Origin of the sequence: Nocardia neocaledoniensis (assembly GCF_003182135.1) — a bacterium.
GTDB classification, from domain to species: Bacteria; Actinomycetota; Actinomycetes; order Mycobacteriales; family Mycobacteriaceae; genus Nocardia; species Nocardia neocaledoniensis.
The window spans coordinates 401,290-458,401 of sequence record NZ_QGTL01000003.1 but is presented as its reverse complement, the minus strand read 5'-3'; the positions used below and the strand labels follow the sequence as shown (position 1 = coordinate 458,401).

Annotated in this window: 51 protein-coding genes (2 of these 51 running past the window's edge); 26 read left to right on the top strand and 25 right to left on the bottom strand. The window is 69.2% G+C overall.

Features of this window, described 5'->3' with window-relative positions:
• The 3 genes in view from DFR69_RS10280 to DFR69_RS10270 are tightly spaced (at most 40 nt apart) and all read right to left on the bottom strand, a layout consistent with a single transcriptional unit that may run on beyond the window.
• A protein-coding gene (locus DFR69_RS10280; RefSeq protein ID WP_167456217.1) for an ABC transporter permease crosses the window boundary here: on the bottom strand, positions 1-206 show its 5' end (the start). Its footprint begins 970 nt before the window's first position; the window shows 206 of its 1,176 coding nt (coding positions 1-206); the start codon lies at positions 204-206; the stop codon falls past the left edge of the window.
• Positions 203-1,081 (bottom strand): ABC transporter ATP-binding protein, encoded by an 879-nt coding sequence (locus tag DFR69_RS10275; RefSeq protein ID WP_110037231.1) that lies wholly within the window; start codon positions 1,079-1,081, stop codon positions 203-205. Before DFR69_RS10275 ends, DFR69_RS10280 begins: the two co-directional genes overlap by 4 nt.
• Before the next feature lie 40 nt (positions 1,082-1,121).
• The gene (locus DFR69_RS10270) at positions 1,122-1,598 is read right to left on the bottom strand and encodes a hotdog fold domain-containing protein (RefSeq protein WP_110037230.1); all 477 of its coding nucleotides are present in this window, start codon (positions 1,596-1,598) and stop codon (positions 1,122-1,124) included.
• Positions 1,599-2,124: 526 nt separating this feature from the next.
• On the opposite strand from DFR69_RS10270, the gene rpsJ reads away from it, so the two are divergent.
• The 13 genes from rpsJ (at position 2,125) to DFR69_RS10205 (ending at position 8,056) form a co-directional block, all read left to right on the top strand.
• Positions 2,125-2,430, top strand: coding sequence for a 30S ribosomal protein S10 (gene rpsJ / locus DFR69_RS10265; RefSeq protein ID WP_003938093.1), 306 nt, complete (start codon positions 2,125-2,127; stop codon positions 2,428-2,430).
• A gap of 14 nt (positions 2,431-2,444) precedes the next feature.
• Positions 2,445-3,110, top strand: a complete 666-nt coding sequence (gene rplC, locus DFR69_RS10260) for a 50S ribosomal protein L3 (RefSeq protein WP_110037229.1) — start codon at positions 2,445-2,447, stop codon at positions 3,108-3,110.
• Positions 3,107-3,781 carry a 50S ribosomal protein L4 gene (gene rplD, locus DFR69_RS10255; protein WP_110037228.1) on the top strand — a complete coding sequence of 225 codons (675 nt, stop codon included), beginning with the start codon at positions 3,107-3,109 and terminating at the stop codon, positions 3,779-3,781. Before rplC ends, rplD begins: the two co-directional genes overlap by 4 nt.
• The gene (gene rplW, locus DFR69_RS10250) at positions 3,778-4,083 is read left to right on the top strand and encodes a 50S ribosomal protein L23 (RefSeq protein WP_019045018.1); all 306 of its coding nucleotides are present in this window, start codon (positions 3,778-3,780) and stop codon (positions 4,081-4,083) included. Before rplD ends, rplW begins: the two co-directional genes overlap by 4 nt.
• A 33-nt stretch (positions 4,084-4,116) precedes the next feature.
• Positions 4,117-4,953, top strand: a complete 837-nt coding sequence (rplB, locus tag DFR69_RS10245; protein ID WP_110037227.1) for a 50S ribosomal protein L2 — start codon at positions 4,117-4,119, stop codon at positions 4,951-4,953.
• Positions 4,954-4,967: 14 nt separating this feature from the next.
• Positions 4,968-5,249: a 30S ribosomal protein S19 gene (rpsS, locus tag DFR69_RS10240; protein ID WP_056818481.1), complete on the top strand. Its 282-nt coding sequence runs from the start codon at positions 4,968-4,970 to the stop codon at positions 5,247-5,249.
• Entirely contained in the window at positions 5,246-5,659 is a 414-nt protein-coding gene (rplV, locus tag DFR69_RS10235; RefSeq protein ID WP_019045021.1) for a 50S ribosomal protein L22, read from the top strand. Before rpsS ends, rplV begins: the two co-directional genes overlap by 4 nt.
• Entirely contained in the window at positions 5,660-6,454 is a 795-nt protein-coding gene (rpsC, locus tag DFR69_RS10230; RefSeq protein ID WP_019045022.1) for a 30S ribosomal protein S3, read from the top strand.
• 3 nt (positions 6,455-6,457) lie between these two features.
• Positions 6,458-6,874, top strand: coding sequence for a 50S ribosomal protein L16 (rplP, locus tag DFR69_RS10225; protein ID WP_019045023.1), 417 nt, complete (start codon positions 6,458-6,460; stop codon positions 6,872-6,874).
• Positions 6,874-7,113 carry a 50S ribosomal protein L29 gene (gene rpmC, locus DFR69_RS10220; protein ID WP_019045024.1) on the top strand — a complete coding sequence of 80 codons (240 nt, stop codon included), beginning with the start codon at positions 6,874-6,876 and terminating at the stop codon, positions 7,111-7,113. Before rplP ends, rpmC begins: the two co-directional genes overlap by 1 nt.
• Positions 7,110-7,379 (top strand): 30S ribosomal protein S17, encoded by a 270-nt coding sequence (gene rpsQ, locus DFR69_RS10215; RefSeq protein ID WP_110037226.1) that lies wholly within the window; start codon positions 7,110-7,112, stop codon positions 7,377-7,379. Before rpmC ends, rpsQ begins: the two co-directional genes overlap by 4 nt.
• 117 nt (positions 7,380-7,496) lie before the next feature.
• Entirely contained in the window at positions 7,497-7,685 is a 189-nt protein-coding gene (locus DFR69_RS10210) for a ribbon-helix-helix protein, CopG family (protein WP_244198187.1), read from the top strand.
• Complete coding sequence (locus DFR69_RS10205; RefSeq protein WP_110037224.1) at positions 7,682-8,056, top strand: type II toxin-antitoxin system death-on-curing family toxin; 375 nt, start codon at positions 7,682-7,684, stop codon at positions 8,054-8,056. Before DFR69_RS10210 ends, DFR69_RS10205 begins: the two co-directional genes overlap by 4 nt.
• Before the next feature lie 5 nt (positions 8,057-8,061).
• Here the strand turns inward: DFR69_RS10205 and DFR69_RS34810 are convergent, their stop codons facing one another.
• The gene (locus tag DFR69_RS34810) at positions 8,062-10,401 is read right to left on the bottom strand and encodes a hypothetical protein (RefSeq protein ID WP_208643947.1); all 2,340 of its coding nucleotides are present in this window, start codon (positions 10,399-10,401) and stop codon (positions 8,062-8,064) included.
• Here DFR69_RS34810 and DFR69_RS34805 point away from each other — a divergent pair.
• Positions 10,387-10,893, top strand: a complete 507-nt coding sequence (locus DFR69_RS34805; protein ID WP_208643946.1) for a hypothetical protein — start codon at positions 10,387-10,389, stop codon at positions 10,891-10,893. The genes DFR69_RS34810 and DFR69_RS34805 overlap by 15 nt on opposite strands.
• A gap of 93 nt (positions 10,894-10,986) precedes the next feature.
• On the opposite strand, the gene DFR69_RS10195 is transcribed toward DFR69_RS34805, so the two are convergent.
• Entirely contained in the window at positions 10,987-11,823 is an 837-nt protein-coding gene (locus tag DFR69_RS10195) for an SDR family oxidoreductase (RefSeq protein ID WP_110037223.1), read from the bottom strand.
• 103 nt (positions 11,824-11,926) lie between these two features.
• On the opposite strand from DFR69_RS10195, the gene DFR69_RS10190 reads away from it, so the two are divergent.
• Positions 11,927-12,583: a TetR/AcrR family transcriptional regulator gene (locus DFR69_RS10190; RefSeq protein ID WP_110037222.1), complete on the top strand. Its 657-nt coding sequence runs from the start codon at positions 11,927-11,929 to the stop codon at positions 12,581-12,583.
• A 1-nt stretch (position 12,584) separates the two neighbouring features.
• Here the strand turns inward: DFR69_RS10190 and DFR69_RS10185 are convergent, their stop codons facing one another.
• The 3 genes from DFR69_RS10185 to DFR69_RS10175 are packed head-to-tail and all read right to left on the bottom strand — an operon-like array spanning position 12,585 to position 14,912.
• The gene (locus tag DFR69_RS10185) at positions 12,585-13,316 is read right to left on the bottom strand and encodes a CPBP family intramembrane glutamic endopeptidase (RefSeq protein WP_110037221.1); all 732 of its coding nucleotides are present in this window, start codon (positions 13,314-13,316) and stop codon (positions 12,585-12,587) included.
• 52 nt (positions 13,317-13,368) lie between these two features.
• Positions 13,369-14,313 carry an RluA family pseudouridine synthase gene (locus DFR69_RS10180; protein WP_110037220.1) on the bottom strand — a complete coding sequence of 315 codons (945 nt, stop codon included), beginning with the start codon at positions 14,311-14,313 and terminating at the stop codon, positions 13,369-13,371.
• Between the two features lie 20 nt (positions 14,314-14,333).
• A complete protein-coding gene (locus tag DFR69_RS10175) occupies positions 14,334-14,912 on the bottom strand; it encodes a putative glycolipid-binding domain-containing protein (RefSeq protein WP_110037219.1) in 579 nt (192 codons plus the stop codon).
• On the opposite strand from DFR69_RS10175, the gene DFR69_RS34400 reads away from it, so the two are divergent.
• The 3 genes from DFR69_RS34400 (at position 14,902) to DFR69_RS10160 (ending at position 18,882) form a co-directional block, all read left to right on the top strand.
• Positions 14,902-15,117 carry a hypothetical protein gene (locus DFR69_RS34400; protein ID WP_167456216.1) on the top strand — a complete coding sequence of 72 codons (216 nt, stop codon included), beginning with the start codon at positions 14,902-14,904 and terminating at the stop codon, positions 15,115-15,117. The two genes, DFR69_RS10175 and DFR69_RS34400, sit on opposite strands and share 11 nt — an antisense overlap.
• Before the next feature lie 193 nt (positions 15,118-15,310).
• Positions 15,311-17,149 carry an ABC transporter ATP-binding protein gene (locus tag DFR69_RS10165; protein WP_110037217.1) on the top strand — a complete coding sequence of 613 codons (1,839 nt, stop codon included), beginning with the start codon at positions 15,311-15,313 and terminating at the stop codon, positions 17,147-17,149.
• On the top strand, positions 17,146-18,882 hold the full coding sequence (locus tag DFR69_RS10160) for an ABC transporter ATP-binding protein (RefSeq protein WP_110037216.1): 1,737 nt from the start codon (positions 17,146-17,148) through the stop codon (positions 18,880-18,882). Before DFR69_RS10165 ends, DFR69_RS10160 begins: the two co-directional genes overlap by 4 nt.
• Before the next feature lie 51 nt (positions 18,883-18,933).
• On the opposite strand, the gene DFR69_RS10155 is transcribed toward DFR69_RS10160, so the two are convergent.
• From DFR69_RS10155 to DFR69_RS10145, 3 genes are all read right to left on the bottom strand, one after another.
• Positions 18,934-19,353: a TIGR03667 family PPOX class F420-dependent oxidoreductase gene (locus DFR69_RS10155; protein ID WP_244198186.1), complete on the bottom strand. Its 420-nt coding sequence runs from the start codon at positions 19,351-19,353 to the stop codon at positions 18,934-18,936.
• 74 nt (positions 19,354-19,427) lie between these two features.
• Positions 19,428-20,780 (bottom strand): alpha/beta hydrolase family protein, encoded by a 1,353-nt coding sequence (locus DFR69_RS10150; RefSeq protein ID WP_110037215.1) that lies wholly within the window; start codon positions 20,778-20,780, stop codon positions 19,428-19,430.
• A 126-nt stretch (positions 20,781-20,906) separates the two neighbouring features.
• Complete coding sequence (locus DFR69_RS10145; protein WP_110037214.1) at positions 20,907-21,614, bottom strand: siderophore-interacting protein; 708 nt, start codon at positions 21,612-21,614, stop codon at positions 20,907-20,909.
• Between the two features lie 68 nt (positions 21,615-21,682).
• On the opposite strand from DFR69_RS10145, the gene DFR69_RS10140 reads away from it, so the two are divergent.
• Positions 21,683-22,951 (top strand): SidA/IucD/PvdA family monooxygenase, encoded by a 1,269-nt coding sequence (locus DFR69_RS10140; protein WP_110037213.1) that lies wholly within the window; start codon positions 21,683-21,685, stop codon positions 22,949-22,951.
• 55 nt (positions 22,952-23,006) lie between these two features.
• Here DFR69_RS10140 and DFR69_RS10135 read toward each other — a convergent pair whose 3' ends face one another.
• A complete protein-coding gene (locus DFR69_RS10135; protein WP_308633193.1) occupies positions 23,007-23,696 on the bottom strand; it encodes a GNAT family N-acetyltransferase in 690 nt (229 codons plus the stop codon).
• A gap of 240 nt (positions 23,697-23,936) precedes the next feature.
• On the opposite strand from DFR69_RS10135, the gene DFR69_RS10130 reads away from it, so the two are divergent.
• The 6 genes from DFR69_RS10130 (at position 23,937) to DFR69_RS10105 (ending at position 39,409) form a co-directional block, all read left to right on the top strand.
• Positions 23,937-24,689: a thioesterase II family protein gene (locus DFR69_RS10130; protein ID WP_110037211.1), complete on the top strand. Its 753-nt coding sequence runs from the start codon at positions 23,937-23,939 to the stop codon at positions 24,687-24,689.
• On the top strand, positions 24,686-26,005 hold the full coding sequence (locus tag DFR69_RS10125) for a beta-ketoacyl [acyl carrier protein] synthase domain-containing protein (protein WP_110037210.1): 1,320 nt from the start codon (positions 24,686-24,688) through the stop codon (positions 26,003-26,005). The genes DFR69_RS10130 and DFR69_RS10125 overlap by 4 nt, the downstream gene beginning before the upstream one ends.
• Positions 25,998-29,249 (top strand): SDR family NAD(P)-dependent oxidoreductase, encoded by a 3,252-nt coding sequence (locus DFR69_RS10120; protein WP_110037209.1) that lies wholly within the window; start codon positions 25,998-26,000, stop codon positions 29,247-29,249. The genes DFR69_RS10125 and DFR69_RS10120 overlap by 8 nt, the downstream gene beginning before the upstream one ends.
• A gap of 14 nt (positions 29,250-29,263) precedes the next feature.
• Positions 29,264-34,405 carry a non-ribosomal peptide synthetase gene (locus DFR69_RS10115; protein ID WP_110037208.1) on the top strand — a complete coding sequence of 1,714 codons (5,142 nt, stop codon included), beginning with the start codon at positions 29,264-29,266 and terminating at the stop codon, positions 34,403-34,405.
• Between the two features lie 28 nt (positions 34,406-34,433).
• Positions 34,434-38,960: a non-ribosomal peptide synthetase gene (locus DFR69_RS10110; protein ID WP_110037207.1), complete on the top strand. Its 4,527-nt coding sequence runs from the start codon at positions 34,434-34,436 to the stop codon at positions 38,958-38,960.
• A 122-nt stretch (positions 38,961-39,082) separates the two neighbouring features.
• A complete protein-coding gene (locus DFR69_RS10105; protein ID WP_110037206.1) occupies positions 39,083-39,409 on the top strand; it encodes a VOC family protein in 327 nt (108 codons plus the stop codon).
• 18 nt (positions 39,410-39,427) lie between these two features.
• On the opposite strand, the gene DFR69_RS10100 is transcribed toward DFR69_RS10105, so the two are convergent.
• Together DFR69_RS10100 and DFR69_RS10095 are read right to left on the bottom strand one after the other, a co-directional pair.
• A complete protein-coding gene (locus DFR69_RS10100; RefSeq protein ID WP_244198185.1) occupies positions 39,428-39,874 on the bottom strand; it encodes a PIN domain-containing protein in 447 nt (148 codons plus the stop codon).
• Positions 39,871-40,104: a CopG family transcriptional regulator gene (locus tag DFR69_RS10095; RefSeq protein ID WP_110037205.1), complete on the bottom strand. Its 234-nt coding sequence runs from the start codon at positions 40,102-40,104 to the stop codon at positions 39,871-39,873. The genes DFR69_RS10100 and DFR69_RS10095 overlap by 4 nt, the downstream gene beginning before the upstream one ends.
• Positions 40,105-40,524: 420 nt before the next feature.
• Here DFR69_RS10095 and DFR69_RS10090 point away from each other — a divergent pair, with 420 nt between their 5' ends.
• Positions 40,525-41,733 carry an esterase/lipase family protein gene (locus DFR69_RS10090; RefSeq protein WP_110037204.1) on the top strand — a complete coding sequence of 403 codons (1,209 nt, stop codon included), beginning with the start codon at positions 40,525-40,527 and terminating at the stop codon, positions 41,731-41,733.
• A gap of 143 nt (positions 41,734-41,876) precedes the next feature.
• Here DFR69_RS10090 and DFR69_RS10085 read toward each other — a convergent pair whose 3' ends face one another.
• The 11 genes from DFR69_RS10085 to DFR69_RS10025 all read right to left on the bottom strand — a co-directional run.
• Complete coding sequence (locus tag DFR69_RS10085) at positions 41,877-42,623, bottom strand: ESX secretion-associated protein EspG (protein ID WP_110037543.1); 747 nt, start codon at positions 42,621-42,623, stop codon at positions 41,877-41,879.
• Between the two features lie 65 nt (positions 42,624-42,688).
• On the bottom strand, positions 42,689-44,047 hold the full coding sequence (locus DFR69_RS10080) for a hypothetical protein (protein ID WP_110037203.1): 1,359 nt from the start codon (positions 44,045-44,047) through the stop codon (positions 42,689-42,691).
• Positions 44,047-44,421: a hypothetical protein gene (locus DFR69_RS10075; RefSeq protein ID WP_110037202.1), complete on the bottom strand. Its 375-nt coding sequence runs from the start codon at positions 44,419-44,421 to the stop codon at positions 44,047-44,049. The genes DFR69_RS10080 and DFR69_RS10075 overlap by 1 nt, the downstream gene beginning before the upstream one ends.
• Before the next feature lie 19 nt (positions 44,422-44,440).
• Entirely contained in the window at positions 44,441-44,998 is a 558-nt protein-coding gene (locus DFR69_RS10070) for a DUF3558 domain-containing protein (RefSeq protein WP_186817374.1), read from the bottom strand.
• 1,033 nt (positions 44,999-46,031) lie between these two features.
• Entirely contained in the window at positions 46,032-47,138 is a 1,107-nt protein-coding gene (locus tag DFR69_RS33920) for a hypothetical protein (RefSeq protein ID WP_146229248.1), read from the bottom strand.
• A complete protein-coding gene (locus DFR69_RS10050; protein ID WP_110037200.1) occupies positions 47,135-53,692 on the bottom strand; it encodes a toxin glutamine deamidase domain-containing protein in 6,558 nt (2,185 codons plus the stop codon). The genes DFR69_RS33920 and DFR69_RS10050 overlap by 4 nt, the downstream gene beginning before the upstream one ends.
• The gene (locus DFR69_RS10045) at positions 53,693-54,013 is read right to left on the bottom strand and encodes a WXG100 family type VII secretion target (protein WP_110037199.1); all 321 of its coding nucleotides are present in this window, start codon (positions 54,011-54,013) and stop codon (positions 53,693-53,695) included.
• The gene (locus DFR69_RS10040) at positions 54,010-54,516 is read right to left on the bottom strand and encodes a YbaB/EbfC family nucleoid-associated protein (RefSeq protein ID WP_110037198.1); all 507 of its coding nucleotides are present in this window, start codon (positions 54,514-54,516) and stop codon (positions 54,010-54,012) included. Before DFR69_RS10040 ends, DFR69_RS10045 begins: the two co-directional genes overlap by 4 nt.
• An 89-nt stretch (positions 54,517-54,605) precedes the next feature.
• Positions 54,606-55,955, bottom strand: coding sequence for a SagB family peptide dehydrogenase (locus DFR69_RS10035; protein ID WP_110037197.1), 1,350 nt, complete (start codon positions 55,953-55,955; stop codon positions 54,606-54,608).
• Between the two features lie 39 nt (positions 55,956-55,994).
• Positions 55,995-56,972 (bottom strand): ABC transporter substrate-binding protein, encoded by a 978-nt coding sequence (locus DFR69_RS10030; RefSeq protein WP_167456215.1) that lies wholly within the window; start codon positions 56,970-56,972, stop codon positions 55,995-55,997.
• 76 nt (positions 56,973-57,048) lie between these two features.
• Positions 57,049-57,112: the 3' portion of a M13 family metallopeptidase gene (locus DFR69_RS10025; RefSeq protein ID WP_167456214.1), read on the bottom strand. Its footprint extends 1,919 nt past the window's final position; the window shows 64 of its 1,983 coding nt (coding positions 1,920-1,983); its start codon lies beyond the right edge, outside the window; its stop codon occupies positions 57,049-57,051.

Below are 57,112 nucleotides of genomic sequence, written 5' to 3'. Positions count from 1 at the left end.
GCGGTCTGCACGACCGCCGCCGTGTCCGGCCCGGTGACCGCGACCGTGATCCGATCCGGCCTGCTGCTCAGGAATCCGCTCACGGCCAGCGACGCGACGATGGCCACGATGGTCACCACCGTCGAGATGACGAAATTTCGATCGCGCAGCTTCACCACGATCTCCCTGGCGGCGACGATCCGCCACACCCCGCGCGACATGCTCATGCCGTCACCTCCCGGTAGATCTCGGCCACCGTGGGCCGCAGCTCGGCGAATTCGCGCACCGACCCGCGCGTGAGCGCCTCGGTGAGCACCGAATCGGTACTCGCGCCCGTCAATTCGAGGACCGCCGCCGACCCGTTCGTCTCGACCACCCGCACCCCGGTGAATTCGCGCAACCACCCCGGATCGCTGTCGACGACCAGCCGATACCGCGCCGCGCTGCCCGCCCGCAACGACTCCACCGAGCCCTGTCCGACCACCCGCCCGGCGGCGAGGATCACCAGCTGATCGCACAGCCGCTCGACCAGATCGAGCTGATGCGAGGAGAACAGCACCGGCACGCCCTGGTCGGCGTACTCGCGCAGCAGCTCGGCCATCGAGTCGACCGCGACGGGATCGAGCCCCGAGAAGGGCTCGTCCAGGATCAGGGCCGTCGGCTGCGCGATCACCGCCGCCGCGATCTGCACGCGCTGCTGATTGCCCAGCGACAGCGACTCGAGCTTGTCCTTGCCGCGGTCGCCGAGTCCGAACCGCTCCAGCAGCTCCCCGGCGCGCGTCTTGGCCGCCGCCGCGCTCACCCCGCGCAACCGCGCCAGGTAGACCAGCTGATCGACGACGGGCTGTTTGGGATAGAGCCCGCGTTCCTCCGGCATATAGCCGAAGGCCCGGCGATCGGCGGCGGTCACCGGGCGCCCGTTCCACCCGACCTCGCCCGCGTGCACGGCGAGTACCCCCATGATCATCCGCATGGTGGTGGTCTTGCCCGCCCCGTTACCGCCGACGAATCCGGTCAGCGCGCCGGGCGCCACCGTGAACGACACGTGGTCGACCGCCACGTTGTCGCCGAAACGCCGGACCAGTCGCGCGACTTCCAACATCCCACAACCGTACCGATCCAAGGGCTTTCGCCGAGGGAGGTCAGCGCGGAGTGACCCAGGTGGTGATGTCGGCGTGCACGACCTCGACGCCGTCCTTGTCATAGATCGACACGGGCACGGTGAGCTCGGTGCCCTCGGTGATCGCCGCGAAGTCCGGGACCTCGGCCAGCTTCGCCACCGCCCGCAGCCCGGTCTCCGCCTTGGCCAGGTACTGCACGTTCATCGCCTTGGGGATCCACCGATGCGTGGTCGGCACGGTGGCCTCGCTGAGCATGCCCATCGCGACCTCGGCCAGGTTGCAGGCCGCGATCGCGTGGAAGGTGCCCAGGTGGTTGTGGATGCCGAACCATTTGGGCGAGGTCACCTCGCAGATCCCGGGCTCGAGCCGGACCACCTGCGGCAGCACCGTGCCGAAGTAGGGGACCCGGGCGACCATGCCGAGCGAGAACAGCGCGTGCCCGATGCGATTGTCGGGCAGTTTCTTCCAGCCGCGGTAGGTCGCGGTTTCCTGTGCCATTCCCCTATCTTACTCAAAAGTAAGATCGTGCGGAACCCGCCCCGAACGGGTGTCCTCGGCGCGCCAGCTACCATGGATCGGCACAGCTCGATCGGCGGTGCGGTCCAGGTAGAAGGCCCCTCGTGGCGTGATCGATGCCTCATGACCCCCGATTTGAAGACCGCCGACGGCATGGTGCATACTGTTCGGGTTGCCTTTCACAGGATCATGTCTTCTCCTCGGAGAAGACGGGCCGCGTGAGGCGAGCAGTAGTTTGTATCCCGCCGGTTCGCCGGGGTGGATACGTCCGGAACCACCGTTCCAGGCCAAGGTGAGCAAACGACCGGGGCTGAGGAATGAGCGAAAAGGCGACACGCCCGACCGCGTGGACCGGAGAACCATGACAGATGAACAGCGGCGAGGATCGGGCGGTGCCCGGTCGCGGTCTCCAGACTGAGATCTTCGTGTGTTCGGGCTGTGCAAATGAGGGTGGTGCAGGAGCCAGCTCCTGTGACCACGAAGGAAAGCGGAGAAAAGGACACTTAGCGTGGCGGGACAAAAGATCCGCATCAGGCTCAAGGCCTATGACCACGAGGCGATCGACGCGTCTGCGCGCAAGATCGTGGAGACGGTGACCCGCACTGGCGCCCGTGTGGTCGGGCCTGTGCCGTTGCCCACCGAGAAGAACGTGTACTGCGTCATCCGTTCGCCGCACAAGTACAAGGACTCGCGCGAACACTTCGAGATGCGTACGCACAAGCGCCTCATCGACATCCTCGACCCGACGCCGAAGACGGTCGACGCGCTCATGCGCATCGATCTGCCGGCCAGCGTCGACGTCAACATCCAGTGACGGGGACTCGAGAAATGACTGACAACAAGAACCGGCCCGCAGCCGGCATCCTGGGCACCAAGCTCGGCATGACCCAGGTCTTCGACGAGAAGAACCGCGTCGTCCCGGTCACCGTCATCAAGGCGGGCCCGAACGTGGTCACCCAGATCCGCACCGTGGAGCGCGACGGCTACTCGGCCGTCCAGATCGCTTTCGGCGCCATCGACCCGCGCAAGGTGAACAAGCCGGACGCCGGCCAGTTCGCCAAGGCCGGTGTCACCCCGCGCCGCCACGTCACCGAGATCCGCGTCGCGGACGCCTCCACCTTCGAGGTCGGCCAGGAGCTCTCCGCCGACGTGTTCGAAGAGGGCACCTACGTCGACGTGACCGGTATCAGCAAGGGCAAGGGCTTCGCCGGCACCATGAAGCGTCACGGCTTCGCCGGTCAGGGCGCCTCGCACGGTGCGCAGGCTGTGCACCGTCGCCCCGGCTCCATCGGTGGCTGCGCCACCCCCGGCCGCGTGTTCAAGGGCATGCGCATGTCGGGTCGCATGGGTAAGGAACGCGTCACCACGCAGAACCTCTCGGTTCACAAGGTCGACGCCGAGAACGGCCTGCTCCTGGTCAAGGGTGCCATCCCGGGCCGCAAGGGCAACGTCGTGATCGTCAAGAGCGCCGTGAAGGGTGGTGCGCACGCATGACCAGCCTCGACAAGAAGGCCAACCTGACGCTGACCGTGAAGGCCGCAGGCGGCAAGACCGAAGGCACCGTCGAACTCCCCGCGGAGATCTTCGACGTGACCGCCAACGTCGCGCTGATGCACCAGGTCGTCATCGCGCAGCTGGCCGCCGCTCGCCAGGGCACCCACGCCACGAAGACTCGTGGTCAGGTCTCCGGTGGCGGCAAGAAGCCGTACCGCCAGAAGGGCACCGGCCGCGCCCGCCAGGGTTCGACCCGTGCGCCGCAGTTCGCCGGCGGTGGCGCCGTCCACGGCCCGCAGCCGCGTGACTACAGCCAGCGGACCCCCAAGAAGATGAAGGCCGCCGCCCTGCGTGGCGCCCTCTCCGACCGGGCCCGCAACGAGCGCATCCACGTGATCTCCGAGCTGGTCGCGGGTCAGACCCCGTCGACCAAGTCGGCCCAGAGCTTCCTGTCCGAGCTGTCGGACCGCAAGAAGTTCCTGGTCGTCGTCGGTCGCGAGGACGTCGCCGCGTGGAAGAGCGTGGCGAACCTGCAGAACGTGCTGCCGATCGCCCCGGATCAGCTCAACACCTACGACGTGCTCAACAGCGACGACGTGGTGTTCAGCGTCGAGGCCCTGAACGCCTTCGTTCACGGTCCCGCCGAGGCGGCCCAGGAGGAGAGCAAGTGAGCACCATCGCCGACCCCCGCGACATCCTGCTCGCACCGGTCATCTCGGAGAAGTCCTACGGACTGATCGAGGAAGGCACCTACACCTTCCTGGTGCACCCGGATTCGAACAAGACGCAGATCAAGATCGCCGTCGAGAAGGTCTTCGGCGTCAAGGTCACCAGCGTCAACACCGCCAACCGTCAGGGCAAGCGCAAGCGGACCCGCTTCGGTTACGGCAAGCGCAAGGACACCAAGCGCGCGCTCGTGACCATCTCGGCCGACAGCAAGCCCATCGAGATCTTCGGAGGCCCGGTCGCGTAAGCGGCTGGTCATCCAGAAAGCAGAGAAGAACTCATGGCAATCCGTAAGTACAAGCCGACTACGCCGGGCCGTCGTGGCTCGAGCGTCTCGGACTTCGCCGAGATCACCCGGTCGACGCCGGAGAAGTCGCTGCTGCGCCCGCTCACCAAGTCCGGTGGTCGTAACGCGCACGGTCGCATCACCACGCGTCACCGCGGTGGCGGTCACAAGCGTGCCTACCGTCTGATCGACTTCCGTCGCCTGGACAAGGACGGCATCCCGGCCAAGGTCGCGCACATCGAGTACGACCCCAACCGCACCGCCAACATCGCACTGCTGCACTACGCCGACGGCGAGAAGCGCTACATCATCGCGCCGAAGGGCATCCAGCAGGGCAGCCCGATCGAGTCCGGCCCGACGGCCGACATCAAGCCGGGCAACAACCTGCCGCTGCGCAACATCCCGACCGGTACCACGATCCACAACGTGGAGCTGCGTCCGGGCGGCGGCGCCAAGATGGCCCGTGCCGCAGGCATGAGCATCCAGCTGCTGGGCAAGGAAGGGCCGTACGCGACCCTGCGTATGCCCTCCGGTGAAATCCGTCGTGTCGACGTGCGCTGCCGCGCCACCGTCGGCGAGGTCGGCAACGCCGAGCAGTCGAACATCAACTGGGGCAAGGCCGGCCGTATGCGCTGGAAGGGCCGCCGTCCCACCGTCCGTGGTGTCGTCATGAACCCGGTCGACCACCCGCACGGTGGTGGTGAGGGCAAGACCTCCGGTGGTCGCCACCCGGTCTCCCCGTGGGGTCAGCCTGAGGGCCGCACCCGCAAGCCCAACCGCCCGAGCGACAAGCTCATCGTCCGCCGCCGCAAGACCGGCAAGAAGCGCTAAGGAGGAGGTAAGAAATGCCACGCAGCCTCAAGAAGGGCCCGTTCGTCGACGACCACCTCCTCGCGAAGGTGGACGTGCAGAACGAGAAGGGCACGAAGCAGGTCATCAAGACCTGGTCGCGTCGCTCGACCATCATCCCCGATTTCATCGGCCACACCTTCGCCGTCCACGACGGTCGCAAGCATGTCCCGGTGTTCATCTCGGACAACATGGTCGGCCACAAGCTCGGTGAGTTCGCGCCGACCAGGACGTTCAAGAGCCACGTCAAGGACGACCGGAAGAGCAAGCGGCGATGACTGAAACCAACACCGAAACGGTTCAGAACCCGACTGCCCGCGCTACCGCTAAGCACGTGCGGGTCACCCCGATGAAGGCGCGTCGCGTCGTGGACCTGGTCCGCGGCAAGCGTGTCGAGGACGCCCTGGCGATCCTGAAGTTCGCGCCGCAGGCCGCGAGCGAGCCGGTTGCCAAGGTCGTGGCCAGCGCCGCGGCGAACGCCGAGAACAACCTCGGTCTGAACCCGGCCACCCTGGTCATCTCGACCGCGTTCGTCGACGAGGGTGCCACCATGAAGCGTTTCCAGCCGCGGGCCCAGGGCCGCGCGTTCCGGATCCGCAAGCGCACCAGCCACATCACCATCGAGGTCGAGAGCGTGCCCACTGCCGGCGCTGCCACTCGTAGCCGCCGGAAGGGAGGGGCAAAGTAAATGGGACAGAAAATCAACCCCCATGGCTTCCGCCTCGGTATCACCACCGACTGGAAGTCGCGTTGGTACGCGGACAAGCAGTACGCGGAATACGTGAAGGAAGACGTTCAGATCCGCAAGCTCCTCGCCACCGGCATGGAGCGGGCTGGTATCTCGAAGGTCGAGATCGAGCGCACCCGTGACCGCGTGCGTGTGGACATCCACACCGCGCGTCCCGGCATCGTGATCGGTCGCCGTGGCGCGGAGGCCGACCGCATCCGCGCCGAGCTGGAGAAGCTCACCAAGAAGCAGGTTCAGCTGAACATCCTCGAGGTCAAGAACCCCGAGTCGGATGCGCAGCTGGTCGCTCAGGGTGTCGCCGAGCAGCTCAGCAACCGTGTGGCGTTCCGTCGCGCGATGCGCAAGGCCATCCAGTCGGCCATGCGTTCGCCGAACGTCAAGGGCATCCGTGTGCAGTGCTCGGGCCGCCTCGGCGGCGCGGAAATGTCGCGCTCGGAGTTCTACCGCGAGGGTCGCGTCCCGCTGCACACGCTGCGCGCGGACATCGACTACGGCCTCTACGAGGCCAAGACCACCTTCGGTCGCATCGGCGTGAAGGTCTGGATCTACAAGGGTGACATCGTCGGTGGTCGTCGTGAGCTGACCGCTGCCGCCGCTGCTCCGGAGCGCCCGCGTCGCGAGCGTCCGAGCCGCCCGCGTCGTTCCGGTTCCGCCGGCACCACCGCGACCTCGACCGAGGTCGGTCGCGCCGCCACCGCTGTGGCGGACGCACCGGCAGAGAACCAGGAGGGCTGACGCATGCTGATGCCCCGTCGCGTCAAGCACCGCAAGCAGCACCACCCGTCCCGCTCCGGCATGTCCAAGGGCGGCACCGCGGTGGCGTTCGGTGAGTACGGCATCCAGGCCCTCGAGCCCGCCTACGTCACCAACCGTCAGATCGAGTCGGCGCGTATCGCGATGACCCGCCACATCAAGCGTGGCGGCAAGATCTGGATCAACATCTACCCCGACCGCCCGCTCACCAAGAAGCCTGCCGAGACCCGCATGGGTTCCGGTAAGGGTTCGCCGGAGTGGTGGGTCGCGAACGTGAAGCCCGGTCGGGTCATGTTCGAGATGTCTTACCCGAATGAGGAGATCGCTCGCGAGGCCCTGCGCCGCGCGATGCACAAGCTCCCGATGAAGTGCAGGATCGTGACCAGGGAGGAGCAGTTCTGATGGCTACCGGAACACCGGCCGCAGAGCTCCGCGAGCTCAACGAAGAAGAGCTCGTGGCCAAACTGCGCGAGAGCAAGGAAGAGCTTTTCAACCTGCGCTTCCAGATGGCGACGGGTCAGCTCGACAACAACCGTCGTCTGCGCGTCGTCCGCCACGAGATCGCGCGCATCTACACGGTCATGCGTGAGCGCGAGCTCGGCCTGGCCACGGCACCCGCTGGCAAGGGAGACGCGGCATGAGCGAGAACAAGGAAGAGCGCAACAGCCGCAAGGTACGCAGCGGCTACGTCGTCTCGGACAAGATGAACAAGACGATCGTCGTCGAGCTGGAAGACCGTCACCGGCACAAGCTCTACGGCAAGATCATTCGCACCACCTCCAAGGTGAAGGCGCATGACGAGAACGAGATCGCCGGCGTCGGCGACCGCGTTCAGCTGATGGAGACCCGTCCGCTGTCGGCCACCAAGCGCTGGCGTCTGGTCGAGGTCCTGGAGAAGGCCAAGTAAGGTCGCTCCTCGATCCATCGAGATCGTTCGCACGAAGGCCCGTCTCCCTCCGGGGAGGCGGGCCTTCGTCGTTCGTGCGGCAGGCTGATACCTGACTGATACCATTGAGGCATAGCGATGACACTGCGGCTCAACGGGGACGATGACCGGCGGTTGACCGAGCTGGCCGAGCGCCTCGGGCGTAGCAAGCAAGACTTGGCCCAAGAAGCGATTCGTCTGTATGTCACCCGGCAGGCTGAGGTGTTCGGGTCGATGGTCGACTCGATCATGGACGAGCACGCTGAGCTGATGCGCCGACTCGCATGATCTATCTCGATCTCGCTGAGGTCGTCGCCATTGCTCGCAAGGTGAACAAGACGCCGCACGCCGTTGCCGACATCGGTCTGCTGGCGGGCGCCGTCGAACGGCCGAAGACGACGGTCTTCGGGCAGGAGGCCTACCCCGGGCTGTTCCTCAAGGCGGCTGCTCTCTTGCATTCGCTCGCGCGAAACCATGCGCTGATCGATGGCAACATGCAAACCGCGTTCGTCGCCGGTGTCGCCATGCTCCGATTGAACGGATATCGGGTCCGCCCCCTCCCGGACGAGCAGGAGGAGCTGATGAACAGAATCGCGACAGGCGATGTGGATGTCGCCGAGATCGCGAAATGTTTGGAGCTGTGGTCTGAGCTGGCGTGAGTTCGTCAGCCGGTGAAGGCGTAGGGTTGGCGGATCTTTCGGGCGAATTCGACGATGTTGGTGACGGTGGTGCCGGAAACGCCTACCTCGGCGCCGATGCTGCGGGCTGACCAGGACTGGTCGGTGAGCTCGAGGATTTCCTCGATCTGGTCGAGGGTCAGGCGCAGGGGGCTGCGGGTGGCGATCTGGCGGGCCAGGGCGCGGACCTCGTTGTCCTCGTCGAAGTCGTAGTCGTCGGTGTCTTCGGGCTCGCCGGGTTCTGCGGGCTCGTCCTCGACGAGATCGCTTGATTCGATCTTCCGCAGCGGCTTCTTCGGCGCGGGCTTGGCCAGGTGCCGCTCGGCTGTCGTCGGCGGAGCCTGCGTGATCGGCTCGCTGGGCGCGGATTCGGTCTCCGGGCGCTGGTGCGCGTCGGAATGCGGTTCGTCGTCCGCGACCGATGCCGGTGTGGAATCACTGAGTTCGCGCTCGGCGTCGAGATCCGCGGTGAGGGTGAGCTGTTCGGGCTCGTCGGCCGCGGGCTGTGGATCTTTGTGCACCACTGTGGATGCCGCGGTGTCGCCGTTGCGGTCACGGGCGACGGAGCCGGCGTGCGCCGTCGCCTCGGGAACCGGGTCGGTACCGGTGGCCGCACCCGCAGTGGCCTGCGCGGCGGCGGTGACCGGTATTCGCCGCACGGTGGGAGTGGTGCCGTTCGTGCGGGCATGGTCACCGTTGCGACGGTGGTCGGCAGCGGCCTTGTGGATCAGTTCGAGTGTGCCGGGCGCGGCCGCCTTGTCGACCGAGGGCCGACGCCCGGCCGTCGTCTTGCGCTCGACCTTCGCGGGCGCGATGACCTCGTCGGCAGGCTGATCGGTCGACGCGGCGTCCTCCGAAACACCGTACGCTGCGACGTCGTCCAGATCGGCTTCGGCAACCGTCCGGGCCGTGCGGTTGGCCGGGAAGTCGGCGTCCACCTCGGCCGGGCCGATCGCGGATTCGGCCACCGTGCCGGTCTGCGGACGAGCGACGGTCGAGTTCGCGTCGGACGCGGTGGCAGCGCTGGGCGCCTCGGCGGGGGCCGAGATGCCAGTCGAGATAGCGAGGCCGCTCGTGGCGGCGGTTTCTACCTCGGCGGGATCGCGGAGCGCAGCGGCCGGGACCGAGATGCCGGTGGAGGCAGCGGCGCTCACGTCGGCCGTACCGGCCCCGCCGCTCGCGTCGGCATTGCCGGCCCCGCCGCTCGCATCGGCATTGCCGGCCGCGGCGCTCGCGTCGGTGGTGCCGGCCGTGGCGGTTGCGTCGGTGGTGCCGGCCGCAACGCTCGCCTCGGTCGTGCCGGCCCAAGCGGTTGCGTCGGCATTGCCGGCCGCGGTGCTCGCGTCGGTCGTGCCGGCCCAAGCGGTTGCGTCGGCATTGCCGGCCGCGGTGCTCGCGTCGGTCGTGCCAGCCCCGATGACTTCGGATGTGGTGCTGACCGATTCACGCATGCCGGCCGTGTCGGCCATGGCCGAGGCGACTCGGCCGGTGGCAGTTGAGGGGGAGTTGGTGGCGCTGCCCGTCGTCGCGGGCGCCGGCTCGACCGCATCGGACGGGCGGTGAATCGCGGCGGCAGGGTCGGCCTGCGTTGTGCGTGAGTGGGCCTCGGTGACAGGCGAGTTCACCTCGGACGCGAACGATGGCGCGACGTGGGCGAATTCATCGCGTGCCATGTCGGCGTGCGACGGCGACGCGACCGCGACCGCGACCCGCTCGGCGTTGGTGGAACGCATTCCCTCGGGCGGGAACGGGGAACTGCCTGCCCTGGATGCCGGGGCTTCGGGGTGGTGAGCAAAGGCGCCGGGAACACGCTGCGAAGCTGACGCGGCTGCCTGCTCGGTGGGCGCGTAGCGCGGGTCGGCGGGCGAGGATGTGACAGCCGAGAGCTCTTGACCGCCAACGGAATCCACGGCGTGGTCGAAATGACCATCCGAAACACGCTCCGACCGGGCGAAACTCGTGCCCACGTCGCCGGGCAATTCCACCGACGCGCTCTCGATGAGGAGGGCGTAGCGCGCGGACACCCAGGCGTGCAACCAGATCACGACGCCGACCATGACCGGGGCGATCGAGAATTCGGCCGCGCGGCCCCAGGCGCCGGCGGCCAGGTGGGGGCCGGCGTTGAGGGCGACGGTGGTGCCGAGGAGGGCGAGTTCGAAGACGAGGACCTTGCCGCGTTCGAGTTCGCGGCCCCAGCGGGCGGCGGTGGTGGCGGCGACCATGATCGTGATGATCGGGATCGAGATCATCGCCTCGATCCCGAAACTGAGCCAGTACAGCGGGTCGCTCATGTCCCCGCTGGGCACGAGGTTGTGCTGCACGTTCACCCCGGCCCACACCATGCCGAGGACGACGACGCCGATCAGCGCCCGCGACGACCACTCCGCGCGGCGGTAGAGCTGGGCCAGCCGGGCGTCGGCGCTGGAAACCCGGCGGCGCGCGGCCAGCGCCTTGCGATGCCAGTGCGCGTCGGCCTCGTCGGTACGCCGGATGAGTGCCCCGGTGCGCCGGTCACGCTTCTCGGCGGCGAGTTCGTCGGCGACGGCCCGGCGGCGCTGCTTGCGCCGCTGCGCGCGAATCCATTCGGCCAGTTCGCGTTCGGCGCGGATCTCGGAGTCGGAGAGCGCGTCGTAGAGGGCGGTGTCGTGCTGGAGGGGAAGCTTGCCGCGCGCGGTCGCGACCTGCTGCGCGAGTGCCGTGATCTCGGTGTTCGGCGTGCTGACGGCATCATCGATCGACCGCTCGTCGGACATCTGGCGCCTTCCGGTCACTCGAACATATGGACTATCGAACATATGTGTGATTGCCAGAGAGCGTAAACGCCGACCGGTCGCCGGTCAACGACAACGGACGATCGCACCGGTGCGAACGGCCCGGCGCGGCGGTCAGTCCAGGGCGAACGACCCGGACAGCTATTCGCGCGGATCGGGTCGGGTGATCCGTCGCTCGTAGTCCGCGCGCGCCGACGAAGAGCCAACGGCGGCGACCTGATTCGGCACGGTGCGGCGCAGCACGAGGTCGCGCGCACGCTGGGGGAGCAGCCCGGCCAGCCGCAGCAGCGGGCCGACCTCCGCGGGCAGCACGACCTCGAAGCGCGGTCGTTCGACGACGGCGAGCACGGCACGGGCGACATCCGCGGGCTGGAGGAGTTTCGCCGCGCCGGTGGCGGTTCCGGCCGCGAGTTCGGTGTCGACCACGCCGGGCATGATCGCGGTCAGTTCGACACCGCTGCCGCGCAGTTCCTCGCGGACGCCGGTCAGGTAGCCGAGGACGCCGTGTTTGGTGGCGGCGTAGGTGGATTCCCCGGCGGGCGAGACCTTGGCCGCGATCGAGGCGATGGTGACGATGTGTCCGCGACCGCGTGTGCGCATCGCTGGGGCTGCCAGTCGCACGCCGCGGATCACCCCGTGCAGGTTCACCGCGAGCATCCGCGCCGTCGCGGTGTCGGGCTCGGCGTCGAACGCGCCGACCCACATCACCCCGGCATTGTTGACCAGCACGTCGATCGGCCCGAGCAGCGCCTCGGTGGTGGCGAGGAAGTCGTGGAAGGACCGCTCGTCGGTGACGTCGAGTTCGCACCCGTGCACCGTCCCGGGTAGCTCCCGTGCGGTCGCGCGCGCCGCCGTCCCGGACAGGTCGCCGATGCAGACACGGGCGCCCGCCGCGGCGAACTGCCCGGCGATCTCGCGGCCGATGCCCGCGGCGCCACCGGTGACAGCGACGACCAGCCCGGCATGGGTGCGTTTCATCGGCGAAGCCTTTCGATGCAGCGGGAACACGCTTTCTGACATGTCGTCATGTCAGAAATTTGCGCCTAGTATTCCACGCAGTCGCACAGAAGGACAGGCGTCGATGACAGAGGATTCCGCCGATCGTCCGGCGGGTCGGCGGTACTCGGGCCGCACCACCGAGGAGCGCGTCCAGCAGCGCCGCGCGGCCTTGCTCGCCGCCGCGCTCGAACTGTTCGGCACCCAGGGGTACGCGGCGGGTTCGGTGAAGCAGCTGTGCGGCATCGCCGGACTCACCGAGCGCTATTTCTACGAGTCGTTCCGCGATCGCGAGGCCTGTTTGTCGGCGCTCTACGACGAACTCACCGCGGCCCTGCGCGAGCGCACCCTGGCGGCGTTGCACGCGTCGGAGGAGGAGCTGGACGGCCTGATCGCCGCGGGTCTGGCCGCGTTCATCGGCTACCTCACCGAGGATCCCCGCCGTGCGCGGGTGGTGCTGATCGAGGTGGTCGGCGTCTCCGCGCGGATGGAGGCACGGCGGCACGGCGTGCTGCGCGAGTACGCCGAGCTGGTGGCGGGTCTGTGGGCCACGGCACGCGCCGAGCCGCTGTCCGAGCACAGCCGCCTGACCTGCGTCACGGTGGTCGGCGGCGTCAACCACCTGCTCGTCGACTGGCTGATGGACGGCAGCGCGACCGCTCCGGACGACCTCGTCGAGGTCGCCGCGGGCGTCTTCGCCGCCGTCCGGGCCACCGACCCGGCCCTGGCGCAGGACCGCTGACTCAGCGCAGCGCGGTGTGCCAGACGATGGCCGCGGCGAGCGCGCCCGCGCCGTTGAGCGACCAGTGCAGGGCGATGGGCGCGAGCAGGCTGCCGCTGCGCCTGCGCAACCAGGTGAAGACGACCCCCGCGGCGGCGGTGGCCGCGACAGCCAGCGCGATGCCGACGATCTGACCGAGCAGCCCGCCGCCGACGATCCCGGACAGCCCGGCGTTACCGCTGGTCAGACCGAGCGACGAAGCGATGTGCCAGAGCCCGAACAGCAGTGAGCCCGCCGCGAACAGCCCGCGCACGCCGAGCACCCGATCGAGCGTCCCGTGCAGCACGCCGCGGAAGGCCAGCTCCTCGGGGATGACGGTCTGCAAGGGGATGACGATCATCGACGCGATCAGCGCGCCGGAGATGGTGGCGTACCGATCGGCCAGGAAGAACGGCCTGGTCACCGGCAGCAACGCCCCGATCGCCACGGCCGCGAGCACGATGCCGACCGCGCCGAGCGCGTAGATCGTCCCGCGCCGCCAGTGCCGCGGCGAGAGGCCGAGTTCGGCCCAGCCGAGCCCGCGCTTGCGCATCAGCGCCAGCAGCGCGAACGCCGCGATCGGCACGGTGACGATATTGGCCCACGCGGTGGTGAAGTGCGCGATCAAGTTCGTGCCTGCCAGCACGACGACGACCACGGCGATATCGATATAGGCGTGCAGCCGGGGTCGGGGTTCGGCGACGGGAACGGACACCCGATCGAGTGTACGGAAATATCACGAAACGGAAACGGCCGGGTGAAATCGATTACGTGGGCTGGGCACCCGCGGCCCAACCCGCCGGGTCCGTCCATGCCTGCAGCGTGCGCCGCGTCTCGAAACGGCGCGGCTGCCCGCTGCGGGGGTCGGTGAATTCCAGCGAGGCGGCCAGCAACTGCAGCGGGCGGGTGTAATCGTCGACGGATTTGTCGGTGAGGACCGGATAGAAATCGTCGCCGAGGATCGGCACCCCGAGGCTGTTCATGTGCAGCCGCAGCTGGTGGGTCCGCCCGGTGTGTGGCCGCAGCCGGTACCGGCCGAGCCCGTCGCGGTGTTCGGTGAGCTCCACCTCGGTCTCGGCGTTGGGCTCGCCGTCGACCTCGTAGGCGGCGAGCACCTGCTTCTCCTTGACGATCCGGCTGCGCACCACGCGCGGCAGCTCCAGCCCCGGATCGTAGGGCGCGACGGCCTCGTACTCCTTGCGGACGGTCCGGCGGTGGAACATCGTCTGATAGGCGCCGCGCGCGGCCGGGTTCACCACGAACAGCACCAGCCCGGCGGTCACCCGGTCGAGCCGGTGCGCCGGGATGAGGTCGGGCAGATCGAGCTCGCGGCGCAGCCGGACCAGCGCGGTCTGCAGGATGTGCTGTCCGCGCGGGATCGTCGCCAGGAAGTGCGGCTTGTCGACCACCAGGATGTCGTCGTCGCGGTGCACGATCCCGATCTCGAACGGCACCTCCCGCTCCACCGGCAGATCCCGGTGGAACCACACCGCACCGCCGGGGACGAACGGCGCGTCCGGGGCGAGCGGTCCGTCCAGATCGACGATCTCGCCCGCGCGCAGCATCTCGTCGATGCGGGCCGGATCCACCCGCGGCAGCCGCTCGACCAGGTGGTCACGCACCGTCGTCCACGGCCCGTCCTCCGGGAGCCGGAGCCGGGCGGGGTCGAGGCCGTGCCGCTTGGGCAGCGGCGGCTGCTGCCTGCGTCGCATGACACCAGTCTCGCCGGGTCTCAGCCCGCGCGTTCGGCCAGCCCCGGATAGTCGACGATCAGCCCGGCCGCGTCGTACTCGAGCGTGGCCTGGAAATCGAAGGCCTCGGCGCTGTAGTCATAGCGCTGACCAGCGCCGTCGACGATCCTGCGGTAGTGCTGCGAGAGCCGGGAGACGCCGAGGTCCGTGGCGCGCACGTAGACCGCAGGCGCGTGCGCGGCGTCGCCGACGGCGAGGCGGAGCCGGTGCACGGGCAGCGTGTTGGTGCAGGCCGATGCCTCGAGGTCCACGTCGAGACAGCCGTCGAGCTGCGGGGCGTGCACGCCGTCGACCTGCCAGCGGCCGAGCCCGTCCGAGTGCAGCACCAGCGAGCGCCGGGCCGCCGGGTAGCGGCCGGTGATCTGCGCCGAGCGCGTGTGCCAGCTGCCGTCGACACGGAGCCGGTAGTCGACGGCCCAGACGTGACCGTCCTCCACCGCGGTCGCGCACCCTTCGATGATCACCCCGCGCGCGTCGTCGCGGAAATAGGTCACTTCGAATCCGGTGCGCGCCTCGCGATGCAACCAGGCGGCCGAGGCGGGCAGGGGAGTGAACACCATCGAGGAATTCCCGAAATCGGGCCGGTCAACCGGCTCGCTGATCGAGCACCATCAATTTCGCCTCGACGAGAGTATGGCGTGCGCGGCGGCGCACCCGGCACAGATCCACGCTGCATTCGAGGTGTATCTGCATGGCCCGATGCGCCTGCTCGGGCGTGAGCTTTCCGGGATCGGCCTGACAGTCCGCGATTGTCGAAATAATTGATGTGACAAACATTTTCGTGCTCCCGCCGCTGAAAGTCTCTGAGAGGTAGGGAGAAAATTACGCCCGGAATGTCGAATTGCCGAGGGGGTTGACCGGCAGTTCACACAACCTTCCCCGGAGAGCCACAACCGCTCAACTTAGGCTAACCTACCCTTGGCGCAATGCCGTGGACAGTCGAGAGGGCGAGAACGTTATGACGGTGCAGGTAGCGCCGCCGCCGGGGGCGGAGTCGGGCAACCGGCCGCCCAAGGCGGCGGCGAAAGCGCGTAAACAACAGGAAGCGCGGGCGCGCAAGGAGATTCTGGCGCCGGTCTCGGGCATGCTGACGATCGCGAGCCTGCTCGTCGCCATCGCCTCGGTGTGCACCGTCGTGCCCTTCCTGCTGATCGTGCAGGCCTGCCGGGAACTGCTCGCGACCCCGGTCGACACCGATCGCGTGTGGTGGGCGTTCGGCGCGGCCGTGGCGGTGCTCGTCGTGCGCGCGCTGTTGCAGGCCGTGGCGCTGACCTGGTCGCATGCCCTCGACGCCGGCTACCAGCTGACGCTGCGCAGGCTGCTGGCCGACAAACTCACCAGGGTGCCGCTCGGCTGGTTCGGCGAGCGCAGCTCCGGCGAGGTGAAGACCTACCTGCGCGACGACGTGGAGGCCCTGCACTACCTCGTCGCGCACGCCCGGCTGGAGTTCGTCGGCGCCCTGGTGGTGCCGCTGGTCACCCTCGGCTACCTGTTCACCGTGGACTGGCGGCTCACCCTGGTGCTGCTGATTCCGCTGATCGCCTACTTCGTGCTGTTCGGCCGGATCATGGACCGCGACGGCCGCGACCGCCTCGCCGTCTACACCCGCTGGGAGCGGCGCACCGCCGAGGCCACCATCGAGTTCGTCGACGGCATCCAGGTGGTGCGCGCGTTCGGGCAGGCGGGCAAGGCGCACACCGAGTTCCAGACCGCCGTCGACGGCCAGGTGGCCGCGGCGCAGCGACTGAAGTTGCCCATCATCCGGGTGCAGTCGGCCTCCGACATCGTGGTGATGCCGGTGTTCGTGATGCTGATCGTGCTCGTCGGCGGGCTGGCCTTCGTCGGCCTGGACTGGGTGGAACCGCTCGACCTGCTGCCGTTCCTGCTGGTCGGCCTCGGGATCGGCAGTTCGCTGCTCGGCCTCGGCTACGGCTCGCAGGCGCTGCGGGCCGGTGGCGCGGCGGCGCTGCGCCTGCACGAACTGCAGCAGACGCCCGAACTGGCCGTCGTCGAGTCGGCCACCCCGGCCACCGGGCAGGGCGGCGTCGTCCGCTTCGACGGCGTCGAATTCGCCTACCGCGCGGGCCACGACGTGCTGCGCGGCATCGACCTGGAGCTGACCCCGGGCACTATCACCGCGCTGGTCGGGCCGAGCGGCTCCGGCAAGTCCACCCTGGCCAAACTGCTGCCCCGTTTCTACGACGTCGGCGCGGGCCGGATCACCATCGACGGCCGCGACATCCGCGAGTTCACCAGCGAAGAGCTCTATCGCACCGTCGGATTCGTCTTCCAGGACGTGCGTCTGATCCGCGGCTCGATCCGGGAGAACCTGCTGATCGCGCGCCGCGACGTCGACGACGCAGCCCTCGAACGCGCCTGCCGCGCGGCGCAGATCCATGACCGGATCATGGCGCTGCCGCGCGGCTACGACTCCGAGATCGGCGCCGACGCTGTCCTGTCCGGCGGTGAGGCGCAACGGCTCTCGATCGCCCGCGCGCTGCTCGCCGACACCCCGGTGCTCGTGCTCGACGAGGCCACCGCCTTCGCCGATCCCGAGTCCGAGGCGGCGGTGCAGGACGCGCTGGCCGCGCTCGTCGCCGGGCGCACCGTGCTGGTGATCGCGCACCGCCTGCACACCATCACCGCGGTCGACCGGATCCTGGTGCTGGAGAACGGAACCCTGGTGGAGGAGGGCACGCACGCCGACCTGCGCGCCGCCGGTGGGCTGTATCAGCGGCTGTGGGAGATCAACGAGGCCGCGCTCGGCACGCTCGCCCTGGTGGAGGAAACACGATGATTCGCAAGGTTTTCCGCCTCGTCCCCGACGAGCTCACCCCGCTGATACCGCGTCTGCTGGCCGCCATCGTGGTGCAGGCACTGTGCCAGGCGATCGCCTATCTGCTACTGGTGCCGGTGCTGGAGGCGCTGTTCGGTGACGATCTGCGCGCCGCCTGGCTGTGGGCGCTCGGCATGGGCGTCGCCGTGCTCGGCGTGGTGATCTTCGGCTACCTGCAGGCCGTGCTCGGCCTGCGGATCGGGCTGGGGATGCAGCGCTCGCTGCAGACGAGCCTCGGCGACAAGCTGAACGCGCTGCCGCTCGGCTGGTTCGAGGGTCGCGACGCCGGGCCGCTGTCGCGGGTGATGGTCGAGCAGGTCCGCGAGATGCAGGGCCTGATCGCCTACCTGCTCACCAAGGTGCTCACGGGCATCATCGTGCCGCTGGTGGTCGCGGTGGGCATGTTGTTCATCGACTGGCGCGTCGGGCTGGCCATGCTCCTGGCCGCCCCGGTGCTGTACCTGGTGAACAACCTCGCCAATCGTGCCTACACCGGCGCCGACGCCCGGCTGCACACCGCCGCGGCCGAGGCCGATTCGCGGGTGGTCGAGTTCGCGCAGGCGCAGCCGGTGCTGCGCGCGTTCGGCGCGGTCGGCGCGGGTAACAAGGCACTGGACGGCGCCCTGGTCGCGCAGCGGTCCGCGGTGCGCAAGATGATGGTCGCCACCGTGCCCGGCTTGATCGTGTTCGCGCTGTTCGTGCAGGCCGTGTTCCTGGTGCTCGCCTATCTGGCGGTGGTGCGGGTGACCGACGGCGCGATCTCGGCCGCCGCGGCCATCGCGCTGATCGCGGTGAGTTCGCGCTTCATCGAACCGGTGAATCAGGCGGCCCAGCTCGGCGCCGCCCTGCGCTCGGCCGCCGCGGCCGCTGACCGGATCACCGACCTGCTGGCCGAACCGACCCTGCCCACGCCGACCGACCCGGTGACCCCGGGTGCGCCCGCGGTGGTCTTCGACGGGGTGAGCTTCGGCTACCGCCCCGGCGAGCCGGTGCTCGCCGACCTGACCTTCACCGTCCCGGCCGGGACCACCACGGCCATCGTCGGCCCGAGCGGTGCGGGCAAGACCACGCTGCTGCGCCTGGCGGCCCGCTTCTACGACGTGGACGCGGGTGCGGTCTCGGTCGGCGAACACGATGTGCGCGAACAGCCCTCGGACACCTTGCTCGACCAGCTCTCGCTGGTCTTCCAGAACGTCTACCTGTTCAACCGCTCGGTCGCCGACAACATTCGCATCGGCAAGCCCGACGCCACCGAGGCCGAACTGGAGCGTGCCGCCGTGGCCGCCCGGGTCGACGAGATCGTCGAGCGGCTGCCCGACGGTTTCGACACCGCCGTCGGCGAGGGCGGTGCCTCGCTGTCCGGTGGTGAGCGCCAACGTGTTTCGATCGCGCGCGCCCTGCTCAAGGACGCCCCGATCGTGCTCCTTGACGAGGCCACCAGCGCGCTCGACCCGCATTCGGAGGCGGTCGTCGTGCGCGGGATCCACGAATTGACCAGGGACAAGACGGTTCTCGTCGTCGCGCACCGGTTGTCGACGATCGCGCACGCCGATCAGATCCTGTTCCTCGACGGCGGCCGCATCGTCGAGCGCGGCACCCACGCCGAGCTGCTGGCACTGGACGGCCGCTACGCCGCGTTCTGGAACGAACGCGAACGCGCGACTGGCTGGCGGCTGGAGCCCGCGGCCGTCTGAGCACGGTGCACACTCGGCGGCCGCTGTGCGCAGCGGCCGCCGAGTGCTTTCTCAGAAGCCGCGCAGGCGGTCCGGGGCGATCCGGATCGGGGTGGAGTAGGAGGCGAAGAACTCGGCCTCGGTCATCTTGATGTCGACGAAGCCCTGGGTGTATTTGCGCACGTAGTCGGCGATCTCCTCGGCGTCGGCCTGTTCGCCGACCCTGGCCTCGCCCGCGAAGACGACGACGTCGCCTCCGGAGTGCGTGCTGTTGAGATTCAGGGCGACGCGCGGTCGCTCGGCGATGTGGCGCAGCCGCTTGGCCGCCGGCTGGGTGAACAGCAGGAATTCCCCCGCACGCCACAGGAACCAGACGGGGTTGGGCTGCGGGGTGCCGTCGGCACCGACAGTCGTCAGCCAGATGACGTGTTCGTCGGCCAGCCGCTTGGCGACCATGGCGCCGAAGGGGGTGCTCTCGTCGAGAACGGACACGGTGCGCTCCTCGTCGTGGTGGGTTCCGGTGACGTTCCACCGTCCACCATGACCCAGCTCGGCCCCGATCGCCACTACCGCGGGACCGGCCCGCCCGCCACGCCCGAATGGCCACGCGCTGCGGGGTCGACCGCGCCGAGTTCGCCGAGCAGGAACGGCGCGAGGATGTCGTTGGCGGCGCGCTGGGTGGCTGCCGGTCCGCGCGATCCGCCGATCACCATCGATGCCGCGAAACGTACCGGCGGCGCGAGGAATTGGGCGACATCGGTGAAGCTGTAGTGGTTCGCCTCGCTGAACTCGTAGCGGAAGCCGGGCGCCTGGGCGCGTGCCAGCAGCCCGCGATTCCCGTCGAGATAGCGCTGGGAATGGCCGGTTTCGGCGTGGTCGCTCTCGAGCAGGAGGACGGGGCGGGAGACCGGCTGGGTCAGCGGGGTGCCGTAGAGGGTGCCGTCGAGATTGGCCGCGGCCGTGATCCGCTGGTCGGCGATCGTGGCCGACCAGGCGGCGGCGCCGCCGAAGGAATGGCCCGCCGCGGTGATCCGGTCCAGGTCGACGCGGCCTTCGAGCGGGCCGAGCACCTCGGGGCGGGCGAGCTGGTCGAGGACGAATCGCAGGTCGGCCGTGCGGGTTTCGAGCCGCTCGGTCATGAAGCGATCGCCGTCAGGATCGTCGGCGGGGATGTTCTCGACGGCCGTGGCGACGGTGCCGTCGGCGAGTTCGGTCACCGCCACTTCGTAGGGGTGGTCGACGGCGAGCACGATGAACCCGCGACTGGCCAGATCGGCGACCAGGCCGGAATAGAAGGCGCGCGGTGCGCCGTAGCCGGGGGAGAAGAGGACGACGGGCCAGCGTTGCTTCGCCGGTGACACCGGCACATCGGCGGTCGCGTTCGTGTCCGGACTCGGCACGAGGAAGCTCGGAATCCCGGATATCCGCGCGGGCATCCGGCCGTGCCCGTCGAGGTAGACCCATTGCCGCCCGGACGCCACGTCGGTCGGATACCACGCCTGCACAACGACATTGCGCCGGTCCTCGGCGGAGGTGGCCGGTTCGGGCCGCCCCTCGTCGACCCAGCGGAAGATCTCCGATCCCACGAGATAGGGCCCTGTCGGCGCGGGCAGCTCCGGGCGCGGCGGCACCGCCCACGGCACGACCGACAGCGCCGCGAGCACCCCGATCCCGGACCGGAACAGCACCCGGCGCCGGGCCCCCGCGGCGTCGGTCACCACGAAGGCGAACATCACCACGATGAGCAGGTACACCGGCCACCAGTGCCAACAGCCCTCGAGCGCCCACACCCCCAGCGCGCCGATGACCAGCACCGGAAGGGCGAACGGGGCCACCCGCCTGCCGGCCCTCGGCACGGCGACCAACGTGATCGCCATCGCCACGACGGCGATCAACATCAGGACATCGATGACGGACACGCTCGCTCGATTCGGTCAGGTCGGTTCCGGTGTTCCGACTTGTCCGACCAGCCTGCCGCAGCGCAGGCTACCTGCGCATCTGCCGCGAGGCGCAGGCGCGGTCAGCCTGGGGGATGACCCCAGGCCTCACTTCCAGTAGGCCTGCGCCTTGATCGCGGTCTTGGGCAGCGCGTGCTGGGACTTGAGGGTCTTCACGATCGAGCGGGTGGTCTGGCCGCAGCACGCCACCCAGGCGAACGCCTCGGCGGGGCAGCTCATCTCCTGTGCCGCCTCGCGCAGCAGGCGGCCGTCGTCGACGCGCTGCAGCCAGGTGAGCTGGTGGTGCGGCTTGTTGTGCACGGGGATGGTCATGTCCGACTCGTACTGCCATTCCAGCCAGACCCGTGCGGGAGTGTCGCCGATGGCGTCGAGCAGGGAGTTGATGGCGGGCAGCGAGGCGGTGTCGCCGAAGACGACGTACTCGCTCGGGGTCTGCTCGGGCAGCTGGAAATTGGAGCCGAGGACGGTGGCGTCGAGCAGGTCGCCCGGCTTGGCGCGGACGGCCCAGTCGGCGGCCGGGCCGTTGTGCAGCGCGAAGTCGATGCTGGCGGTGTCGGCCGCCGGGTTCGGGTCGACGAGGGTGTAGCCGCGGTGGTGCAGCTTGTCGCTCTCGGCGTCCGGGATCCAGAGCCGGATCCACTGGGTCGGGTGCACCGGGTGGTCCGCGAGGAGTCCACCGACGGTGAAGCCGATCCGCACGAACTTGTCGGTGATCTGCTCATTGGAGGTCACCGTGAGCGTGTAGTCGGCGCCGCCCCAGGCCTTGGTGATGAGCCCGTTCAATCCCTTACCCATGCCGTTAGGTTAGCCTAAGGTCACATATTTGTCTGTATGGCGTTCGTGAGAGAGCGGAGAACGAACCGGTGGAAACCCTCCTGGTAGTCGGAGCGGGGCCGAAAGCCCTTGCGGTAGCGGCTAAATCGCACGTGCTGCGCACTCTCGGCCTGTCCGCTCCCCGCGTGGTCGTCGTCGAGTCGCACGCGGTCGGTGGCAACTGGCTGCCCACCGGCGGCTGGACCGACGGTCAGCACCGGCTCGGCACCAGCCCCGAGAAGGACATCGGTTTCCCGTACCGGTCCACCTGGGCGCGCGGTCGCAACCGCGAGATCGATCAGGGGATGGCCGCGTTCAGCTGGACCTCGTTCCTCATCGAGCACGGCACCTATGCCGAGTGGATCGACCGCGGCAGGCCGAGCCCGCAGCACCACGTGTGGGCCAAGTACCTGCAGTGGGTCGCCAAGTCCATCGATCTGGAACTGGTGCTCGGCAAGGTCGAGCAGGTCAGCCACGCCGGGGACCGCTGGCAGGTCGACGTCGTCGACGCCGACGGCCGCCACACCGAACTGACCGCCGACGGGCTGATGATCACCGGCCCCGGCCGCAGCAGCCGCGCGCTCGCCGAACATCCCCGCGTGCTCAGCATCGCCGAGTTCTGGGACCTGGCGGGCAAGCGCAGCCTGCCGGTGGCCTCGCGCGCCGCGGTGATCGGCGGCGGCGAGACCGCGGGCTCGGCGCTGGACGAACTGGTCCGCCACGAGATGCTCACCATCTCGGTGATCTCGCCGATGGCCACCCTGTACACCCGCGGCGAGAGCTTCTTCGAGAACTCGCTGTTCAGCGACCCGGTGAAGTGGAACGCGCTGAGCATCCAGGAGCGCCGCGACGTCATCCGCCGCACCGACCGCGGTGTGTTCTCGGTTCGGGTGCAGGAGAGCCTGCTCGGCGACAACCGCGTGCATCACCTGCAGGGCCGGGTCACCAAGATCGTGCCGCAGGGTGAGTCGCTGGCGCTGACCCTGACCAACGAGTTGCGGGCCGATCAGGTGCACGCCTTCGACCTGGTCGTCGACGCCACCGGCGGGCAGCCGCTGTGGTTCCTCGAGATGTTCGACCAGCAGACCGCCGACCAGCTCGAGCTCGCCGTGGGCGGCCCGCTGACTCAGCAGCGGATCGAGGCGTCGATCGGCTACGACCTCGCCGTCACCGGCCTCGCCGGAAAGCTCTACCTGCCGAACATGGCCGCGCTGGCGCAGGGCCCCGGCTTCCCGAATCTGAGCTGCCTTGGCGAACTCTCGGACCGCGTGCTGCAGACCGAGCCGGCCAGGAGCCGCTCGCGCGTCACCGCCCGCTGAGACAACGACGAAGCCCCGCGTCTCCTCAGGCGCGGGGCTTCGGTCGGCTGGGTGCTCAGGCTCGGGCGACGGGCAGGTCGTCGGGGGTGCGCGGCGCCGCGTAGAGGGCGATGCGACGGTCGGGGCGGACGTCGAATTCGTCGATCCGGTGGAAGCCCGCCTTGGTGAGACTGCGGCAGATGGCCTGGTTGCGGTGGTCGGGATCGCCGAGGACGCGGCGGCAGTCCGGGTTCGCGGCGAAGAGCGCGGTGACCATCGTGGCGATCCAGCCGGTCATGATGCCCTTGCCGATCACCGCGGTGTCGGCGGTGGCGATGTGGAAGCCGATGTCGCCGGGAGCCGAGTCGTACAGGTGGCCGATCTCGTCCTTGGCGGCGCGATAGAACTCGAGGTAGGCGATGTCACGGACGCCGAGTTCGGGCCGGCCGAGCAGCGCGAAATCGAGGCTGAGCAGGCAAGGGCGCGAATAGGTTCCGGCCAGCTGAGCGCGGAAATCGGTGCGACGGCGGTCGGCGTCCCAGTCCTGCTCCCACGATTCGAGCAGGTGCGGGCGGGCCATCCACTCGACGAGCAGGTCGGGATCGGTGCCGTCCGGGTCGGCCACGCGCAGGGTGAACGGGGCCGCGAAAACCGGCAGGTTCGGCGCCGGCGCGGCGGCTACGTCGGCGGGCAGTTCGGTCTGCTCGCGAGGTAGCACGTAAGGGGTCCCGGCGGGGCTCATCTGCTCGGCGCTCCGTTCAATCACAACCGGTGTTCATCATAACCGTGGTTACCGCAATGGTAAGGCTAGCCTATACTAATGGCCGGGTGATACTGTTGCCCGACCGATCGCCCGATGGTTGCCGGCATGGCATTGCGGGACGGTCTCGGGTGCAACAGGATTCGCCCCGGCCTCGTACGACTGTGCGGGCCGGTCCGTGCCTCTGCGCGGAGTTGGACAGTGCGAAACGGCGGCGTGACCCTGCGCGGCCGGTGAGGGAGAGACATGGCAAGAGAACTCGGCTGGATCAGGCAATTCCAGGCCCCCAGGACCGATTCCCTACCGCCGCTGATCGTCTTCCCGCACGCGGGCGCGGGCGCGTCGGCCTACCGGGTGTTCGCCAAGCGCATGAGCCAGGACTTCGACACCGTCATCGTGCAGTACCCGGGCCGGCAGGACCGGCTGGCCGAGCCCGCCGCGCAGACCCTGCCCGAGCTCGCCGTGGGCGCCTTCGAGGCCTTCCGCGGCTCCGCCCGCGACACCGGCGCCCCGCTCACCGTCTTCGGCCACAGCATGGGCTCGATCGCCGCGTTCGAGTTCGTCCGGCTGGCCGAGGCCGCCGGGTTGGCCGTGCGTTTGCTGGTGGTCTCCGCCGCGGCCGCGCCGCACCGGATCGCCGAGCTCCCCGGACACCCCACCGAGGACGAGGAATTGCTCGACCACATGTCCGCGCTCAACGGCACCGGCGCCGACGTGATGGCCAGCCGCGAGGTCATGCGGATGGCGCTGCCGGTCCTCAAGGCCGACTACCGCGCCTTCGACGCGTACTCCTGCGGCCCCGATGTCCGGGTCGCCGCGCCCCTGCTCGTGCTCGGCGGCGACGACGACCCGTTCGTCGGGCCCCGCGACCTGTACGGCTGGGAGCAGAGCACCACCGCCGCGATCGAGGTCAACCTGTTCGCGGGCGGCCACTTCTACATCGACGAGAACATCGAGGGCGTCGCCGAGGTGCTCGCGGGTCAGGCACTCGCCCGATGACTCAGGACACCGATCCCATCGTCATCGTCGGCATGGGTGTCGAGGCTCCCGGCGGCGTCGACACCCTGCCGGCGTTCTGGTCGGCGCTGGCCGACGGCCGCGAACTCATCGGCCCCTTCCCCCGCGGTCGCGAGTGGCCGCTCGACGAACTGTTCGCCCTCGGCAGACTCGACGGCTGGGCGCCCGTGCGCGACGCGGGCGGCTTCCTCGACGGCGCCACCGAATTCGACGCCCAGTTCTTCGGCATCACCCCGCGCGAGGCGGTGGCCATGGATCCGCAGCAGCGGGTGGCCATGCGGGTGGCGTGGCGCGCGCTCGAGCACGCGGGCATCAATCCCGGTGCGCTCGACGGTGATCCGGCCGGGGTCTGGATGGGCGTGTCGACGGTCGAGTACGGGCCGCGCGTCGGCGAGGTCAACGAGTACAGCGGCTACCGCGCCACCGGCACCGCGCTCGGCGCGGTGGCGGGCCGGATCTCGCACGGGCTCGGGCTGATCGGCCCGTCGATCAGCGTCGACACCGCGTGCGCGTCCTCGCTGACCGCGGTGCATCAGGCGGCCGCGGCCGTGCGCGCGGGCGAGTGCGAATGGGCACTGGCCGGCGGCGTGTGCGTGATGGGTTCCCCCGGCGCGTTCTACGAGTTCTCCAAGAACAACGCGCTGGCCACCGACGGTCACTGCCGCTCCTACGCCGCCGATCCGACAGGAACGCTCTGGGGCGAGGGCGCCGGTGTCGTTGTGCTGGAACGAGAGTCGCGGGCGAAGGCGCTCGGTCACCGGATCTACGGTCAGCTGCTCGGCTCGCGGGTCAACCACAACGGCGCGGGCGCGCCGATCGCGGTGCCCAGCGCGGCCGCGCAGCAGCGGCTCATCGAGGCCACCGTCGCCGCGGCCGGGATCGACGCGAGCGCGATCGGCCTCATCGAGGGGCACGGCACCGGCACCGCCGTCGGCGATCCGCTCGAATTGACAGCGCTGGCAGCGACTTACGGCGCTGTCGACCGTACCGACACCCCGCTGCTCGGCTCGGTGAAGTCCAACGCGGGCCACGCCCAGGCGGCCTCGGGCATGCTCGGGCTGATCAAGGTGCTGCTGTGCGGCGCCAACGGCGCGATCGCGCCGAGCCTGTGGGCCGAGGACCCGACCACCGACATCGACTGGGACGCGACCAGTCTGCGGCTCGCCGCGAAACTCACCGACTGGGCGCCGCGCGCCGACGGCCTGCGCTACGCCGCGGTGTCCTCGTTCGGTGTCGCGGGAACCAACGCGCACGCCATCGTCGGCCTGCCGGTGCTGGAGGAGACCAACCATGGCTGAGTACCGTCTGCCCGACGGGCGCGTCCCCGTCCTGCTGTCCTCCGACAGCGTCGACGGGCTGCGCGCCGAGGCCGCCGCCGTGCGCGGCTACCTGCTCGAGCATCCCGAGGTGAGCGCGGAACGCCTGGCGGACATGCTGTTCCGCACCCGCGTGCCGCGCCGCCGCCGCGCGCTGATCCTCGCCGCCGCCGGTGCGGCGGGTAACGACGAGCTGTCGGCCGCCCTCGACGCGATCGCGACCGATGCCGACCACCCGTCCGTGGTGCGCGGTGACGTGGCCGCGAGCGCGCGCCGCGTCGGGTTCGTCTTCCCCGGCCAGGGCAGCCAGCGGCCGGGCATGGGCTCGCTGTTCTACCAGCAGTCCGCCGCCTACCGCGCCGTCGTCGACGAATGCGCGGCCCTGCACGAAGAGCGCTTCGGCCACTCCCAGCCGCTGCACTACCTGCTCGGCCACGAGGGGCAGTACGAGGACACGGTGTGGGAGGTGCAGCCCGCGCTGATGTTCCACATGACCGGCCTGGCCGCCGTCTGGCGCGCCGCAGGTGTCGAACCGAGCGCGACCGTCGGGCACAGCCAGGGCGAGCTCGCCGCGGGCGCGGTCTCGGGCGTGATGACGCTGCGCGACTCGGTCCTCGCGGTGACCCACCGCGCCCTGCTCGCGGATCGGCTTTCCCCGCGCGGCTACTCGATGGCCGTGTTCGGCATGGACCGCGAGAGCGTGGAAGCGCTGATGGCCCGGCATTCGGGCTGGGCGGAGCTGGCGGTCGTCAACTCACCGCACATCATCGCCATCTCCGGTGAGCGCGGCGCCGTCATCGATCTGGTCGAGGCGGCCACCGCGCGCGGCCAGTTCGCCAGGGAGATCCGGGTGGCCTTCCCCGCGCACACCTCGATCGTCGCCGAAGTGCGCTCCGATTTCGAGGGCTTCCTCGGTGACGAGATGAGCGCTACGAACTTCGCGCCCACTGAGATCCCCTGCTACGGAGCGACTCTCGGCGAGCCGATCACGCCGGACCTCAAGCAGGAGGAGTACTGGTTCTGGAACCTGCGCAACCGGGTGCGGTTCGACCGCGCCGTGGTCAACGCGGGCAGCGACGGCGTCGACCTGATGATCGAGGTCGCCGAGCACCCGATCCTGCAGCTGGCGCTGCAGGAGAACCTGAGCCAGGTCCCGGCCCGGCCCGGCCTGCCGCCGCGTGACTTCCGCGTACTGGGCACCTCGCTGCGCACGGCGGAGGATCTGTCCGAGTTCACCCGCAATCTCGCCCAGGTCGCCGTTCTCGATCTCGGTTACCGGTGGGACGCGCTGCGCGTCGACGACTCGGTGACGCTGCCGCTGCGCGATTTCCCGCACACGATCACCGCGCCCAAGCGCCTGTGGGCGCCCCTCGGCACGCGCGAGACACCGGCCGAACTCGTCGTCGACGCGCCGAAATCGCAACGGCTGGTGGAAGAGTGGACGCCGCTGCAGCGCCGGACGCTGACCGCGCCGCGCAGCCTGCTCATCGTCGACCCGACCGGTGACTGCGCCGAGCAGGCCACCGCGCTCGTCGCGGCGGCCGACCGCCATGGCGCCGAAGCCCGATCGCTGGGTCCGGCGGGGCTGGACGCGCTCGATCAGCGAGCCGATGCGGCCCGCCCCGGTGGCGGTTCGGCCATCGGCTCCCGATCGGATGGTGACCCGGTCGCCGCGCCGGGTATGCCGCGGGAGAACGCCGCTGCCGGAACCGGTTTCGCCGACACGGTGATCATCCTGGTGCCCGTGGGCGTCGATGACGGCGTGCGCGAGGCGATCGACGCGCTCACCCGGTTCTACGCCGAGCGCCCCTGGGCCGCCGCGCTGTCCGCGCTGCGCCCCGGTGGCGAGTGCTGGCTGATCACCGTCGGCGGCGAGGCCGTGCGCGACAGCGATCCGCTTCCTGGCCTGTTCCAGTCGGGGGTGGCCGCCGGGTTCCGTAGCGTCGGCATCGAACACCCCGGCACTCGTTTCCGGCATCTCGATCTCGCCGCCGGCGAGCCCGTGGTGTCCCAGGCCGCCAAGATCGTCGGCGCGGTGCACTCCACTGGAGAGGCCGAGCTGGCGTTGCGGTCGGGCAAGCTCTTCGTCAAGCGCCTGGTCCCCGACGCGGCAGCCGAAACAGGTTCGCTGGGAACAGATCTCGATCATGTCGTGATCATCGGCGGCACCGGCAAGCTGGGCCTGCGCTTCACCGAGCACTTGGCAAGGACGGGCGCGGGCAGGATCACCCTGCTCAGCCGCAGCGGTGAGACCGAGGAGCTGGCGGGCGAACTGGCACGGTTGCGTCGGTTGGGGAACACCGAGATCGTGGTCAGGGCTTGCGATGTCAGCGATGCCGACGCCGCGAAAGCCTTCGGCGCCGAGATCGCCGATCGCCCTGCCGATCTGGTGATCCACGCCGCCGTCAACTACGTCGACGCCGAACTCGGCGCGATCACCGCCGCCGATGTGCGCACCGCGGCCGCCGCCAAGCTGCGCGGCCTGGACAACCTCGTCGACACCGTGCCGCTGACCACCGACGCGCGGGTCCTGCTGTGCTCGTCGATGGCCGCGACCATCGGTGGGCGTGGCCAGATCCTGTACGCGGTCACCAACCGGATGCTCGATGTCGCGGCCCGCCGCCTCCGCGCCCGTGGCATCGCCGCGGCCAGCCTGCAGTGGGGGCTGTGGAGCGTGGCCGGTCCGCTCGACGACGCCGGGTTCGCCCGGGTCGAGGAAGCGGGGGTGTACCCGATGGTCCCCGCCGACGCGATCGCGGCCGGGCTCGCCGAGCCGATCCGCGACGGCATGATCATCGCCGCCGACTGGGACTTCCTGCGCGAGGTACTCGGCGCCTTCGGCCAGGAGAGCCTGATCACCGGCCTGGAATCGACTGTGCCCGCGCAGCAGGCGAATACGTCGCGGCCCGCCGCTTCGTCGCGAGTCGCCGTCGAAGCGGAGCGAGCGGCCGTGAACGAGGCGGTCGCGCCGTCGGGTTCCGACACCGTCCCGCTCGACCTGCGCATGCGCACCGAGCTGCTGAAGGTGATCGGCGGCGACAGCACCGAATCCATCGACGCCACCATGCCGCTGGTCGCGCTCGGCCTGGATTCTCTGCAGGCCTTGGACTTCCGCAAGCGGGTCAAGGCGGAGCTGGACCGGGATCTGCCGGTCGCGGCGATTCTCGGCGGCGCGTCGCTCGACGATGTCGTGCTGCTGATGGCACAGAACACCAACCAGGGCTGAGGGGCCGAAAGAACATGTCAGACACCGAAGCCACCCTGTCCGTCGCCGAGCGCCGCAAGCAGTTGCTCCAGCAGAAGCTGCGCGCCAGCGGCATGGCCGCCGCGACGCCGGCCGCGACCGCCGTCTCGCGCATCGCCGCGGGGGAGCGGCGCCCGCTCACCCCCGGCCAGCGCCGCATGTGGTTCCTGCAGACCCGCGACGCCGACGACACCGCCCTCAACATCTGCGTCGCCTACCGGCTCACGGGTCCGCTCGACGCCGACCGCCTGCACGCCGCGTTCGACACCGTCGTCGCCCGCCACGACATCCTGCGCACCACCTACGGCACCGATGCCGAGGGCGAACCGTTCCAGGTGTTCACCGCCGACGCGCGCGCCGCATGGACCGCCCACGACCTCACCGACCTCGCCGAATCCGGCCGCGACCTGCGCGTGGAGGTGCTGGCCCGCCGCGATTTCGACCGTCCGTTCGCCCTGGGCACCGAGCTCCCGCTGCGGGCCACGCTGATCCGCACCGGTGCCGACGAGCACGTGGTGCTGTTCACCATCCACCACATCTGCTGGGACGACGACTCCTGGGCCGTGTTCTTCACCGAGCTGAACGCCGCCTACCAGGCGTCGGTTCCCGCCGCGCATCCCGACGGCGCCGGTGACACCGTGCAGTTCGCCGCGATCGCCTCCACCGCCGAACCCGCCGAAGCCGATGTCGCCTACTGGCGCGATGCCCTGCGCCCGCTTCCCGAGCCGCTGGAACTGCCCGGCTCGGCAGCGGCGAACCCCGGCCGGCACGCCCAGCGCCGCACCCATCGCCTCCCGGCCGAACTGGTCGCCCGCACCGAGCAGTTCGCGCGCGAGCAGGCCGCCACGCCGTTCATGGTGCTGCTGGCCGGCTTCGACGCGCTCGTGCACCGCTACACCGCCGCCGACGACTTCCTGGTCTCCATCCCGGTCACCGACCGCCCCGCGGGCACCGAACAGCTCATCGGCTACTTCGGCAACACCCTGCTGCTGCGCGCCACGCTCGGCGCGCGCGAAAACTTCGCCGGCCTGGTCGCCGCCGTGCGCGAGACCTGCTCCGGCGCGTTCGCCCGGCGCGGCGTCGGCATCGATCGCGTTGTCCGCGAGGCGAATCCGGACCGCGTCGCCGGTCGCGACGGAATGGACCAGCTGGTGCGCCTCGGCTTCTCCGTGCGCAAGAGCGCCGACGGCTTCGCCATCGACGGCGTGCGCTCCACCCAGCTCGAGCTCGGCGCCGCGAGCGCGCAGGTGCCGCTGTCGCTGGCCATCGTCCTCGAAGCCGACGGCACCGCGGTCGTGGAGGCCGAGTACCAGACCGACGTGCTCGCCGAGCCGCTCGTCGAGCAGCTGCTCGCGCACTTCGGCAACCTGCTCGACGCCGCCCTGCGCGACCCGAGCCGTCGCCTCGCCGACCTCGACATGCTCGGCGCCGCCGACCGCGCCGCACTGCTGGAACGCTCGCACGGCCCGCTCTCGGACCAGCGAGCGACCACCCTGGTCACGCTGCTCGAGGCGGCCGCGGCCGCCGACCCGGAGGCCACCGCGCTGGCCTCCGACGACGTCGAACTCACCTACGGCGCCCTGCACGCGCGCGCGAACCGGTTGGCGCACTGGCTGATCGGGCAGGGCATCGGCGCCGAGGACCTCGTCGGCCTGCGCCTTGGCACCTCGGTGGAGTTCATCGTCGCCGTGCTCGCCGTGCTGAAGGCGGGCGGCGCCTACCTGCCGATCGACCCGGCCTACCCCGAGGACCGCATCGAATACCTCGTCGCCGACGCGAAGCCCCGCTTGCTGCTCGGCGCACCGGAACTGGTCGACGCCGAGTCGGCCGCCGCCGCGCTGCCCGAGTCCGCGCCCACCGATGCCGACCGCGTGCGCCCCCTGCTGCCCGCGAACCTCGCCTACGTCATCTACACCTCCGGCTCCACCGGCAAGCCCAAGGGCGTGCCGGTGCCGCACGCGGCGATCGCCGAACACATCGTCTGTTTCACCGCCGACTGGAACATGACCGCGCAGGACCGGCTGATGCAGTCCTCGTCGGTGAGCTTCGACGCCTCGCTGGTCGACATCGCCATCACGCTCACCGTCGGCGCGCAGCTGATCGTGCCCAAGCCCAACGCCTTCCGCGACATCCGCTACGTCGCCGACCTCATCACCCGCCGGCGGGTGACGGTGCTGCACATGGTGCCGTCCATGCTGAGCACCTTCCTGCTGCTGCCCGAGGTGAGCGAATGGCGCACCCTGCGCCAGGTCCCCGTCGGCGGCGAGGCGCTGCCCGGCGAGGTCGCCGACCGCTTCGCCAACACCCTCGACGCCGAGCTGCGCAACCACTACGGCCCGACCGAGGCGGTGGTGTGCTCCACGCACATGCCCGTCGACGGGCCGCAGGGCACCGGCGTGGTGCCGATCGGCCTGCCCAACCGCAACGTCTACACCTATGTCCTGGACGAGGCGCTGCAGCTGGTGCCCGACGGCGTCGTCGGCGAGCTGTACCTGGGTGGCGAGCAGCTCGCCCGCGGTTACCTCGACCGGCCCGCGCTGAGCGCGCAGCGCTTCGTGGCCGACCCGTTCACCCCGGGCGCGCGACTCTACCGCTCCGGTGATCTGGTGCGCCGCAACAGCTTCGGTGAGCTCGAATTCGTCGGCCGCGCCGACGAGCAGGTGAAGGTGCGCGGTTTCCGCATCGAACTCGGCGAGGTGGAGGCCGCGATCGCGGCGCATCCGGCCGTGGCCCACTGCGTCGTGATCGTCACCGAGGACCCGGCCGTCGGCGCGATGCTGGCCGCCTACGTGGTGCCCGCCGAGGAGACCGTCGACCTGGAACAGGTGCGGGCCTTCGCCGCGGGCGGGTTGCCGGATTACATGGTGCCCAGCGCCTTCGCGGTGATCCCCGAGATCCCGCTGACCGTCAACGGCAAGCTCGACAAGCGGGCGCTGCCCGCCGCGACCCCGGCCGTCGCGCGCACCCACCGCGCACCGGCCACCGCCACCGAACGCAAGATGTGCGCGCTGTTCGGCGCCCTGTTCAGCCTCGACGAGGTCGGCGCCGAGGACTCCTTCTTCGAGCTCGGCGGCCACTCGCTGCTCGCCGCCCGGCTGGTCGCCCAGGTGCGCGCGGAGTTCGGCGTCGAACTCGACGTGCGCGTGGTCTTCGACAGCCCGACCCCGGCCGCGCTGGCCGCCGACCTGGTGGCGCGGTTCCAGGCCGAATTCGACATCGACCTCGACGCGGTGGACGCCGACGAGGCCGAGGAGATCTCGATGGACGCCGGTGCGGTCGCCGCGCCGTCCTCCGAACCCGACCGGTCGACAGCAGTTGCCGCCGAGGCCACCGCGGCCAACGTGGAGCCGCTGTCGCGAGCTCCGCGTCCCGCGATCGGCGGACGCGCACGCGGCGAGCGCATCCCGCTGTCCTACTCGCAGCTGGCCATGTGGTTCCAGTACCGCATGGAAGGCGCTGGCTCGGTCGGCAACCTGCCGCTGGCCCTGCGCTTCACCGGCGCGCTCGACATCGCGGCCCTGCGGTCGGCGCTCGACGACGTCGTCGCGAGGCACGAATCCCTGCGCACCACCTTCCCCGAGCAGGACGGCGTGCCCTACCAGGTCGTGCACCCCGCCACCGCGGTGCCGCTGCCGATCCGGGAGATCGCGCCCGGCGAGCTGTCCGCGGAACTGGCCGAGATCGCGAACTACGCGTTCACCCTCGACGGTGAACCACTGATCCGCGCCGAACTGCTCGTGCTCGACGCCGAGACCCATGTGCTGTCGCTGCTGGTGCACCACATCGTCGCCGACCACGCGTCCTTCGGCGTGCTGCTCGACGACCTGACCACCGCCTACCGGGCGCGCGGCGAATCCGGCGCGGCGCCGAACTGGCAGCCGCTGCCGATCCAGTTCGCGGACTACGCGCTGTGGCAGCGCGAGCTGTTCGATCAGGCCGCGCCGAGCGAATTCGCGCTGGCCCAGATCGAGTACTGGCGTTCGGCGCTGGCCGGAGTGCCCGAGGAGATCGCGGTCGCCCACGATCGGCCGCGTCCGCCGGTGCTCGGCAAGCGCGGTGAGGTGGTCACCTTCACGTTGCCCGTCAGCGTGCGCTCGGGCCTGGAATCGCTCGCGATGCGCAGCGGCGCCACCGAGTTCATGGTCTGCCAGGCCGCGGTGGCGACCCTCCTGCACACCCTCGGCGGCGGCACCGACATCACCCTCGGCACGCCCGTGGCGGCCAGGACCGACCCGGCCACCACGAACCTGATCGGCCTGTTCGCCAACATGGTGGTGCTGCGCAACGACTTCACGGGCGCGCCGACCCTGCGCGACACCGTGCTCGCGGCCCGCGATGTCGTCCTCGACGCCAACGCACACCAGGACCTGCCGATCGAACGGCTCGTCGAAGCCCTCAACCCGCGTCGCTCGCGCTCCCGGAACCCCCTGTTCCAGAGCATGATCCACTTCCGCGGCGCCGACTGGGCGCCGGCCACGCTGCCGTTCGCGTCCTCGGGCGCGTCGACGGTGACGGTGCTGCCTGCCGACTTCGACGTCTCGTTCCTGGATCTGAACCTGAGCCTGAACGTCACCACCGACGGTGGCATGGACGTGCGCGTCGTCGTCAACGCCGACCTCTACGACCCCGCCACCGCGGCCCTCGTCGCCGACGCGCTGGCCGCCACCCTGCGGGCCTTCGCCGAAACCCCCGACCTGCCGGTCGCCGACCTGCGGGTGCTGCCCCAGGCCGACCTCGACCGGCTGCTCACCGCGCCCGAACCCCTTGCCGCCGTCTCGGTCGCGAGTGCGGCGACGGCGGACTCGGACACCGAGCGGACCCTGATCACGCTCATCGAGGAACTGCTCGAGATCGACGACGTCGTCGGCGCGGACAACTTCTTCGCCCTCGGCGGCGACAGCGTCATCTCCATCCAGTGGTCGGCTCGCGCCGCCGAACTCGGCCTGCCGCTGACCCCGCAGCTGGTGTTCGAGTGCGCGACGATCACCGAACTGGCGGCCGCGGTGGACGCCGCCGCGCCCGCGGAGCAGCCGAGCACCGAAGAGCCCGAACAGGTCTCGCACGCGCCGATGAGCGCGTCGGGTCTGGAGGCCGACGCGCTGTCCGCGCTGACGGCCGCCTGGTCCGCGCAGCGATGAGCACCACCCAGCTACGAGAGGACGCAGCATGAGTGCGCCGCAGATCGAAGACGTACTCGCGCTGAGTCCGCTGCAGGAAGGGCTGTTCTCCCTCTCGCGGCTGGCCGGTTCCGAGATCGACCTGTACACCATGCAATTCGTGGTGGACATCGACGGCCCGCTCGACGCCGACCTGCTGCGCCGCAGCGCGCAGGCGATGCTGGACCGGCACCCGAACCTGCGGGCCGCGTTCTGGGACACCGATGTGCCCAAGCCGGTGCAGATCATCCCGTCCACGGCGGAACTGCCGTGGACCGAGCGCGCCGCCAGTTCTTCGGAATTCGCCGCGATCGCCGAGTCCGAGCGGCGCGTGCCGTTCGCGCTGAGCCGTGGGCCCGCGCTGCGGGTGCTGCTGCTCGACGTCATCGACGCGCCCGCGCCGCGCAAGCGGATGATCCTCACCGCGCACCACATCCTCATGGACGGCTGGGCGGTCGCGGTGTTCTTCACCGAACTGCTGGCGGTCTACCGGGCGGGCGGGCGCCTCGACGGGCTGCCCGCTCCGCGCCCGTACCGCGACTACATCGGCTGGCTCGGCGCCCAGGATCACGATGCCGCGGCCCGCCGCTGGGCCGAGTATCTGAGCCAGGTCAGCGCGCCGCTGGTCCTCGCCGACGGCGCGGGCTCGACCGGCTCCGCGGTGCCGGAGACCACGCGACTGCGCCTGTCCGCCGGCGAGACCGAGCGGCTGCGGCAGTGGGCCCGCGCGAACGGCATGACGCTCAACACCGCCGTGCAATTCGCCTGGACGCTGCTGCTCGGCCGGATCACCGATCGCCGCGACGTCGTGTACGGCACCACCATCTCCGGCCGCCCCGAGAAGCTCGCCGGGGTGGAGGGCATGGTCGGCCTGTTCATCAACACCGTGCCCGTCGTGCACCGCCTCGACCCCGCCGAACCCGTCGTCGCGCAATGCGCGCGCCTGCAACGGGATTCGTCGGCCATGCGCGACATCGGCTACCTGAGCCTGTCGACGCTGCAACGCGCCGCCGGGCACGGTGCCCTCTTCGACACCCTGTTCGTGTTCGAGAACGCCCCGATCGACGACGCGATCCAGACCGTCACCACCCCCGACGGCGCCCAGTTCCGGCCGATCGAGATGGAGAGCCTCGCCCACTATCCGCTCACCGTCGTCTCGCACCTGAGCGAGGGCGAACTGCTCGTGCTCGTCGAGGCGCTGCCCGCGTTGCTGGGCCACCTCGACCCCGCCGACCTGGGGCAGCGCCTGGTGTCCGTCCTGCGCGCGCTGCCCGATCTCGACGCCGCCGCCACCCTCGACGCGATCGACCTGCTCACCGCCGACGAGCACGCCGAACTCCGCGCCGCCGCCACCGACCTGGCCTCGGCGCCGACCGAGACGCCGTGGGAGCTGTTCGCCCGCCAGGCCGCCGAGGCGCCGGACGCGATCGCGCTCACCACCACGGCCGGTGAGGTCCTCACCTACGCGGAACTCCATGCCAGGGCGTGCCGCCTGGCGGGGGAGTTCGCCGCGCACGGAGTCAGCCCGGAAACCGTTGTCGCCCTGATGCTCCCGCGCGAGACGGCCTCGATCGTCGCCATCCTGGCCACCTTCGCCGCCGGTGCCGCCTACGTTCCGGTCGACATCACGCTTCCAGCCGAGCGCATCGCTTCGATTCTGCGCCAGTCGAATCCGGTGCTGGCCGTCCTGCGCGAGGGTGACCGCGCCCTGCTCGCCGACGCCGCCCCCGCGCTCGCGCTCGACGACCCTGCCGTCATCGACCGCATCGCCGCACGTCCCGCGCAGGCGCCCGCGGTGCGCCGCGAACTCGAGCACAGCGCCTACATCATCTTCACCTCCGGCTCCACCGGCGAACCGAAGGGTGTCGTCGGCACGAATGCCGCGCTGGCCGGCTACTTCGCCGACCACCTCGCGCGTTTCTACCGTCCCGCCATGGCGAAACTCGGCCGCCCGCTGCGGATCGCGCACGCGTGGTCGCTCGGTTTCGACGCGTCCTGGCAGCCGATGGTCGGTCTCTTCGCCGGGCAGGCCCTGCACCTGTTCGACGCCGACGAGATGCGTGACGCGCACCGAATCGTCTCGGGCATGGCTGATTTCGACATCGACATGATCGACACCACCCCCTCCATGCTGGCGCAGCTGGCGGCGGCGGGCCTGCTCGACCGCGAACTCCCGGTGCTCGCGCTCGGCGGCGAGGCCATCGACACCGCGCTGTGGGCGCGGCTGCGCGCCCTGCCGGGGACCGCCGTCCACAACTGCTACGGCCCCACCGAGGCCACCGTCGAAGCGGTCGTCGCGCCCGTCGCCACCTCGGAGATCCCGACCATCGGCACCGCCAACGGCGGCATGGTCGGCTACGTGCTCGACTCCCGCCTGCGGCCGGTGCCGCCGGGCATCGTCGGCGAGCTCTACCTCTCCGGCGTGCAGCTGGCCCGCGGCTACCTGGGCAAACCGGGCATCACCGCCGACCGCTTCTGCGCCGACCCGCACCGCCCCGGACAGCGCATGTACCGCACCGGCGACCTCGTGCGCAGGCTCCCCGGCGGCCGCTTCGGCTACCTCGGTCGCGCCGACGCGCAGGTCAAGGTGCGCGGCTATCGCATCGAGGTCGGCGAGATCGAGACCGCGCTGCGCCGCTCCGCCGAGATCGACACCGCCGCGGTGACCGTGGTGCGCCGCGCGGGTGGTGCCTCGCTGGTCGGCTTCGTCGTCGGCAAGGCCGGGCGCGCGGTGGTCGTGAGCCGGGTGCGCGCCGATCTGGCGCAGCGCCTGCCCGCGTACATGATTCCGGCGCGCATCGTGGTGCTCGAGCAGCTCCCGGTGAACGTCAACGGCAAGCTCGACGGGCACGCGCTGCTCGAGCTCGCCGAACAGACCCTCGCCGCGGCCGAAGGCGACGCCGCCGCCGAGACCCCGACCGAGATCGCGCTCAGCGAGGTCTTCGCCGAACTGTTCGACGGCCGCGCCCCCGGCGTCGACGCCGACTTCTACGAACTCGGCGTCGACAGCATCGTCGCGATCTCGCTGGTCAACAAGGCCCGCCGCCGTGGTCTGGCGCTGAACCCGCGCATGGTGCTCGCCTGCCCCACGATTCGTGAACTGGCCGCCGCGATCGACGAATCACCGGTCACCTCCGCGAAGTCCGACGACGACTACGGCGTCGTTCCGCCGCTGCCGGTCGTCTCCTGGATGTACGAGTACGGCAACTACCGCCGCTTCACCCAGAGCGCGCTGCTGCGCCTGCCCGCCGGGATCGACCGCGCCGGACTGGAAGCCACCCTCCAGGCCCTGCTCGACGCGCACGACACCCTGCGCGCCGTGCTCACCGACACCGCCGACGGACCGCGCCTGGTCACCCGCGCACCCGGTGTGGTGCGGGCCGCCGATGTCGTCATCGACGCTCCGCGCGGGCTCGCCGGTGCCGAACTCGACACGGCCATCACCCGATTCGCGCGGATCGCCAACGACGACATCGACCCGCGGGCGGGTGCGATGGTCCGCGCGGTGTGGTTCGCCGATTCCGAAGGCGACGGCGATGTCCTGCTGCTCGCGATCCACCATCTCGCGGTCGATGTCGTCTCCTGGCACATCATGATCGACGGGCTCGCCGCCGCCTGGCAGCAGATCCAGTCCGGCGTCACCCCGAAGATGCTGCCCGAGTTCACTTCCTACCGGCAGTGGTCGGAAGCCATGTGGCAGCGGGCGAGCGAGCCCGAGGTGCTCGCCCAGCGCGACTACTGGACCGCCCAGGTGGGGGCGCCCGACGCCGCGCTCGGGTCGCGTCACCCCGCGCCGGCCACCGACACCTGGTCCACCCTGCGGGTGCGCTCGGTCCTCACCCCGGTGGCGCTGACCGAACGCCTGCTGGGCCGGCTCGGCAAGGACGAGGGCGTGCGCGAGCTCCTGCTCACCGCCCTCACCATGACCATGGCCTCGGTCCACGCCGACAACGGAAACGACCCAGCCGCAGGCGCTTTGATCGCGCTGGAAGGGCACGGCCGCGCCGACGCCGAACTCGGCACCGACACCGCCAACACCCTCGGCTGGTTCACCAGCGTGTTCCCGGTGCGCCTCGGCGTCGGCGCCGATGCGGTGGATGTGGCGGGCGCGCAAGCGGATCCGGCCGCCGCGCGTTCGCTCCTGGACAGCGTGTCCACCCATCTGCGGGAGATCCCCAACCAGGGGCTCGACTACGGGCTGCTCCGGTACGTCGACCGGGTCAATGAACTGCGTGCCGCCGAACCCCAGGTCGAGTTCAACTACCTGGGCCGCATCGACCTCTCCGGCACCGAGGGCGACGCGTGGTCGCTGCTGGTCGGCCCCCGCAACGAGGCCCTGCCGCTCGACCCCGAACCCGACCTCCCGCTCCGGTACGCGCTCGACGTCATCGCCGGCATCGGCACCACCCCCGACGGCCCGGCCCTGACCACCAACTTCCGCTGGAGCACCGCCCTGTTCACCGAGCAGCAGGCGGAGCGCCTCGCGGACCTGTGGACCACGGCGCTCACCGCCCTCGCCGCCGCGATCGAGCACTGAACAGGGTCGAACGCGGGTGGTCCGACCGCCCGCGTTCGGCACCGCCGGTGATTACGCTGACCCGTGGAACATCGTCAGATCTCCGCCCGAGCCAGTCCGCTGTCTTTCGGAAGGACGTACAGATGAGCCCCACCGTCGGCGCGGTCGTCATCCCGGTCACCGACCTGGACGCCGCCAAGAAGATCTACACCGCCCTCTACGGCGAGCCCCACACCGACCAGCCCTACTACGTCGGTTTCAACGTCAACGGCTTCGAGATCAGCCTCAACCCCCAGGGCGAAGGCGGTCCCGTCGCCATGACCGACGTCGACGACCTCGACGCCACCCGCTCCGCCCTCCTCGCCGCGGGCGCCACCGAACAGTCGCCCCCACGCACCGTGGCCCCCGACCTGCGCATCTGCGTCCTCGCCGACAAAGACGGCAACCCCTTCGGCCTGCGCGGGAAATAGCGCGCTGCTCCCCGCGGATCAGAGATCTGCCGGGAGCACCCGAAACGCGCGGTGCGCTGTCAACGGCGTCAGCGCGCGGAAGTCGCGATGGTCGAGTGTGAGCACGGCATCGGTCTCGTACTCCGCCGCCAACGCGACGCACACCGCATCGGCGAGGTCGAGATTCAGCGCAGGGTACAGCGTGCGCACAGCGTTCGCCTGGTCGAGGATGTCCGCGGTGATCACGGCGATCTCGAACGCGCCGAGGCGGACCTGGGCATTGAGATCCTCGATCATCGACTGAGCACGGGCGCGGCCGAGTTCCCGTTTCCCCACGTGATCGAGCTCCGCCAGGGCCAGCGGCGACAGCACAACGAGCCCCGCGCGCTCGAGGGCCGCGAACGCCGCGTCGCTCTCGGGAGCGGACGTGTCGAAGGCGGCGATCAGTCCGGACGTGTCAGCGATGACGATCCCGGTTCCGGTCACGCAACGCCGTCTTCGGCGAGAATCTCCTCAGTTCTGGCGGCGAGCGTGGGGTCGCCACTGGCGAAGCGCCGTAGTCGCAGCGGCTCGGACCGGCGCCGCAAACGCATCGCGGCCAGATGGATCGCCTCACGGATGATCTCCGCTTCGCTCGCGTCAGAGCGCGAAGCGGCGTCTTTGATGACCGCCAGGTCATCGGCTTCGGCGTAGACCATCGTCCGCTTGAGGGGCATATGTGCATGATAGCATATATGCTTCGAGGTGAGGTTGCGCGGTAGGCTTCCGCCGTGCGGCCGGGTGGAGTGGTTCCACCCGCAGCCCCTGATCCACTACGGACCCTTGCGCTACATCGCGCCCGACACCCCCACTGATCATCGTCAACGGCCACCTCGAACCGAGCTGACGGCCGACCTCTCGAATCGGTGGTGCTCCTTCACAGTGAATTCCGCAATTCGATGTTGCCGATAACTGTTCCGGGAATTCCGGCCGATGATTCGACCGTCGATATTCCTGTGTCCGGCCATGGGCCCTGGTCAGGACCTTGGTGAGGTCTACAAGACTGCGCGACAAGAGAATTCGCCGACGAATTTGCCGACTTATCGTCGGTGCGGCTCACGGGTCGATTCGTGACCGCAGGCGAAAGGCAGAATTGTATGACCATATCCCGTGGTCGCACACGATCGGTGTGTGCGGCGATACTCACGGGCGTCAGCGCACTCGCTGTCGCCCTCACCGGGGCGGGGGCGGCGGCTGGCCCGCAGGCCGCGCCCACCGAACAGGCGCTCGCCGACATCATCCGCGCGGGCCGCCAGGTCGCCTGGGGCACGGACGGCGGGCTCGGCGGCACCGGTTCGGCGTGCACCTCGGGCAGCGGCGCCGGCTCCGGCAACGGCTCGGGCGACTGCTACGGCGGCTCCGGCTCCAGCTCGGGCTCCTCCGGCGGCTACTCGTCCGACCCGGGCGCGCCCGGCCCCGCCTCGACCTCGTTCCTGGCGGCGTTCGGCTACGGCTTGCTCAACAACGACGCGGCGGCCCCCGGCACCAACGACTGGAACTGCAAGCCGACCGCCGAGCACCCCCGCCCGGTGGTGCTGCTGCACGGCACCTGGATGAACGCCTACAACGGCTACGCCTACATGGGTCAGCCGATCAAGGACGCGGGCTTCTGCACGTTCACCTTCAACTACGGCCGCTCCAACATGCTCGAGGGCGGCGGCCTCGGTTCGTTCATCCCCGGCGTCATGGGCACCGGCTACATCCAGGACTCGGCCAAGCAGACCGCGGCGTTCGTCGACCGCGTGCTCGCGGCGACCGGCGCCGAGGAAGTCGACATCATCGCCCACTCCCAGGGCGGCTCGATGGCCAACTGGTACACCAAGTACGAGGGTGGCGCGGCGAAGGTGAAGAACCTCATCACCTACGGCGCGACCCACCACGGCACCAGCCTCGACGGCATCGGTGCCCTCGGCCGCATGATCAACAACCTGGGCATCGACATACTCGGCCCCATCGAGATCTTCGTCGGCCACGCGGGCATCCAGCAGACCGTCGGCTCCGATTTCGTCAAGCAGCTCAACGCGAACGGCGACACCGTCCCCGGCGTCGACTACACCGTCGTCGCGACCAGATACGACGAGGTCACCAACCCCTACGAGCTGACCTTCCTCGACCAGGGCCCCGGCGCCACCGTCAACAACATCACCCTTCAGGACGGCTGCGAACAGGACGTCTCCGACCATCTGACGATGATGTACTCGCCGCGCGCCCTCTCCATCGCCCTGCGCGCCCTCGACCCCATCCAAAACCCCAACCTCACCTGCACCTTCAACCCGTGGGTGATCGGCGGAGGTGGATCGCTGTAATTCATCCGGGCGGGACGGTCGAAACCCCCGCCCCACCCGAACGAGGGGTAGCCGCCGTTGGCCGGCTACCCCTCTTCGGCGGCTCGTCGACTAACATTCCACGGCCGGTTCCGAATCTGATCCACAGGCCGGTTGGATGACCATCAGCGCGTCCGCGCCAACTGGTCGGTGAACATAGCGATGTGCTTGGCAAGCCGATGTGTCAGTTCGGCGGGTGGGCCAGGGATGACGGTGAAGTTGTCGGCGTCGTGATGCTGGATCAGATAGCGACCGTCGTCCGGGTAGTCCAGCCAGAGGAAGGCTTTGCCGTCGGAGGTCGGTCGGGAATCCACCTGGTAGCCGGGGTAGACGGTGATCTCGCCGGTGCCGATACGTGGACGGCGGAAGAATCGCTGCGTCTGCTCGACGGGGGACAGGCGGGTGGGATGCCGTGCATACGTGGCGGCGTCGAGATCGCTGCGGCGTCCTTGGAAGCGCGGTGTCGTTCCGCCTTGCGCGTGCGGGAGTCTCGTGACGATCTCAGCGGCGAGGTCGGCCAGCGGCACGACGCTCAAGGTGAGGTCGCCGCCTTGGTCGCGGGTGGGGCCAGGAGCCTGGACCGCCAATGCTGCATGGTCTTCGATGATCCCGGCGAACACGCGTACGACCTCGGTCTGACCGTGCCCGTGCAAGCCCTCGATCTCGACGCGTACCTGAGGTTCGAGCAGCGCACCGAACACCTTGTGCAGACCTTCGTCGTAAACCTGCCGCAGCCTGCGTCCGGCGGCTTGGCGCCGCTCGTTGTGGATCTCGATGGTTTCCGCGAACTCGGGCTGAAAGGTCAGCGGGTAGGGCAGCCGGTCCCTGCCGTGGGCTTCGAGTCCGATGGCGAACGTGTGCGGGTCGAGCACCCAGCGGCCGACGGGTACTTGCCCGCGCCGCGCCGTTTCGCCGTCCGACAGCGCTTGGCGCCAGTTCACGCGCCGATCACCCCGCCCGGCGGAAGTGTCGGCGGCAGCTGCCCGATGAGTTCGCTCTCCCGGTCCTGGACGAGGTAATCGGGAGTGGTGTGCTCGTTCTCGTCGTCCTTGCCGTTGGCGCCACGCCCGCCGCCCATCATGCCGGGCATGCCGCTTATGCCACGCGCACCCGTGGCACCCCCCACCGCCGCGCGGGCGCCCGACCCGGCCGGGTTCGCACCGACCGGTGAACCCGACACGCTGCGACCGGCACCGGGCGCGGTCGGACCCCCGGCGATCCCGCCGCCGGGCGAGCCGGAGCCAGGGGAGCCACCACCGGTTCCGGCCGGCTTGTCACCCGTCGGCTGGCCGGTCCCGGTGGGCGTCGTGGCCGCCGGGTTGGTCGCCGTCGGATCAGTGCTGCTGGGTTCGGTCGAGTCGTCGTCGGAGCTGTCGTCCTGATCGTCGGCGGAATCCGTGGTCTGCGGCGTCGACTCGGTCGGATCCTCATCGGTGGCAGCGGGATTCGTCGTTCCGGGCGTGCCGCCATTGCCGTTGCCGCCGTTGTTGTTCCCATTGCCGCCGCCGTCGTTGTCGCGGCCACCGGTGCCGTCGTCATCGGTGGCGCCGAGAGTGTTCACCGGCTGTGGCAGAACCGGAGTCCGACTGTCGACGGTGATCGAACCGGGCTGGTACGTGCCGATCATGAAGAGCCGGGCGTCTTCCTGCGCCTCGGTGACGCGATGCTTCTGCGCCTTGACGACACCGTTGCCGGGAATGTGGCTGATCATTTCATCGATCCACTCGACCTTCTCCGGTTTCGGAATCGCGATCTTCGCCTGTCCGAGAAGCCCTTCCATATGGTCGATACCATTCGCGACCATCTGGAAAGCGGTGGGCAGCTTGGTCGCGTCGGTCGCGTAGCTCTTGATCGCGTCGATCGCCGCGTTTCCCGATTGCCCCGACCACTTCTCCGACAGCACCCGCTCGAAACTCGTACGGTAGTTGGTCACCGCGGTCTCGGTTCCCGTCGTCAGCCGCCGCCAGCCGTCAGCCCCGGCATTCACCGCGGCGGCATCGACGCCGGAGGCACCGTCCGGACCGTTCAGCGCTTCCCAGATCTGCTGGTGGGTCCAGGTACTGAACGGTTCCGGGGTGACCTTCGGCCCGTCCATCGCCAGACCGGCATTGGCGGCCAGCCGCGACCATTCGTCGGTGATGATGGTCCGGTCACCCTCCCAAGTCTCCCGGCCCTCCTGGTCCTGCCTGTCGAACGCGTCGGCTCGGTCGTCGTTGTCCATGATCTTGAAGATGCCGAGAGTGCCCACGTGGCCCAGGAATTCGCCGAACGTCCCCATGCCATCCCAGAATCCCATCAGATCCCCGCCTCTGTGGTGCCGAGGGCGCCGGCGGTCTGCTGGTCGACTGCTTGCAGTTTGCCGATGGCGGCCAGGAAGGTGTCGCGTTGATCACGGGCGATGGCGATGTGCGCTTCGAGTCGTTTGACTGCGGACTCGTCGCCGACAGCTTTGGCCTGGAGTTTGTTCTGAAGAGCGATAGCCGAGGGCAGTCCACCCCAACCGGTGAGGCGGTCGAGCTTGCTCGCGACGAGCTTCTGCGCTTCGAGTTCCATCACGTATTGGTTCGCGACGTCGGCTATGGCCTGACCGAGGTCCTCTTCGATCCTGAACTCGCCATTGATGGCCTGCTGCTTCATGGTGCGCCAGTATGCGGCGTGATCCTGCGTCATCTTGTTCCCTCCCCCGTTGCTACTGCGGCAGATTCGGCTCGAGCGCAACCGCGTACTTCTCGGCCATCTCGCAGAGATCACCACCTCGCGGCCCCTCAGTGCTCAGCCAGGCTGCGGTGACTTCGAACATGCCCTGCTTGGCTTCGAACGATACGTAGCAGATGTCCGGCGTGCTGTTTTCTTTCGAGATGAGTCCGCGGCGGGAATTGACGGTTGTCTCCCGGATGACGGTGACCCCCTCTTTCTTGCGCGCTTCGTCGACAGTGTGGCTCGTCGAGCCGACACCGATCATGCGGCGGCCCGAACCGTATCGCTCATCGGTCGGCGCCCAGTCGCAGATCCGCCACGTGGACGCGCCGGACGGTGGATCGGTAGTGACCAGTTTCGTCGCCGGATCGAGCCCCGCACTCCGCAACGCCTCGTCAGACAACGCCCCCCGACACGGATTGAAGATGTCGCCGGCTGCCTTGGACGCCGTGGGACTGCCCACGCCCTCGGTCGTTTCCCCACACCCGACCAGCGCCGCCATCGAAACGACACCACACACCACAGCCCGCATCACCATCACGCTTCGCACAGCACTCCTACCCGGTCGCCACGGCAGCCACCCGCCACCACCAAACTTAGACGCACCCCACCCCCGATCGGTTCCCCAGACCTCGGAGGTGTCCCACGTCAAGTAGTTGGCAGGATTTCGGTCTCGGGAAATTTGGGGATCCGGCGGGTCGACCAGGCCTCGCGGTGGACCTCGCCCGGCTGGTTCCAGGCGGACGTGCCGCAGTTCGGGGTGTGCGGTAATGAACGCCTCGAACCGGAACGACCGGAACGGGCCGCCGTTGTCGGTCACGATCGTCACCAGGGGCACCAGGGTGCCCCTGGCGTCACGGTCGGCCGTCGCGCACAGCGGGTGTCCCAACGTCTGCTCGTAGTCAGCCAGGGCGAGCTCGATCGCGGTGATCGCGTCGTGCTGGTTCGCCGTCGGCGACGCATGCCAGGGATACTCATAATTCGACTAGTAGTCCCGGCATCCGGCGATCCACGCCCCGCCGGTCATGGTCTCGAACTCGCTGAAATCCAACTGCCACACCTGATCGGGCCGTTCGGCTCGTCAGCGAATGCGGCCTTGCGGCGGGTGGCGAGCTGGGCGGCGCTCCACGCTGATACGCCGCCGGCAGCAACAAGCCCTCGTCGCGAAGGCTCCGCGACACCGTGGCCTGCGACACTCGGTGCCCGTCGTAGCGGTACATCGCCCACGCCTTGCGGTGTCCCCACGCCGGATAAGCCAACGCGTGCCGGGCCACGCCCTCGCGGGCCTTCTCGCGTACCTGCCGAGGCCGCGGTCCGATTTGTCGAGTCCCACTCGGGCGCGGGCCTTCGTACGGCGCCAGGTCCATTCGGGCACCACCGCACAGAACCTCGTGGTCGCCCGTGCCCGCCTCGACGCGGATCATCTCGGGGTCCTCGAAGGGCCCAGCCGGCCCTGCGCGGTCTTCTTCCACACCCGCGCCACAGATACGCCTCTCCCAACGCCCGCGTCAGGTCCGCGATCTCGGCTTCGAGCTGCCGCCCGGCGTCGCCCAATCCGAAGATCTTGTCCGATTCAGGGCCGGTCAGGTGGGGGAGTGGTACTCGACCACCAGGTCGTCGACCCGAACTCCCTGCCGGGCGAGGCTGTCCACGACCTGCTCGGTGAATCGCCGTGCCGGGCGGTAGTGGCTGCTGTGGTCGCTGATCAGGCGAACCTGGCCGTATCGTGCTTCGATCTCGCCCGCGCCCGCGGCCGGCTCGCCCGCGAGGAAGCTCGAATGGTGAAACTCGCCCAGCACATGGTTCGGTGATGAGTAGAGGACTCCGTTGCTGTCCATCACGAAAATCGCTCGCCCGCCTGCTGGAGACCAAAGGGTGCGCGCATTACTGGTATCGAGCAGTTGTCCTCGAGCATCGATGAGCAATCCGTTGTAGGCCGTAAGACGGTACCTTTCCCGCTCTTCGGGGGTCAGATATGCGACTTGCGTGCCACCCCAGACGGAATTACCAGGTAGGTGCTCGCCTCGGAAATTATCATGAATCGGTGTCGTTGCATACTTATCGGAAAATGGTTCCAGATCATCGGCGGTCAGGCGGGTGACGGTTGCGGGGTCGATGCGCGTCACGGACAGTAGTTCAGTGATTGCAGCGTGTGGATCGGGGTCGTGCGTCGCATCGACAAGCACGATATCGTCGCTATCACTCCAAAAGGGCGTGAACATTCCGACCACTCTGCCAGATGCCATCTTCAGTGGGATGAAGGTCCCATATTCGGTTCCCGAATAGAACGCACGGGATATCCTGCCCTGGATATCCCCCACACTCGCTGAGATGCGTGCGATCGGTGCCGCATTCTCGAAAATCGACACGCTGTCCTTGGGCATTCGGAGATATGGCAACGTCGGCCAAGGGCGCATTTCGTCCATACGCGCGACCACGCGGCCCAAGAATTCTCGCAGTTCTGCTTCCGGATGTGGCAACTGTATGAGTGTCGGGATAGGTTCCCGGGTCGCGATACCCTCGACCAGGGCGCCGTACTCGTCTTCCGGCACGAGCGTGGCAAGTGGCTGTGTCACGAGGGTGTGCGCGATCCTGTCGACGACACGGTCGTCGAGAGCGCGCTCGAACTGGATCGAGTACAGGATCGTATTCACGACAGGACGCCAGTAACTCACATTGTTGCCCTTCATTGCGGTGGTGCCTCGAACCTGACTTGCCCGGGTGTGATCGGGATACCCATGCTCCGGAGCTGATTGATGGCTTGCATCGTGTGTCCACGAGCAGGTCGATAGTGTCCGCTCGAATCTGTCAACAGTTGGAGTACTCCGTCGATGACAATGAGTTCTCCCGCTGCGGCGACATTTCCACCGGACAGAAAGCTGGAGTGGTGAAACATTCCGCGTTCATGATACGTCGAGGCGTAGAGATTGCCTTGCTCGTCCATGACGAACACCGCACGCCCCTCCCCTCTCGCCGTAGTGCCGGATCTGGTGTCGAACCGGACACCACCGGCGGTCCAGAGCTCTCCATCGATAACGAAGAGTCTGTAACTTTGGCGCGCACTTTCGTCGAGATATTCGACGCACAGCGGGTATTCCCAAACGGGGTTGACCTCTTCATGCTCACCACGATATGCGGGGCTCATTTCCTGAGTGGCGTAGGGCGGGCCGGTATTGTATGGCAGATCCGTGAAGTCCTGCGGTTGATGCGGCTGCTGCAAACCGCGCGTATCAGATGATGGCGGCAGAACTGCCGGTGGCCGCCGATCGGGCCCGAGTGCTGCGCGTTGAATCGGCTGAGCGGCCGGCTGTTGCCCGCGCTGAACCGTGGGTTGTGCCGGTACGTTTCGCGGCTGAGTTCCGAAGAGCCTGCGGACCATGCGTCGGAGGAAACCGCCCGACTGTTGTGTCGTACGGCGCGCAGGCGCCGGACTGATGTCGCGTGGCAGAGCAGACCGCGGCATCAGGGGCGGCAGGGACTCCGGTGCACGGAAGTCACGCGGATCGTGCGGGCGCTGACCATCCAGCTGCGGTGGTGGATTGGATTCGGGTGCGCGGAAGTCGCGGTGGGGTGGAATTGGGAGCTGTCCACGGTTGTCAGGGTCAGCGGGCAGAGCCTGGTGTCGGGTCGGCAGCGAGGTCGCGTGGGGTGGTGTGGGTTCGGTGTGGTGGGACGGGTTTGCGAGCCAGGGCGGTGGCGGCGGGGTGAACGTGGCGCGATCCACCGCGGCACCTAGTCGATGCAGATCCACGACAGACATCTGGTCGCTGTTCGGGTCCAACCCGAGTTGCTCGCGGAGTTGGGCCGTCAGCGGAGGCAGTTCGGCGTTCGGATGTGTTGCGCCAGGCCGGCCCCAGTCGTCGACCCGCATGTGCATTTCCGCGGCGGACGGATCCGTCAGCGGGACGAGATCGACCATCACCCAATCGCCGTTGGGTAGCTGGAAGCCGCTGTTGAAATGTAGGTCGGTGGCGAGCTGGGCGCGTTGGAGCAGGGCAGTGACAGCGGCGGGGTCGAGGTTGGGCGCGCCGGTGAGGTGGAGGCCGATGCGCAGTACGGATACCGGAACGCCGAGGGCCGTGGTGTGTCGCTGCCAAGTGAAGCGGCGGCGGCCGCTGGGATCGGTGACCAGCTGCGTGCCTCCGTCCGGCCGCTGACTGCGGAGGCTGTCGCGAGCATCGCGTGAGCGGTTCGCGTTGTGGAGTTGCTGGGGCGTCGGTGGCGGAGAGTGCGGGCCGACCTGCGCTGCGGTGATGCCCGTCGAGCTGGGAATCGAGCCCGGGGTGTTCGCTGGGGCATCTGTCGGCGTCGGTTGCGGAACTGTGCCACCTGGGTTTCCACCGGCGGCGACCACGCTGTGACCGGAGGATGCGCTTTCGCTCGAGCTGCGGTCGAATTCGCCGGCTTGCGGTGGCACCCAGCGTTCGCCGCCGGACTGCCGCGGCGAATCTAAGCCTGGACGCTGCCCGACTTCATCCAGGTTCCGTCCTGCTTGTGGCGGCTCATCGCCTTGCCCGCGGTGAGGATCGCCAGCTGGTCCGTCCTCCCGTCCGCCACGGTCACCGTGTAGTCCGACTTGCGGATCGTCAGCTCGCGATTCAGTCGGCCCGGGTTGCCGAACTGGTATGTCACGTCCTGTTCGGTCTCCGTCTTGAGCCGGAACAGCAGATTGATCGCCATGTCTAGTCTTCCACTCCTCGATGTTCTCCCCGGTCCGCGGTGGGATATTCGATTCCCAGTTGAAATGCGTGTTGGCGTGGTCGTGTGCCTCGCGGTACGACGCGCCTGGGTGTGCCGCGTAGTAGGCGGCCTCGGCCAGTTCGTGTTCGAGGAGGACCATGTCCTCGGGTCGTGCGGTGCCATTCGACAGCCGCATCCACGCTTCCGCGATGTCCGCGCTCGCATCGTATCGCCGCATCTCGACACCGACGGTGTTGCCGTCGTCGTCATAGACCGCGAGCGGGTGTTCGCTGCGGAACAGGTGGTTCTTCACCTGTGCGATCTCGTCGCGGGAGTAGCCACGGGTCCCGTCCGGCCGGGCGGTGTCGGCCAGGTTCTCGGCCATAGCGTCGACGTCGTTGTCGGTTGCCCGGACCTGCTCGTAGACGGTTTCCGCCCAGGCGTCCTGGGCCGGAGTGTCGAAGATGTCGCGTGGACGGATCGCACCACCGGATTGGTCGATGGCGCTCGGCGAAGGCGACATCGGCTCCGGCGCGGACTCGGTCGCTGTGGTGTCGTCGTGGTCGGCTATTGCTCGATCGTGCCCTCCGCCGGCCATGTCCCCGTGCTGCGGCTCTGGGCGTAAGCCCATGACGTCGCTACTCCCGATACTCGGTCCGTCGGCCGGTGTCGGATCGGGTTCTTGGTGATCTCGACGTCCTGGGTGATCCCCGGGCTGTCCGGATTCGCCAGGAACGTCAGGTGCACTCGATAGATGATCGTATTCGGGTCCTCGAAGACGCGGGTCAGGTGAATCCGGCGTTGTTTCGGATATACCTGATAGCCCTGAGGCGGGAGGCCTGCTTCGGTCGTCTGGTCGAACTCCTTGCCGATCGCCTCCAATCCCATGCTCGAGTGGGCCGTGATCACTCCCGTGTGCTTGTTGACCACGTAACTCCCCATGCCCAGATTCGTCGGTGGGCCTGTCCGTGGTCGAGTCTCCTGCGGGCGCATCTCGCGACATATCCAGCCGTGGTTGCTCTCCAGGATGCTGAACGCCGTGCTCGGGCCGAATACTCGGGCCAGCAACTGTCGGGCTTGCTCCCGGGTAGGTACTGGTTCCGCCATTGAGCGGACCTCCATTCGCGTCGATCGGAATGCACCACATCGCCGCGGCTTCAGCGGTCAGCGATGCTGGGGGCGTGTCAGATGTTTCACCAGATTGAGGATCCCACCACACCGGTCCCGATGCTCCGGGTGGGAAGACGACGACGGTGGCGTGGCCTTCTTCGATGACAGGGGTTCCGTCCGCGTGGTAACGGCGGACGCCGTTGGCGTCTCGCGCGTGCCAGCCGGTGGCGACCAGAGCTGCTGAGCCAGGTCCCAGGTTCGCGACGTGGTCATGCAGAGCCTGATACTCCGCATCGACTGACATCCCGGAATAGCCCACCCAGTCGCTGCCGATCCAGGCAGCCGCGCGCTCGTTGCCGTCCTGCTCACCGCTTCGGGAGTCGGGAGTGCCGTCCTGGTTGTGGTCGGGCCAACGAGGAGCGGCGATCCGGGGTATGCCGAAGAACGAGGACAGGGCCGATAGTGAGCAGTCGAGGCAGTTGTTTCCGCGACCGGGTTGTCCACGCCCACCGTCGTTGATGGCCTGGCCATAGGGGTGGGTGCGCGGGTCCGCGCCGGTGACGAACGAATTTCCTTCGCGTAGAAGGTCTTCGACATGCGCCTGGTAGGTAGGGCTTTCAATGTCGTCGAGATGATTGTGGTCGATGACCCTGGAATCGGCCGGGTCCGCGAAGCGGGTCGGGGTGTTCGCGCGGGCGATGTCATTGCTGATCTCGCGGAGATCGTCAGGATTGAGAGTGGTGTTGGGTTCGGCCGGGAACAGTCCGAGGTGTTCGCGTAGGACATTGCTCTGCCGAATGGAATGCTCGTTGGGGTTCAGCGTGAGATCGGCGTTGTCCGGGTCGGTGGTGAATTCGAGATCGACCAGGAACAGGTCCCCGCTCAGTAGCTTCGAACCGTCGTTGAAGGTCGCGTCGACCGTCGCCTGGATGCGCTCCATAGCCTGGCTCAGCTCAGCCGGTGACATCAAGTGGGCGTTGGGAATATGGGCGCGGACGGTCGCTGCGGCGACCCATTGATTGCCGCCCAGGTGAAAACGCCGAATCCGGTAGGCGGGTGGACGCTGCAGGAACGGGCTTCGGTTGGCGTCGACCGCGGTGGTGCGGCCGTCTTGGGACGGCAGGTTGCGCAGGGATTCGCGGAGTGCGCGGGCCTGGTTGTGGGGTGGCGGGTTTGTGGGGTTGTGCGTGATGGGACCGGTCGTGGGTGTGGGGTTGGGACCGAACGGCTGGTTGGGGTTCGAGGATTGTGGCGGTGTGGGGCTGGTGCCGAGATCCTGCTGGCTGGTCGGCGTTGATGTCGGGGTGCTGGAGATGGCCGTGGTCGACCTGGGTGACGACGGCACCGAGGGGATAGGTGAGCTGGGCGACGCGTGGGGTGTGGCGGTCGGGCTCGGGGTGGTCGGTGGGGCCGGCGTGGAAGCCGGCGTGGTGGTGGGTGGTGTCGTTGGAGTGGTTGCGGGCGCGGGAGTTCCGGTGTGCGATACCGGCGTCGTGGTGGTGGTGGCAGCAGCGGTCGACGTGTCGGGGGAAGTCGGCCTGGTGGCGTCTGCGGGCGCGGTTTGGGTGATCGCTGGGTTCGACGGAGTTGTGGTGGGGCTGATGCCGGGCGTGGTTGCGGCGGGGGTTGATGTGGCCGCTTGGGTGTCCGGTGTCGTGGTGACGGGTGGCGTGGCTGAGGTCGGAGCCTGTTGCGCGGGAGGGGTATTCGCCGGATCAGGGTCGGCCGCTGTGGTCTGTGCGGGCAGGTCCAGTGGGGTGTTGGTGGGTGACGGTCTGGTGTCACCCGGGGTGGGCGTATCGGGTGTTGTGCCGTTTGTCGGGTCGGACAGCTGCGTGGTGTCGCCGGTGGAGGGAGCGGAGTTGGTGGGGATGGTGTCGCCGGTGGGCGGAGTGCTGTTGGTCGGGGTGGTGTCGACAGGCGATGGTGTGACGGGTGTGGTCGGGCTTGGCGAGGGGGTATCTGCGGGAGCCGGGTTTTGGGTCGGCCCGCTGTTTTCCGGGCTGGATGGCGTGGAATCCCCGGTGTCGGGGTTGCCGTTCGGGCTGGATTGGGTGGCGTCGCCGGTGTTCGGGGTAGTCGGTGACCCGTGGGTGTCCGGGTTCGGCGTCGGTGAGGTGTTCCCGGCATCCGGGGCGCTGTCGCTCGGTGCGCTGGCAGGTGCGGATTCGGTTGGCGAGGGAGTTCCGTTCGCGCCGTTGTCATTCGGGCTCGCGGTGGCGGGATCTCCTGGCGCGGTGTTCTGCGGCGCCGTTGCTCCGTCGGTGGGCGAACCAGGGTCGCCCGTTGACGCGGGGTTGGTCGGTTCGTCGTTGTTCGGGGCCGCGGGGGTGTCGGGGGTGCCGTTGTCGGTTCCGGTCGGCGGCTGGTCGCCGGACGGTGCGTCGGTCGATGCGGGTGTGGTGGGGGCATCGGGAGACTCGCTGCCCGGCGCGGGGGAGTCGGTCGCCGGCGCAGTGGCGGCGGGGGTCGTGGCACCCGGCACCTCGGTGCCGAGTTCGGGCACGGTGGGCGCCTGCGCGGGTGACGATCCACCGGACTCGACCGCGGACTGCACACCGCCCGCACCCGCGCTGGTGAACGTATCGACCCCGATGTCGAGGTTGAACTCCTGACCGAGGAACGCGGCACCGACACCGGCGGCGGCGACCTGGGCGGAGACGTCGGCGCCGAGTTCGGTGACGGCGCCGCCGGCGACCTTGCCGGCGACCTTGCCGACGGTCGAACCTGCGGTGTCCGCCAATGCTCCTGTGCCGCCGCCCAATACCCCACCGACCGCGCCACCGACGGCACCGCCGAAGGTGGCGAGGCCGAGGTCGGTCCAGCCGAACTTGTCGGTGGTCCGGTCGCCGTTGGACACCTGGATCATGCGGGCGGCCAGGTCGACGCCGCCTTCTTCGAGTGCTTCGAAAGCGGCGCCGCGCAAGGCGAGCCGGGCGGCGGCTTTGGCCGCGCCACGGGAGAGCATGCGGGCGATGAGCTGTTTGATCGCGATCCGGATGGCGATCTGCCCGGCGACCCGGGCGGCGACTCCGGCGACGGCACCGACGCCCGTCCATGACGTGGCGAGCGCGACGGCCAGCTCGGCGGCGGTCACGATCATCGTGCCGATGATCACCAGCTTGGTGTGCTCGATGTCGTTGGCGCCATCGTCGAGCAGTTCGGCTTGGGTCCGGCACCACGTCCGCACGGCGGTGACGGTGGCCTGATCTCCCGCGAGGAACCTGTCGCGGAAAGTCGCGATGGCGGTGTGGGTCTCGCCTTCGGAGATCGCGGTGAGGGCGGCGTTCAGCGCCACGGCCGCGTCATCGTCCACGGTGTCGAGGGTGTTCGCCATCGCCGTCCAGCCGTCGGCGACGCGGCGCATGGCGGTTTCGTCGCCGTCGGGCCAGTCGCCGGCGCCGAGCAGGTATTGCGCGACCCATTGCAGTTCGCCGGGGATCTCGATACCCATCTACAGGGCGCCCTCGACCTGCGCGATCTGTCCGGCATGGCCGGTGTCCTGGGTTTGCAGCGCGTTGGCGACCGTGACCATGTTCTCGCCGAGCTGGGTCATGGTCGTGGCCAGTCCGGTGACGGCCTTCTGTCCTGGCTCCACGCCGGGTGTGTAGTTCTTGGCGAAGGCGGCGCCGATCTCGTCGCCGCCCCAGCATTCGCCTTCGGCCGCGATCACCGCTGCCAACTGCTGGGCCGCGGTCGTGATGGTGGACGCCACTGCCGCGAACGCGGGCTGGGTGTTGCGCAGTCCGTCCGGGTCGACCTTGACAGAGGTCATCGCAGATAGCTCCGGTTGCGGAAGTAGTCGCCCTCTTCGTCGTCGGAATCGTCGACCAGGCCGCGCGGCGCCTCGGCGACCGGTTCCGGGGGCGGCGGTGGGGGCGGGGTGAGTTGGGCGATCAGGTCCTTCATGCTCGGTACGCCGGGGATCAGGTCGGGGAGGTCGGGCAGGTCAGCCGTGAGTGGGGCGAGGGCCTCGTGCTGAGCGAGAGCGGCTCGCGTCGACATCTCCGTGATCGCGGCGGTGATGGAGCGGCCGAGGGATTCGGGGGTGGATCGTTTGAAGGCATCCGGCTCGATGTGGACCTCGGCGACGCCAGCGACCGTGCCGGAGACGCGCACCAGACCGTCGGCCGACCACACCGTGACGGGCTCGGTCGCACGGGCCTGCGCGTCGACCAGCGCCGATTTCTCGGCGGCGAACGACTCCAGCATTCCGTCGATCTGTGCGCGCAACGCGTCGTTGGCCGCCCGGCTCGGCGCCGACCAGTCCTCGGTCATGAGTCCTCGATCCGATAGGGAGCACGTCAAAGGTATTGGACGCGCGAAACCCCTCGGCGGTTGCGTCGATGTGACGGGTTTCTCATCCGTCAGGCGGGGCGCGACCCCACGATGACGCTGCCGACGTTGCATTCCTCCAGCTCGTCGATGCCGGTGGCGGCGGCGAAGGCGGAGGTGTCGCTGAAGCCCTGGGCGACGACGCCGAGGCGCATGGCGGTCGCGGCCAGGTAGACGGTCTGCATGAACACGCCGACGTGCTTGAGGATGTTGGCGTAGGCGACCTGCTCGTAGCTCCACATGACCCGGCCCGCGCGGGCCGAGACCAGCAGCAGGACCTGCGGTTCCGCGCCACCGGCCAGCGTCGCCGAGGTGGACTTCAGCAGCTTCAGCACGGCGGGGGAGTCGGCGGCTGCGACCGGACGCAGGGCGTGCTCGGTCGAATCGTAGTGGTACATCCCGTTTTCCAGCCCGGGCACATCGCGCAGGACCGGGTAGACCTCGAGCTCGTAGGCGCCGCCGCCGGACGGGTACGGGCGCGAGCCGTCCTCGCGGGTGCGGGCGCTGCGGAACAGCAATTCGCCCAGCTGGTCCGCGGTGATGGGGGCCGCGTCGTCGAACGCGCGGGTCGAGACGCGATCCTCGAGCGCGGCGGTGAGCGTGGGATCGGCGGCGCGCAGCTCGGCCAGTTCCGGGCGGGCCAGCGCGATCGGGTCGGCGGCGAACGGCGCTCGGCGGGCGGGCAATTCGGGGAACCGGCCCTCGGCCCAGCGGGTCGGGCCGAAGTCGTCCCAGGTCACCGTGCGGGCGCCGAGGGTGCTGCGGCGATGGAACCACAGGTCCGCGGGGTTCCAGGAGCGGGTGGCGAACTCGTGCTCCTCCTCGTCACCGTCGACCAGGAAACCGCACCACTGCAGATCGGACATGAACTGCGACTTCACCGCCGCAGGCACCGGCGAATCGGCCGCCATCGGGCCGTCGAGCAGCGCGAGCAGCCGCGGATCGTGGACACGCAGATCGCACCACGCCCGCGGATGCTCGAGCACGAAACCCTGGGAATCACGGTGCAGCACCGCGAACTTCGACAGCGTCGCCGACCAGGACGGCAGTGGCACCTCGGGACGCGGCGCGGGCTCGGCGAAGGGACGGATGCTGTAGAGGTCGCGTCCGCCGTCGCGCACGGTCACCGCCAGCCAGCCGCCGTCGGTGAGCTTGCGCATGAGGCCGGTGATGTCGTCACCGGCCGCCGCGGTCGCCATCTCGGCGGCCGTCGCCGGGCCCTGGTTGAGGGTCTTGAGCGCCTGCAGCGCGCCCGCGCCCAGCCCGGTCAGTTTCACGTTGCGCGGCGGATTCAGCAGCACCGCGCCGGCGGGCGTGGTGAGGCAGGTGACCCCGGCGCGCAGCGCGAATCGGGTCTGGGCGGGGTACGCGGAGGCGAGCACAGCGAGTTCCTTGCGGGTCGAACGTGGTTGAGGACGAGTCTATTTCGCCGCCGCGGCGAACGCGGGCGCCAGCTTGTCGAGGATGTAGGGCACCGACAGCGCCGAGGGCTGGTTGACCGCGCTGATCTCCTGGGTGGTCAGGAACACCGCCGAGCCCTTGCGCACCGACGGCAGGTCGCCGTAGCCGGGCAGCTGCCGGTACTTCTCGTCCAGCCCGGGCGAGTACCCGGCCAGCAGCAGGTCGGCGGTCAGTTCGTCGACGCGCTCCGGCGAGAGCGCCAGGCGGCCCTGGTTGGCGGGCAGCGCGGTCAGGTTCGCCGGAATGGTCATGCCCAGCTGGCCGAACACCTTGGCCGAGCCGTCGTTGGGGTCGGTCAGCACCATCAGCTGCGAGGGACTGGCCAGCCAGGTGCTGGCGAAGGTCTTGCCCTTCAGGCCGGGGTTGGCGGTGGTGATCTCGGCGATCTTGTCGTCGACCTTCTTGATCACCGCGCTCGCGTCGCCCTCCTTGTCGAGCACCTTGCCCAGCGCGGTCACCTGCTCCTGCCACGGCGTGACGGCGTCCTTGGTCAGCGCGGGCAGGGTCGGCGCGATCTTGGACAGATCGTCATAGGTCTTCTGGTCGGCGATGAACGGATCGGCCAGGATCAGGTCCGGCTCCAGCGCGGCGACCTGCTCGGCGATGCTGCCGGTGGTGTTGAGCGCGGTGGCCGACTTCAGGCTCTCCGGCTGCCACGGCGGGGTGCTCTTGGACACCGCCGACACATTGTCGATGTAGCCGACCGGCACGACGCCGAGCGCCAGCGAGGAGTCCAGCCACTGGTTGCCGAGCGCTACGACCTTCTTCGGCGTGCCGTTGACCGTGGTCTCGCCGCGGGCGTGGGTGATGGTCACCGGCTCGCCCGAGCCCGCGGAGTCGTCAGTGGAACCGCAGGCCGCGACGCCGAAGGCGAGCACGCCGGCGAGCGCGGCCACCGCCGCGCGCCGCCAGCCGCGCGTAGTCCGAACAGACGTCATCGTGATCCTCCTGAGCTGAATCCAGCGTAAGTCAGCCTAGGCTAACCTACGTGGTAATTCGGGGAGAATCGATGCCCTAGAGCGAGACCCGCTGATCCTGCGGCAGGAAGAGCTTGTCGCTCTCCTTCACCTCGAAGGTC

Excerpts from the sequence above, each read along its gene's own strand:
- rpsQ (WP_110037226.1), top strand. The coding sequence starts at position 7,110 with ATGAGCGAGAACAAGGAAGAGCGCAACAGCCGCAAGGTACGCAGCGGC.
- DFR69_RS10120 (WP_110037209.1), top strand. The coding sequence starts at position 25,998 with ATGGCTGAGTACCGTCTGCCCGACGGGCGCGTCCCCGTCCTGCTGTCC.
- rplV (WP_019045021.1), top strand. The coding sequence starts at position 5,246 with ATGACTGAAACCAACACCGAAACGGTTCAGAACCCGACTGCCCGCGCT.
- DFR69_RS10180 (WP_110037220.1), bottom strand. The coding sequence starts at position 14,313 with ATGCGACGCAGGCAGCAGCCGCCGCTGCCCAAGCGGCACGGCCTCGAC.
- DFR69_RS10125 (WP_110037210.1), top strand. The coding sequence starts at position 24,686 with ATGACTCAGGACACCGATCCCATCGTCATCGTCGGCATGGGTGTCGAG.
- DFR69_RS10110 (WP_110037207.1), top strand. The coding sequence starts at position 34,434 with ATGAGTGCGCCGCAGATCGAAGACGTACTCGCGCTGAGTCCGCTGCAG.
- DFR69_RS10095 (WP_110037205.1), bottom strand. The coding sequence starts at position 40,104 with ATGCCCCTCAAGCGGACGATGGTCTACGCCGAAGCCGATGACCTGGCG.
- DFR69_RS10080 (WP_110037203.1), bottom strand. The coding sequence starts at position 44,047 with ATGGGATTCTGGGATGGCATGGGGACGTTCGGCGAATTCCTGGGCCAC.
- DFR69_RS10210 (WP_244198187.1), top strand. The coding sequence starts at position 7,497 with ATGACACTGCGGCTCAACGGGGACGATGACCGGCGGTTGACCGAGCTG.
- rplP (WP_019045023.1), top strand. The coding sequence starts at position 6,458 with ATGCTGATGCCCCGTCGCGTCAAGCACCGCAAGCAGCACCACCCGTCC.
- DFR69_RS10105 (WP_110037206.1), top strand. The coding sequence starts at position 39,083 with ATGAGCCCCACCGTCGGCGCGGTCGTCATCCCGGTCACCGACCTGGAC.
- DFR69_RS10160 (WP_110037216.1), top strand. The coding sequence starts at position 17,146 with ATGATTCGCAAGGTTTTCCGCCTCGTCCCCGACGAGCTCACCCCGCTG.
- DFR69_RS10115 (WP_110037208.1), top strand. The coding sequence starts at position 29,264 with ATGTCAGACACCGAAGCCACCCTGTCCGTCGCCGAGCGCCGCAAGCAG.
- rplD (WP_110037228.1), top strand. The coding sequence starts at position 3,107 with ATGACCAGCCTCGACAAGAAGGCCAACCTGACGCTGACCGTGAAGGCC.
- DFR69_RS10145 (WP_110037214.1), bottom strand. The coding sequence starts at position 21,614 with ATGGGTAAGGGATTGAACGGGCTCATCACCAAGGCCTGGGGCGGCGCC.
- DFR69_RS10165 (WP_110037217.1), top strand. The coding sequence starts at position 15,311 with ATGACGGTGCAGGTAGCGCCGCCGCCGGGGGCGGAGTCGGGCAACCGG.
- DFR69_RS10205 (WP_110037224.1), top strand. The coding sequence starts at position 7,682 with ATGATCTATCTCGATCTCGCTGAGGTCGTCGCCATTGCTCGCAAGGTG.
- DFR69_RS10050 (WP_110037200.1), bottom strand. The coding sequence starts at position 53,692 with ATGGGTATCGAGATCCCCGGCGAACTGCAATGGGTCGCGCAATACCTG.
- DFR69_RS10030 (WP_167456215.1), bottom strand. The coding sequence starts at position 56,972 with ATGACGTCTGTTCGGACTACGCGCGGCTGGCGGCGCGCGGCGGTGGCC.
- DFR69_RS10195 (WP_110037223.1), bottom strand. The coding sequence starts at position 11,823 with ATGAAACGCACCCATGCCGGGCTGGTCGTCGCTGTCACCGGTGGCGCC.
- DFR69_RS10270 (WP_110037230.1), bottom strand. The coding sequence starts at position 1,598 with ATGGCACAGGAAACCGCGACCTACCGCGGCTGGAAGAAACTGCCCGAC.
- DFR69_RS33920 (WP_146229248.1), bottom strand. The coding sequence starts at position 47,138 with ATGAAGGGCAACAATGTGAGTTACTGGCGTCCTGTCGTGAATACGATC.
- DFR69_RS10090 (WP_110037204.1), top strand. The coding sequence starts at position 40,525 with ATGACCATATCCCGTGGTCGCACACGATCGGTGTGTGCGGCGATACTC.
- DFR69_RS10190 (WP_110037222.1), top strand. The coding sequence starts at position 11,927 with ATGACAGAGGATTCCGCCGATCGTCCGGCGGGTCGGCGGTACTCGGGC.
- rpmC (WP_019045024.1), top strand. The coding sequence starts at position 6,874 with ATGGCTACCGGAACACCGGCCGCAGAGCTCCGCGAGCTCAACGAAGAA.
- DFR69_RS10075 (WP_110037202.1), bottom strand. The coding sequence starts at position 44,421 with ATGACGCAGGATCACGCCGCATACTGGCGCACCATGAAGCAGCAGGCC.
- rplB (WP_110037227.1), top strand. The coding sequence starts at position 4,117 with ATGGCAATCCGTAAGTACAAGCCGACTACGCCGGGCCGTCGTGGCTCG.
- DFR69_RS10175 (WP_110037219.1), bottom strand. The coding sequence starts at position 14,912 with ATGGTGTTCACTCCCCTGCCCGCCTCGGCCGCCTGGTTGCATCGCGAG.
- rpsC (WP_019045022.1), top strand. The coding sequence starts at position 5,660 with ATGGGACAGAAAATCAACCCCCATGGCTTCCGCCTCGGTATCACCACC.
- DFR69_RS10045 (WP_110037199.1), bottom strand. The coding sequence starts at position 54,013 with ATGACCTCTGTCAAGGTCGACCCGGACGGACTGCGCAACACCCAGCCC.
- DFR69_RS10040 (WP_110037198.1), bottom strand. The coding sequence starts at position 54,516 with ATGACCGAGGACTGGTCGGCGCCGAGCCGGGCGGCCAACGACGCGTTG.
- DFR69_RS10130 (WP_110037211.1), top strand. The coding sequence starts at position 23,937 with ATGGCAAGAGAACTCGGCTGGATCAGGCAATTCCAGGCCCCCAGGACC.
- rpsS (WP_056818481.1), top strand. The coding sequence starts at position 4,968 with ATGCCACGCAGCCTCAAGAAGGGCCCGTTCGTCGACGACCACCTCCTC.
- rplC (WP_110037229.1), top strand. The coding sequence starts at position 2,445 with ATGACTGACAACAAGAACCGGCCCGCAGCCGGCATCCTGGGCACCAAG.
- DFR69_RS10275 (WP_110037231.1), bottom strand. The coding sequence starts at position 1,081 with ATGTTGGAAGTCGCGCGACTGGTCCGGCGTTTCGGCGACAACGTGGCG.